The 57,671-nt window shown below is 72.6% G+C and carries 42 protein-coding genes; 16 read left to right on the top strand and 26 right to left on the bottom strand.

Annotated features, from left to right (window positions below; genetic code table 11):
* Window positions 1-88: 88 nt before the first annotated feature.
* Window positions 89-1,174, bottom strand: a complete 1,086-nt coding sequence (locus tag WMF24_RS32250) for an acyltransferase family protein (RefSeq protein ID WP_437731265.1) — start codon at window positions 1,172-1,174, stop codon at window positions 89-91.
* 383 nt (window positions 1,175-1,557) lie between these two features.
* On the opposite strand from WMF24_RS32250, the gene WMF24_RS32245 reads away from it, so the two are divergent.
* The 3 genes from WMF24_RS32245 (at window position 1,558) to WMF24_RS32235 (ending at window position 4,243) form a co-directional block, all read left to right on the top strand.
* Complete coding sequence (locus WMF24_RS32245) at window positions 1,558-2,136, top strand: thioredoxin family protein (protein ID WP_437731264.1); 579 nt, start codon at window positions 1,558-1,560, stop codon at window positions 2,134-2,136.
* Window positions 2,137-2,575: 439 nt separating this feature from the next.
* Window positions 2,576-3,448 (top strand): STAS domain-containing protein, encoded by an 873-nt coding sequence (locus WMF24_RS32240; protein WP_437731263.1) that lies wholly within the window; start codon window positions 2,576-2,578, stop codon window positions 3,446-3,448.
* Between the two features lie 33 nt (window positions 3,449-3,481).
* A complete protein-coding gene (locus WMF24_RS32235; protein ID WP_437731262.1) occupies window positions 3,482-4,243 on the top strand; it encodes an SAM-dependent methyltransferase in 762 nt (253 codons plus the stop codon).
* 3 nt (window positions 4,244-4,246) lie between these two features.
* On the opposite strand, the gene WMF24_RS32230 is transcribed toward WMF24_RS32235, so the two are convergent.
* Both WMF24_RS32230 and WMF24_RS32225 read right to left on the bottom strand, forming a co-directional pair.
* Complete coding sequence (locus tag WMF24_RS32230; protein WP_437731261.1) at window positions 4,247-5,737, bottom strand: hypothetical protein; 1,491 nt, start codon at window positions 5,735-5,737, stop codon at window positions 4,247-4,249.
* Window positions 5,738-5,739: 2 nt separating this feature from the next.
* Window positions 5,740-8,055, bottom strand: coding sequence for an SUMF1/EgtB/PvdO family nonheme iron enzyme (locus tag WMF24_RS32225; RefSeq protein WP_437731260.1), 2,316 nt, complete (start codon window positions 8,053-8,055; stop codon window positions 5,740-5,742).
* Window positions 8,056-8,534: 479 nt separating this feature from the next.
* On the opposite strand from WMF24_RS32225, the gene WMF24_RS32220 reads away from it, so the two are divergent.
* A complete protein-coding gene (locus tag WMF24_RS32220; RefSeq protein WP_437731259.1) occupies window positions 8,535-10,001 on the top strand; it encodes a porin in 1,467 nt (488 codons plus the stop codon).
* A 216-nt stretch (window positions 10,002-10,217) separates the two neighbouring features.
* A complete protein-coding gene (locus WMF24_RS32215; protein ID WP_437731258.1) occupies window positions 10,218-11,054 on the top strand; it encodes a hypothetical protein in 837 nt (278 codons plus the stop codon).
* A gap of 1,353 nt (window positions 11,055-12,407) precedes the next feature.
* Here the strand turns inward: WMF24_RS32215 and WMF24_RS32210 are convergent.
* A complete protein-coding gene (locus WMF24_RS32210) occupies window positions 12,408-13,310 on the bottom strand; it encodes a DUF1566 domain-containing protein (RefSeq protein ID WP_437731257.1) in 903 nt (300 codons plus the stop codon).
* Window positions 13,311-13,975: 665 nt separating this feature from the next.
* On the opposite strand from WMF24_RS32210, the gene WMF24_RS32205 reads away from it, so the two are divergent.
* The 3 genes from WMF24_RS32205 to WMF24_RS32195 all read left to right on the top strand — a co-directional run bounded on the left by WMF24_RS32205 (window position 13,976) and on the right by WMF24_RS32195 (window position 17,713).
* Complete coding sequence (locus WMF24_RS32205) at window positions 13,976-15,532, top strand: hypothetical protein (RefSeq protein ID WP_437731256.1); 1,557 nt, start codon at window positions 13,976-13,978, stop codon at window positions 15,530-15,532.
* Window positions 15,533-15,575: 43 nt separating this feature from the next.
* Window positions 15,576-17,120, top strand: a complete 1,545-nt coding sequence (locus tag WMF24_RS32200) for a hypothetical protein (RefSeq protein WP_437731255.1) — start codon at window positions 15,576-15,578, stop codon at window positions 17,118-17,120.
* 134 nt (window positions 17,121-17,254) lie between these two features.
* A complete protein-coding gene (locus WMF24_RS32195; RefSeq protein ID WP_437731254.1) occupies window positions 17,255-17,713 on the top strand; it encodes a VOC family protein in 459 nt (152 codons plus the stop codon).
* A gap of 154 nt (window positions 17,714-17,867) precedes the next feature.
* Here WMF24_RS32195 and WMF24_RS32190 read toward each other — a convergent pair whose 3' ends face one another.
* From WMF24_RS32190 to WMF24_RS32155, 8 genes are all read right to left on the bottom strand, one after another.
* A complete protein-coding gene (locus WMF24_RS32190) occupies window positions 17,868-18,638 on the bottom strand; it encodes a hypothetical protein (RefSeq protein ID WP_437731253.1) in 771 nt (256 codons plus the stop codon).
* A 179-nt stretch (window positions 18,639-18,817) separates the two neighbouring features.
* Window positions 18,818-19,822 carry a hypothetical protein gene (locus tag WMF24_RS32185; RefSeq protein WP_437731252.1) on the bottom strand — a complete coding sequence of 335 codons (1,005 nt, stop codon included), beginning with the start codon at window positions 19,820-19,822 and terminating at the stop codon, window positions 18,818-18,820.
* A complete protein-coding gene (locus WMF24_RS32180; protein ID WP_437731251.1) occupies window positions 19,819-20,358 on the bottom strand; it encodes an RNA polymerase sigma factor in 540 nt (179 codons plus the stop codon). The genes WMF24_RS32185 and WMF24_RS32180 overlap by 4 nt, the downstream gene beginning before the upstream one ends.
* Before the next feature lie 132 nt (window positions 20,359-20,490).
* Window positions 20,491-21,777, bottom strand: coding sequence for a hypothetical protein (locus WMF24_RS32175; protein WP_437731250.1), 1,287 nt, complete (start codon window positions 21,775-21,777; stop codon window positions 20,491-20,493).
* Entirely contained in the window at window positions 21,774-23,126 is a 1,353-nt protein-coding gene (locus WMF24_RS32170; RefSeq protein WP_437731249.1) for a lactonase family protein, read from the bottom strand. Before WMF24_RS32170 ends, WMF24_RS32175 begins: the two co-directional genes overlap by 4 nt.
* 28 nt (window positions 23,127-23,154) lie before the next feature.
* A complete protein-coding gene (locus tag WMF24_RS32165; protein ID WP_437731248.1) occupies window positions 23,155-24,363 on the bottom strand; it encodes an HvfC family peptide modification chaperone in 1,209 nt (402 codons plus the stop codon).
* Window positions 24,360-25,223 carry a DUF692 domain-containing protein gene (locus WMF24_RS32160; protein ID WP_437738881.1) on the bottom strand — a complete coding sequence of 288 codons (864 nt, stop codon included), beginning with the start codon at window positions 25,221-25,223 and terminating at the stop codon, window positions 24,360-24,362. Before WMF24_RS32160 ends, WMF24_RS32165 begins: the two co-directional genes overlap by 4 nt.
* A gap of 34 nt (window positions 25,224-25,257) precedes the next feature.
* Window positions 25,258-25,683: a hypothetical protein gene (locus WMF24_RS32155; protein WP_437731247.1), complete on the bottom strand. Its 426-nt coding sequence runs from the start codon at window positions 25,681-25,683 to the stop codon at window positions 25,258-25,260.
* Between the two features lie 316 nt (window positions 25,684-25,999).
* Here WMF24_RS32155 and WMF24_RS32150 point away from each other — a divergent pair, with 316 nt between their 5' ends.
* Together WMF24_RS32150 and WMF24_RS32145 are read left to right on the top strand one after the other, a co-directional pair.
* Window positions 26,000-26,635, top strand: a complete 636-nt coding sequence (locus tag WMF24_RS32150) for a hypothetical protein (protein ID WP_437731246.1) — start codon at window positions 26,000-26,002, stop codon at window positions 26,633-26,635.
* Between the two features lie 344 nt (window positions 26,636-26,979).
* Window positions 26,980-27,360: a hypothetical protein gene (locus tag WMF24_RS32145; RefSeq protein WP_437731245.1), complete on the top strand. Its 381-nt coding sequence runs from the start codon at window positions 26,980-26,982 to the stop codon at window positions 27,358-27,360.
* Window positions 27,361-27,418: 58 nt separating this feature from the next.
* On the opposite strand, the gene WMF24_RS32140 is transcribed toward WMF24_RS32145, so the two are convergent.
* The 3 genes from WMF24_RS32140 to WMF24_RS32130 form a co-directional block, all read right to left on the bottom strand.
* On the bottom strand, window positions 27,419-27,676 hold the full coding sequence (locus WMF24_RS32140) for a hypothetical protein (RefSeq protein ID WP_437731244.1): 258 nt from the start codon (window positions 27,674-27,676) through the stop codon (window positions 27,419-27,421).
* 210 nt (window positions 27,677-27,886) lie between these two features.
* Window positions 27,887-30,436, bottom strand: a complete 2,550-nt coding sequence (locus WMF24_RS32135) for an ATP-binding protein (RefSeq protein WP_437731243.1) — start codon at window positions 30,434-30,436, stop codon at window positions 27,887-27,889.
* A gap of 160 nt (window positions 30,437-30,596) precedes the next feature.
* The gene (locus WMF24_RS32130; protein WP_437731242.1) at window positions 30,597-32,219 is read right to left on the bottom strand and encodes an ABC-F family ATP-binding cassette domain-containing protein; all 1,623 of its coding nucleotides are present in this window, start codon (window positions 32,217-32,219) and stop codon (window positions 30,597-30,599) included.
* Between the two features lie 675 nt (window positions 32,220-32,894).
* Between WMF24_RS32130 and WMF24_RS32125 the strand changes: the two genes are divergently transcribed.
* Both WMF24_RS32125 and WMF24_RS32120 read left to right on the top strand, forming a co-directional pair.
* Window positions 32,895-33,251, top strand: coding sequence for an arsenate reductase family protein (locus tag WMF24_RS32125; RefSeq protein WP_437731241.1), 357 nt, complete (start codon window positions 32,895-32,897; stop codon window positions 33,249-33,251).
* Window positions 33,252-33,476: 225 nt separating this feature from the next.
* The gene (locus WMF24_RS32120; RefSeq protein ID WP_437731240.1) at window positions 33,477-34,382 is read left to right on the top strand and encodes a hypothetical protein; all 906 of its coding nucleotides are present in this window, start codon (window positions 33,477-33,479) and stop codon (window positions 34,380-34,382) included.
* 16 nt (window positions 34,383-34,398) lie between these two features.
* Here WMF24_RS32120 and WMF24_RS32115 read toward each other — a convergent pair whose 3' ends face one another.
* The 4 genes from WMF24_RS32115 to WMF24_RS32100 all read right to left on the bottom strand — a co-directional run bounded on the left by WMF24_RS32115 (window position 34,399) and on the right by WMF24_RS32100 (window position 40,223).
* Window positions 34,399-35,112, bottom strand: a complete 714-nt coding sequence (locus WMF24_RS32115) for a hypothetical protein (protein ID WP_437731239.1) — start codon at window positions 35,110-35,112, stop codon at window positions 34,399-34,401.
* Window positions 35,113-35,262: 150 nt separating this feature from the next.
* On the bottom strand, window positions 35,263-36,288 hold the full coding sequence (locus WMF24_RS32110) for a hypothetical protein (RefSeq protein ID WP_437731238.1): 1,026 nt from the start codon (window positions 36,286-36,288) through the stop codon (window positions 35,263-35,265).
* Window positions 36,289-36,520: 232 nt separating this feature from the next.
* Window positions 36,521-38,053 (bottom strand): protein kinase domain-containing protein, encoded by a 1,533-nt coding sequence (locus WMF24_RS32105; RefSeq protein WP_437731237.1) that lies wholly within the window; start codon window positions 38,051-38,053, stop codon window positions 36,521-36,523.
* 112 nt (window positions 38,054-38,165) lie between these two features.
* Window positions 38,166-40,223: a hypothetical protein gene (locus WMF24_RS32100; protein WP_437731236.1), complete on the bottom strand. Its 2,058-nt coding sequence runs from the start codon at window positions 40,221-40,223 to the stop codon at window positions 38,166-38,168.
* 207 nt (window positions 40,224-40,430) lie between these two features.
* Between WMF24_RS32100 and gndA the strand changes: the two genes are divergently transcribed.
* Window positions 40,431-41,963, top strand: a complete 1,533-nt coding sequence (gene gndA / locus WMF24_RS32095) for an NADP-dependent phosphogluconate dehydrogenase (protein ID WP_437731235.1) — start codon at window positions 40,431-40,433, stop codon at window positions 41,961-41,963.
* Between the two features lie 119 nt (window positions 41,964-42,082).
* Here the strand turns inward: gndA and WMF24_RS32090 are convergent, their stop codons facing one another.
* From WMF24_RS32090 to WMF24_RS32070, 5 genes are all read right to left on the bottom strand, one after another.
* A complete protein-coding gene (locus WMF24_RS32090; RefSeq protein WP_437731234.1) occupies window positions 42,083-42,571 on the bottom strand; it encodes a hypothetical protein in 489 nt (162 codons plus the stop codon).
* A gap of 342 nt (window positions 42,572-42,913) precedes the next feature.
* A complete protein-coding gene (locus WMF24_RS32085) occupies window positions 42,914-44,056 on the bottom strand; it encodes a hexokinase family protein (protein WP_437731233.1) in 1,143 nt (380 codons plus the stop codon).
* Between the two features lie 130 nt (window positions 44,057-44,186).
* The gene (locus WMF24_RS32080) at window positions 44,187-45,266 is read right to left on the bottom strand and encodes an AgmX/PglI C-terminal domain-containing protein (protein ID WP_437731232.1); all 1,080 of its coding nucleotides are present in this window, start codon (window positions 45,264-45,266) and stop codon (window positions 44,187-44,189) included.
* Between the two features lie 158 nt (window positions 45,267-45,424).
* Window positions 45,425-45,859 (bottom strand): response regulator, encoded by a 435-nt coding sequence (locus WMF24_RS32075; protein ID WP_437731231.1) that lies wholly within the window; start codon window positions 45,857-45,859, stop codon window positions 45,425-45,427.
* Between the two features lie 310 nt (window positions 45,860-46,169).
* Window positions 46,170-50,288 (bottom strand): chemotaxis protein CheB, encoded by a 4,119-nt coding sequence (locus WMF24_RS32070; protein WP_437731230.1) that lies wholly within the window; start codon window positions 50,286-50,288, stop codon window positions 46,170-46,172.
* A gap of 283 nt (window positions 50,289-50,571) precedes the next feature.
* Here WMF24_RS32070 and WMF24_RS32065 point away from each other — a divergent pair, with 283 nt between their 5' ends.
* Window positions 50,572-51,237, top strand: coding sequence for a hypothetical protein (locus tag WMF24_RS32065; protein ID WP_437731229.1), 666 nt, complete (start codon window positions 50,572-50,574; stop codon window positions 51,235-51,237).
* Between the two features lie 49 nt (window positions 51,238-51,286).
* On the opposite strand, the gene WMF24_RS32060 is transcribed toward WMF24_RS32065, so the two are convergent.
* Entirely contained in the window at window positions 51,287-51,904 is a 618-nt protein-coding gene (locus tag WMF24_RS32060) for a hypothetical protein (RefSeq protein ID WP_437731228.1), read from the bottom strand.
* Between the two features lie 88 nt (window positions 51,905-51,992).
* Window positions 51,993-54,503 carry a M1 family metallopeptidase gene (locus WMF24_RS32055; protein WP_437731227.1) on the bottom strand — a complete coding sequence of 837 codons (2,511 nt, stop codon included), beginning with the start codon at window positions 54,501-54,503 and terminating at the stop codon, window positions 51,993-51,995.
* 418 nt (window positions 54,504-54,921) lie between these two features.
* Between WMF24_RS32055 and WMF24_RS32050 the strand changes: the two genes are divergently transcribed.
* Window positions 54,922-56,184, top strand: a complete 1,263-nt coding sequence (locus tag WMF24_RS32050; RefSeq protein WP_437731226.1) for a hypothetical protein — start codon at window positions 54,922-54,924, stop codon at window positions 56,182-56,184.
* An 11-nt stretch (window positions 56,185-56,195) separates the two neighbouring features.
* Window positions 56,196-57,662, top strand: coding sequence for an OmpA family protein (locus WMF24_RS32045; protein ID WP_437731225.1), 1,467 nt, complete (start codon window positions 56,196-56,198; stop codon window positions 57,660-57,662).
* Window positions 57,663-57,671: the final 9 nt, after the last annotated feature.

The following is a 57,671-nucleotide window of genomic DNA, read 5'->3' as shown; positions in this document are numbered from 1 at the left end:
CCGGGCCGAGGCCGGGGGGACGCCGCGCCGCGGCGGCTCAGATCTCGAGGATGATCCCGCGCTGAGGCCGGGGGGGCGCCGCGGCGGCTCAGACCTTGAGGAAGATGCCGCGGCGGTGGAGGGGGTAGAGGAGCACGAGCCAGAGGGCGACCGCCGCGAGCGCGAAGGCGAGGGAGGCGTTCAGCGGCGCGAGCCACGACGCGAACAGGCGCGTGTAGACGAGCTCCAGCGCGCTCGTCCTCGCGCCGTCGTCGCCGGTCCCGGTGACGAAGTAGAGGAGGTGCCCCATCATGGTCGAGCCCACGTAGGCCGCGATCGGGTTGGCGCCGAAGACGAGGAACGGCGCGCCCCACCGGCGCCACCGCTGCACGTCGACGATCCACACGCAGGCGGCGAGGACGACCGCGGCCACGCCCGCGGTGAACAGCGCGAACGAGCTCGAGTAGAGGCTGCGGTTCCACGGGAACACGCGGCCCCAGAGCGCGCCCAGCGCGATCCCCGCGGCGCCCGCGGCGAGCAGCCCTGTGACGCGCGCGCGGAGCCCGGCGGTCCCGGTCAGCCAGCGGCCGGCGAGGCCGCCCAGGAGGACGGTCATCGCCGCGGGGAGGGTGGCGAGGATGCCCATCGCGTCCCACCCCTTGCGCGCGATGTGCCCTCCGAGCAGCGCCCGATCCACGAGGGCCGGCAGCGTGCGTTGCGGGTCGTCGAGCGGATAGCGCCGCAGGACGAGCCAGTAGCCGACAAGGGCCGCGGCGATGATCACGGCCTGCTGCCGGGCCGTGGTCCTGAGGCTGAGGAGCGCGGCGAGCATGTACGCGGCGCCGATGCGCTGGAGGACACCCGGGATGCGCAGCTCGGTGAGGCGCTCGACGGGAAAGAACGGGAACGCCGACAGGAACAGCCCGAGCAGGATGAAGATCGCCCCCCGCCGGACGATCTGCAGGGCGAGCTCGCGGTCGGTCGCGCCCCGGGCGCGGCGCCCCGACAGGGAGATGTGCAGGGTCACGCCGATGATGAAGAGGAAGCAGGGAAATATCGTGTCGGCGAGTGTGCAGCCGTCCCAATAGGAGTGGGCCAGCGGCGGATAGATGGCCGGGAAGCTGTCCTGGAAATTGACGAGGAGCATCGCGACGATCGTCATTCCACGGAAGATGTCCAGCGATTGGAGCCGCATGCGAGGACTGTAGTGTGATGGAAGCGATGAGCCATGAGAGCGTGGCTATCTCCGGCGATGTCCGTCAGCGGACTTGCCGCGACATCGTTTGATCCACGCCTGTCAGGCGTGCCCGGTTGTCCGGGGGCTTCATGACGGCGGCGAGCCCGCCTCGGCCCGGCCGCGCGCGGGCCGTCGGCTTCGGCCGCCGGCGGGCGTGATCCCGGCCCGGCGGGGCGCCGGCGCCGGTCAGCCCGGCGCGGGGCCGGAGCGCGCGCGGTTCCGGGTGCGCGCGGCCTCGGGCGGCGCGCGGGCGGGCTGCGGCGCCGGCGCGCGCGGCGGGGGTGTTCCTGGCGTCCCGCGTGGTATGGTGCGCGCCGTTACAGCGAGAGGAGAATCCTGTCATGGCACGCACCCCGTCCACGATGCTCGAGCTGGGCACCCCGGCGCCCGACTTCCGGCTGCCCGATCACAGCGGCAAGCAGGTTGCGCTGTCGGATTTCACCAAGGAGCGGGCGCTCCTCGTGATGTTCATCTGCAATCATTGTCCGTTCGTCAAACACGTCCGCCACGAGCTGGCCAGGCTGCGGCGCGATTACCGCCCCGAGGACGTGGCCATCGTGGCCATCAACTCGAACGACACCGTCGCGTACCCTGCGGACAACGCCGAGGCGATGGCGCGGGAGGCGCGCGAGGTCGGCTACACGTTCCCGTACCTCCTCGACGAGTCGCAAGAGGTCGCCAAGGCGTACCGGGCGGCCTGCACGCCGGACTTCTACCTCTTCGGCCCGGATCGCCGGCTTGTCTACCGCGGCCAGCTCGACGACAGCCGCCCTGGCAACGGCGTCCCGGTGACAGGCCGCGACCTCCGCGCCGCCATCGACGCCGTGCTCGCGTCGTCGCCCGTCCCCGCGGATCAGCGGCCGAGCATCGGGTGCAACATCAAGTGGAAGCCCGGCCATGAGCCGGAGTACTACGGCTGAATCCCATCGAGACCACGACCGTTTGAACCCCGGGCCGATCCCCGTCGGCCCGAGCTCCGGGCAGAGATGGCTCGGCCAGCTGCGGGTGCGTGGTCAGGCCACATCGACGTCCTGAAGCATACCAGACCATCCCTGCGGGCCGAGGTGTGGTCCGCGCCTTTTGCGGTGGTCGTGCTGCTGCTGTGTCCGCCAGGCAGCACAGACGGTCAAGACGCTGGTAATGTACAGGCGCGGCACGGGGGCGTGATGCCGCACCTTCGGGGGGGATCGCCTTGCGAAACCACGACATCCGTCTGCATGGCAAGCAGATTGCGACATCGCGCCGAGGTCCGCTCCAGTGTGGCGCGCAGATGCACGTGCGCGACGGGGTGATCCGTTCTCCTACTCCATGAGCATCATCACGACATGACGCGGCCGAGGCCAAGGAATCCGATCTTCTATGCAGAGCTGGACCGACCCTGAGCGCCAGGCGCTGGCGAAGAGCGCCGCGAAGGTGCTCAAGGACAACGCCGTACACAACCGCAGCGGCCTCCCGCCGTTCCGGTTGCCGCAGGTGGCGCAGCAGATCCTCGACGAGCTGTTTCGATACATCTCCTCCGGCGACCCGGCGCCCGTCCTGTCGCTCGGGAACAGGCTCGCGCAGCAGGGGCTCGGGCTGCGCGCGCTCCTCGGGCTGAGCCGCGCTCTCCTGCGCGAGGTGCTGGCGCGCCTGCCCGACAGGGCGCCCGAGGCGCTGGGGGATGTGGCGCGCGTGAACGATTACCTGACGCTGCTCGTGGACGCGGCGGCGGAGCGGGAGAGGTGCGAGATAGGCGACCAGCGCGACGAGATGCAGCTCGCGCTCGAGCGCGCGATACAGAGCCGCGAGCGCGAGCTGCGCCGCGTGATCATGGAGCTCTCGACGCCGATCATGCCCGTGCATGACCACATCCTGGTGCTGCCGCTCATCGGGAAGCTCGACTCCGAGCGAGCGGCCAGGATCACCGAGTTCCTGTTGCGAGACGTGGTGGAGCGGCAAGCGCGCACCGCGATCATCGACGTGACCGGCGTGCCGGCGATGGGCGCGGAGGCCGTCGACGCGCTCGTGCGCACCGCGCGCGCGCTCGACCTCCTCGGCACCCACCCGGTGCTGGTCGGCATCCGCCCCGAGGCCGCCCGCGCGCTGAGCGAGCAGGGCGCTCACCTCGAGGGCATCGTCGTCCTGGCCAATCTTCAAAGCGGTATCCTCTACGCGCTGCGGCGGGAGGGGCTCGACGTGTGTGACACCCCGCTTCCGCAGCGCGGGGCTGCTCGCTCGTACCGCGGCCGCTGACGAGCGCGCCGCGGCTCGCTCTGGGAGGAGACGATGGAGATCGACACCACCAAACCGCATATCGGACGGGTTTACGACTACGTTCTCGGGGGACACCACAACTACGACGTGGATCGCCGCGCTGCCACGGAGATATTGAAGATCCTGCCGACCTATCCGAAGTGGGCGAAGCTCAACCGCTGGTTCATCCAGCTCGTGGGGCAGCAATGGTCGGACGCGGGGATCACGAACGTGCTCGATCTCGCCTCGGGGCTACCGACGCAGGGCCACCTCAACGACTACCTGCCCGACGCGCGCATCCTGTTCTCGGACATCGATCCGGTGAGCGTGATCTACGGCCAGAAGCTCCTCGCTGAACGGCCGAACATGCGCTACGTCCAGGCCGACCTTCGAGAGCCGCCGCCGCTGGTCGCGGCGGCGGCGAAGTTCTTCGGCGCCGAGCGCCGCATCGCGGTGGGGTGCATCGGTATCGCGTACATGATGGATGATGATCGCTTGCGCGACCTCCTGCACAAGCTGCACGCGTTCTGCGCGCGCGGCAGCGTGCTGGCCCTCAGCTACGTGGTGCCGCGCGACGCCTCCGCGTCGCAGCGGCTGAACGGCGCCGCGTCCCTCGCCGGGGCGACGGTCTACCCGCGCATGCCCGAGGAGATGGCGGCGCTGATCAGCCCATGGAAGGTGCAGGGTTGCCGGCCGCTGAGGGAGTGGCTCGACCTCGAGAACTTCCTGACCCAGGAGGAGCACGATTCGAACCCGTTCGACATGCAGGGGCTGATCGCGCACCACGGAGGGTGAGGCTCAGGGGACGTGCGAGGCCGGCGGGCGCCGCGCCGCGGACCCCCCCTCCTCGGGCCGGTCCTGCCGCTCCTTCTCCCCGAGGATCGCCTTCGCCGCGCTCGCCCGCGCCGCCCCGCTCGCCACCGTCGCATGGTCGACGACCCAGTGCGCGTCCAGGAGATCCAGGTAATCGAGGTCGAGCTGCCCCCCGGAAGGCAGCATGAACACCGCCGAGATGTGCGCGTGGTTGCGCACCGCCTGCACCATCTCCCGGGGAATGTAGAGCGCCGCGTGCGTGAACAGGTGCACCACCGGCGTCCGCGGGTCGTGGTGCCGCGTCAGGTCGAGATCCGTCGCGAGCTCCGCGAACACCCGCGCCGGGTTCCTCCCCCGCTCCCCCTTGAATGACAAGAGGTGCGCCGTCGGGAGCTGCCCGTTCTTCGCCCGGTAGAGCTCGTAGAGCCGCGCGTCGAAGAAGCGGAACGCCACGTCCTCGCCCTCGAGCAACAGCCGCTTGCCCGTCGCGATCGCCATCCCCCGCGCGAACGTCTGCCGGTCGCCGCGCATCGAGGCCGACGCGTCGATGAGCAGATAGTGAATCCGCTTCTGCTCGTCCCGGCTCTGCTCGCGGGCGAAATACAGCACCTCGTTGTCCGCGATCCTCCGCGCGAGCTCCATGTCGTCCCAGGCGAGCTCCGTCAGCACCATGCTGTCGATCGAGCCGCGCGTGCCGAGCCCCGAGTAGCCGTGCGCCGCCGTCGTCCCCGCCGCCGGGCGCGTCTTCGTCTCGAGCACGCTCGGCAGGATCTCCAGCGAGAAATTCACGATGTCGTTCGCCTCGGGCGACGACAGCGCCGCCAGGAGATCCACCTGGGCGAGCGCCCCGGCCGACGCCTCCGAGCCCAGCATGCCGAACAGCCGCAGCGTCTCGATGTCGAGCGCGTCCGACATCGTGAGCACGTAGAGCCGCGAGACGTCGAGCGCCTCCAGCGCCCGCTGCTCGAAATCGCGCCGCGTCGACAGGAACAGGCCGCGGAGCTGCGGCTCGATCCCCTCGAACATCGCCGCGTCCACGGGCAGCATCGCCCGGTAGGCCGGCTGGGTGTGCGTGCGCGCCGCGACCGCGCCGAACAGGCGCGACAGCACCACCGTGACGAGATCGTCGTTCATCCGGAGCTGCGACGCGCCGCGCGCGGCCTCGCTCTCGGCGAGCTCCCGGAGCACCGCCCGGTACCCCTCCAGGATGCGCTCCGCGTCGCGCAGCCGGGTCGCGAGCTCCCTCGCGTCGCAGCGCGGGCCGAGCTCGAGCTGCTCGCGCGGCGTCGAGAAGAGCAGCCCCGCGTCGTGAACCATCGCGAACGGCAGGACGACCCCGAGCCGCTCCAGGCTCTGGTGCCAGCGGATCGCGCGCAGCGCGAGCGACGAGCTCAGCGGGCGCACCTGCGAGAACGCGAGCGTCCCGAGCGGGCCGGCGATCGAGGGGTTCGCGAGCTGCGAGGCGGGGACGGGCACGGCTACAGGTTCGTCACGCAGCGGAAGCCGATGCCCGGCGCGCTCGCCGTCGCGAGCTGGTGGTAGCGGAACGCCGGGTTCAGCCAGAGCGCGACCCCGCCGTTGTAGCCGCCGCCCCGGATCGCCTTGCGATCGCCGGCCGGCGCCCCCTTCGGGTTCACCTGCTCCTCGTCCTTGTAGGTCTCGAACCAGTCCGCCGTCCACTCCCACACGTTGCCGACGACGTCGTGGGCGCCGAACCTCGTCTTCCCCTTCGGGAACGAGCCGACCGGCGCCGTGCCGAAGAAGCCGTCGTCGCCCTCGTACATGCGCGCGCTCGGCCGGAGCCCGCGCGCCTTCTCCCACGCCGTGCACTCCACGCCGCACGCGTTCATGAAGGTCTGGTCCCCTGGCTCGTCGCCCCAGGGGAATTTGCGCCCGTCGGAGCCGCGCGCCGCGTACTCCCACTCGGCCTCGGTCGGCAGGCGCTTGCCGTGCACCTCGCAGTAGGCGTCCGCGAGGCTCCACGGCACGCAGTTGATCGGGTGCTCCTCGAGCCCGGGCTTGCCGAAGGTGCAGAGCTCGGCGAGGGCGGTCAGCGTCTTCTCGTGCTCGGCGTCGGACACCCCGTCCGTCTTCGGGAAATCGGGCCTGGCCGGCGGCCGCTTGCACTCGCCCTTGTCCGAGCACGCCTTGTAGTCGCCCGCGGTCACCTCGTGGACGTCGATGCAGAAGGTGTCGATCGTCACCTTGTGCGCGGGCTGCCACAGCTTGAACTCCGGCTCGTCGGAGCCCATGAAGAACTTGCCGCCCGGGACGAGCACCATGCCCGAAGGACACTCGGTCCGGCGCGCGGCCGACGCGACCGCCGCGACAGCGGCCGCGCTCGCGACCGGCGCGACCGCGGCGCTCGCCGTCGCGGACGCCGTGGCGACAGGGCCGCTCCGCGACGGCTCCTCGGCCGCGGGCTCGCCGCGGAGCAGGCTCCACGCCACGGCGCCGCCGGCCGCGAGCACGGCCGCGGCGCCCCCGATCGCCAGCGCGCCGCCGGGCCGCGCGGCCGCCCTCGTCGCGGGCCGCAGCGACGCCGCGTCGTTCGCGGTGCCGCTCGTCGTGACCGGGCCGGCCCCGAGCGCCGGGAGCGGGGTGCCGGCGGCCGGCTGCGAGGTGCCGGCCGCCGGCGACGAGATGCCGGCGGCCGGCTGCGAGGTGCCTGCGGCCGGCAGTGCGCCGACGGCTCCGGGCGACGACGTGGCGCCGCCCCCGGGCGCCGTGGGGGGCGCGGCCATCGTCGGCGCGACGCTCGGCCACGACATCCGCGGGGCGGAGATGCGGGCCGCCGGCGTGCCGGACGAGGGCCCGCCGCCGGTGATCGCCCAGCCCGGGTTGTCCGGGAAGACCGCCCGGTGCAGCGCCGCCCAGAAGCGGCCCATGGTCGGGAAGCGATCGGCCGGCGCCACGGCGAGCGCCTTCTCGAAGACCGCCTCGACCTCGTCGCTGACGGTGAGCCCCAGGGTCCGCGGCGTCGGCCGGCGCGACGGGTCGCGGCTCGCGACGGCGAGCTGGAGGTAGTCGTCGCCCTGCAGCGCCGGCGCTCCGCCGAGCATCACCTCGATCATGATGAGCGCCATCGCGAAGACGTCGGTCCACGGCCCGGTCGCGCCGTGGGTGCGGCTGAACTGCTCGGGGGCGCCGTAGCTCGGCGTGAAGGCGGTGAGGTCCTTGCCCGTCTGGGCGAGCGCCGTCGCCGCGGCCGCGTGCTCGGCCATCACCTTGGCGATGCCGAAGTCGAGCACCTTCACGAACGTCGAGGCGTCGCGCGGGGGCCCGATGACGAACAGGTTCGCCGGCTTGATGTCGCGGTGCGCGATGCCCCGGGAGTGGACGAGCTCGAGCGCGACCGCCGCCGACTCGAGGAGCGCGAGCGTCGCGTGGACGTCGCGCGCCGGCAGCCGCCGGCTCGCCTCCTCGTGGAGGACCCGATCGAGCGGCTTGCCGTCGAGCCACTCGAGGACCATGTAGGGCAGCCATTGCCCGTCCGGCGCGTTGAACGTGCCGATGTCGCGCGCCTGGACGATCGCGGCCGAGCGGCTGGAGAGCTCGGCCATGAGCTTGCCCTCCTGGATGAACGCCTGGAGGAGCTGGTCGCGCTGCTCCGCCGGCGCGTTCGCCAGGAGCGTGAAGCACTTCAGGGCGACGGGCTGCTTCCAGATGACGTGCTCGGCCTTGTAGACGACGCTGAAGCCGCCTTCGCCGACGGCGTGGTCGATCCTGTACTTGTCGGCGATCAGGGTGCCGGCGAGGTCGAGCGGATCGCTGCGGTCCGGGTTCTGGCTCATGAAGTCCCTGCGCAGCGCGGGGGGCGCCGGTGTCGGCGCGCCTCGCGCGTGCGTCGGGGCCATCTTAGTGGGCCCGCGGTCCGTTGGAACCCTCTCGCGCGATCCGCCGCCCTCGCGGCCCCGGCGCTCGCCGCGACGCCGCGGAGGCGCCGCGCGCCCCCTGTGCGTCCGATATGGCGGATGGATCGAGCGCGCATGTGACAGCGTGCGCACCGGATTCCAGCCCATACGGCGAATCCCGGGGTGCTTGACAGCGATCGGTGTCCGTTATATTGGATGGTTCACGGTGGCTCTCCGCCGGTGCCGCTGCTGTCCGGCTGTGTGCTGGTGACAGCGGTCCGGCGTCTGCGCGCGTGGCGCGAAGCGCAGGCCTGGGAGCGATGGTCGGCTGCTGGCGGGGCGTGGTGCGCCCTGGCGCCGGCGGCCCGTGCCTGCCGGACGCGTCGTCGGCAGACGGTTGGATCCGAGGACAAGCCGCTTTGAAATCGATCAACGGAAAGAAGTCGCACACGATCTACGCGGCGGCGCTCTCGCTCGCTGCCGCTGCGCTCCCCTCGCAGGCGTCCGCGCAGCAGCCCGCGGCGCAGCCGCCTGCCGCGACGCCGCCAGCGCCCGCGGCGCCGGCGGCCGCGGCGCCGCAGGCGGCCGCGGCGCCGCAGGCGGCCCCCGCGCCCGGTCTGACGGCCCCGGCGCCCGGCGTCGAGGAGCTGAGTCGCCGGGTAGCGGAGCTCGAGCAGCAGCAGCGCGCGCTGCAGGAGCGCCTCGACGCCGAGCGCAGGGCGGCCGCCGAGGCGGCGGCGAGCGCCGCGGCGAAGCCGGGGAAGGACAAGGGGGGAGACGCCAGCGTGACGGCCGCGCCGGGCAAGGGCTTCACCGTCAAGACGGCGGACGGCGGCTTCTCGTCCACGATCCGGGCCCGCGTGCAGGTCCGCGAGACGTTCACGCACACGGCGGAGGACGACACGCACGAGATCAACGTGAGGACGGTGCGCCTCACGACGAGCGGTCATTTCATCTCGCCCGATCTCAAGTACAACGTGCAGCTCGCCTTCGGCGGCAACGACTTCGAGCGGGACAGCCCCTCTCCCATCTTCGACGCCTTCGTCGAGTACACGGGCATCCGCGATCTCAACGTGCGCGTCGGCCAGTTCCTCGCCCCGTTCAACCGGGCGCGGACCCTGCGCGAGGTCTCTATCCAGCAGACCGAGCGCCCGATCGCCGTCCGCGAGTTCAACATCGATCGCGACGTCGGCCTGATGCTCTCGTCGCCCGATCTCTTCGGCCTGGATGGCAAGCTGACGTACAACCTCTTCCTCGGCGGCGGCGAGGGGCGCAATCGCTTCGGCGGCCAGGAGCACGGCCCGCTCGCGGTGGCGCGGCTCGCGGTCCGCCCGTTCGGCGCGTTCGACGACGACCAGGACGGCGACCTCTCTCGCGAGGCGAAGCCCCGACTCGCGGTGGGCGTCACGGGCGCTTACAACCATCAGACGAACCGCCAGCACAGCACCTTCGGCACGACCCTCTCGCTCGGCGCGGCCGACTACCTGCACGGCGCGGCCGATCTCGTCTTCAAGTACGCCGGCTTCTCGCTCGCGGCCGAGGCCATCGTGCGCCACGCCGAGCGGGACTCCTTCGAGGGCGAGGTCGACGGCGCGGCCGTGCAAGAGTGGACCCGCTCGGGTTACGGCTACTTCGCCCAGGCGGGTTACCTGGTGACCGACCACGTCGAGGTCGCCGCGCGCTGGGACCAGATCTTCGCGGAGCGCGGCACCGATCCGAGGCTCGTCGATCTCGTCGACGCGCAGGGCAAGCAGGTCGGCGGCGGGCTCAATGTGTATCTGAACGGCTATGCCCTGAAGATCCAGGGCGACTATTTCTACGTCTTCGGCAAGGAAGCCTCCGACAGCCGCCACGTCGCCCGCCTCCAGCTCGACGCGAGCTTCTGAAGGGCCCTCGCGCTGGTGCCGGCCAGGGCGCTGGCCTGCGCGCGGCCAGGCCGGCCAGGTCTGGCCGGGCCACGCCGGGCCAGACTGCGCGCGGCCAGAAGCCTGCACGGCGCGGTGGAGAGCGCGAGATCCCGAGGTGCGCCGCGCGGCGCCGTTCTTGCCATGGCGCTCCGCCCCGGCTCGATCGACGGAGCCGGTTCAGGGAAGGAGTTCACCATGGCACGTTCATTCACCTCCCAGGATCTCGTCGCGCTCCCGCGCCTCAACGCCGCCGAGGCGGTCGTGCTCGCCACGGAGCTCATCACGGTGGCTGACGCCAGGGAGAAGCAGCTCAAGCCGAAGCGGCTCCCGGAGGCGATCGGGCGATCGAAGGGGCGCCTGGCCGCCGCGGTCGCCACGCTCGAGGCGCTCACCCGGCCGCAGGGGGGCGATCCGGTGGAGACGAGGACCAAGCCGAAGGCCGATCGCATCGTCGACAATGCGTACAGCGCGGCGCACGACTGGCTCGCCGGCTGGTGCAAGCTCCCTCCGGAGCGGAACCCGTGCCTCGAAGAGGCGAAGGATCTCTTCAAGCTCCTTTTCCCGGACGGCCTCTCTTTCACGAAGCTCCCGTACAAGCTCGAATGGAAGGAGTCGAAGGCGCGCCTCGACGCGATCCGGAGCGCGCGGCATGAAAGGACGTTCAAGAAGCTCGGCGGCGAGGCCTTCCTCGCGCACCTGGAGGAGGCGCACGAGGCCTATGGCCGGGCCCTTCACATCACCGCGCCGAGGCCCGAGAGCGCTCCGACGGGCGACGTGCGCGCCGCGTTCCTGGCGACGCTCGCCGCCCTTCGCGACTACGCGACCCGGGTCGCCGCGCACGCGGACCCGGACGTGCCCGGCAGCGAGGCGGTCAGCGCGGCGCTCCTCGCGCCGCTCGCGGCGTGGGAGTCGCGGCCTTCCGGCGCGAACGGCGGCGCCAGCGACGTCCCCGAGGCGCCCGCCGCGCCGGGGGCGCCGTCCGTGGAGGCGCCGCCGGAACCGGAAGAGGAGCCCCTGGCCGATCCGGCGTGAGCCGCGCCTGATGCTGTGAGACGGCTCACGTTGCCGTCAAAAGCCAAGCATTCTTCACAAGATACATCTCAGCGGACCAGGACGCGTTGTGGTCGATGGCGAGCGCGCTCGCGGGAGGACCAGGACGCGTTGTGGTCGATGGCGAGCGCGCTCGCGGGAGACCAGGACGCGTTGTGGTCGATGGCGAGCGCGCTCGCGGGAGACCAGGACGCGTTGTGGTCGATGGCGAGCGCGCTCGCGGGGGGACCAGGACGCGTCGTGGTCGGGGGCGAGCGCGCTCGCGGGGGGACCAGGACGCGTTGTGGTCGGGGGCGAGCGCGCTCGCGGGGGGACCAGGACGCGTTGTGGCCGATGGCGAGCGCGCTCGCGGGGGGGACCAGGACGCGTTGTGGCCGATGGCGAGCGCGCTCGGTAGTGCTCAATTTTGAACAATGGGCCCCGGAGCGCCAAGTTGAGCACTCGGGATCGGCCACGCCGAGCTGTCGACCGGCCGTGCCCGCTTGTTCCTGTCGGACGAGTACCCTGATCTCGGCGCCGTCGGCCCCCAGATGCTGGGGGGCACGAGCGTGAGCGTGATGGTCTACGCAGAGGATGTCGACGCGCTCGTGGCGCGGGCTGCCGCGGCAGGCGACGATCGAGCGCCCGCCGCAGGACCAGCCGCACGGCGACCGCATGGCCTGGCTCCGCGACCCGTGCGGCCACCGCTGGGGGTCGCGAGCCGGATCGAGGACATCTCTCCGGAGGAGATGCAGAAGCGCCTCTCGGCGACGTAGCTCCGCGTCGAGGAGGTCCGAAGAACCAGAGAGAATGAACCGCAGGGGGCACAGAGGAAGAGAGAGAATGAATATGTTATTCTCTCTCTCTCTCTCTCTCTCTCTCTCTCTCTTCCTCTGTGCCCTCTGTGGTTCATATTCTTCTACATCATGAATCCAGGGACGTCAGGGGCATCGAGCCGCGGTAGATTCACCGTTGCCGTCGAAGTGGTCGGTCTCGGTGCCGCTCAGCCGGACCACGACCTTCGTGGCATCGATGCTCACGATCTCCAGCGTGGCTGACCGGGCTGTTCCGCGCGCTCGCGCACCGGACGAGCGTGCGGCTCATCCGGGAGAGCGGCGGGCACACCCTGTCGAAGGTCGTCGAGATGGACGAAGCGCCCGCGGTCGGCGCGGTCGTCCTTGCGGACCGCGAGCGGCCCATCGTCAGCGTGGAGGTCGACGCGGAGCGCGGGCAGGCGGACGTCTACCTGCGGGAGGACGCACGCGACCAACCGGCATGGATCGGGCTAACGGATCGGTCCGAAGTTGGCTTCCGAGTGAGTGCGTACCACGGTTGCCATGGATCCGTGGCTGGCGCTTAGGGATCTGGCGGTGGATCGGAGCGAACGCATCGTGCACGTCGCTTGGCTGAGCTGATGCTGTACGCAAGGTCGCCAATCGCAAAATCAACGATGAACGTTTCGGTTCCAGAGGTGGCGACAGGCGTTGATGACCAGAACTTCCCCGGCGGTTCACCCGGGAACGCTACGCGGTCGAGCGCCGGTTGGAGCTCCTCAGTATCAACGATCGAAAGCAGCTCTTTTGCGCTCGGTAGCCGCCAGTCAGTATACCCAGAGAGCTCCAGCGACTCACAGTAGGAAAGTGCCCCATCCCAGCTGAAGTCATCGCTGCCGGATTCACGCTGCCACCAGAGCCCCGTCGAGCGATCGAGTACCCAGTCGCTGAGTATGCGCAACTCGACCTCGTTGATGCGTGTCTCGCCGCCGACGCATACCGCCCGCATGGAATGCGCGGACTCGTCGAAGCCCACGGTGATAGCATTGGCCGCTCGCATGACCCAGAATGGAAACGCTGAGCTTGCAGCGACGGGTGTGGCTGACAAGTAGTACCCACTCTGATGGGGGGCAATTGGTTCCGGAAACGCCGGATAGCGACCTAGATCCAAGATGGACTCGAGCTCGCGGAGCGTCGGCAGCCGCCACGTCGCGAGGCCGCCGAGCTGCTGGGTGGCGAGGGTTGCGCAGTGCTCCCGCGCGTCGGCCATGGTGAACGCCGCGCTCTCCGTCACCTTCTCCCACACGAGCCCGGTCACCGCGTCTGTCACGGTGCCGTCGCGTTCCGTGTAGGAGGGAACGGCGATCCGATAATTCCCGTCTTGTCCGAACAACGGCTCCGACGGCCCCGGGCACTCATCGACTGTGGTCTCCCCCTCCGTGCAGCGTTTCGTCGCCGAGTCCGGCCACATCACCAGAACTGGCACGGAGCCGCCACCAGTTCCTCCTCCGGAGCCAGCTCCGCCAGCCCCGGAGCCGCCGGTCCCCGAGCCACCACCTCCGTGGGCGCCCGCGGAGCTGGTGCTGCCGCCTGTCCCGCCGACGCCGCCTGCGCCTCCTCCGATCTCAGTGTATTCATCCCACGGCGCGCCGATGACCCATGCGCATCCGCAGAACATTGAAACCGCGAAGCCGACCGACATCATGCCCACCCGCGCGCCCACCATGCTGACGGAGCGTCGACCTCGAGCGCGCCGGGTGTCAAGAGATACGACGTGTGCGCCAAGGACGGACACGTGCGCCGATCGCGCTCCCTCGAGATGGTCGCAATTGCTTCGGGGTGGTCGCGTTTCAGGCAAACGCGACCACTACCAGCGCGCTCGCGGGGGGACCAGGGCGCGTCGTGGTCGAGGGCGAGCGCGCTGGTGATGAATTCAGCGCTGGGCTGGTCGCGACCGGTTGAAGCGCCCCGGCCGGCGCGCCAATCAAGGTCCCCCGATGTCCGGGGACAGCAGAGAGCATTACGGCATCAAGTGATGTTTCGTCGCGCAAAGCGCCGGCTCTTGCAGATGGATGCCGCTTGACGCTGTGCGGCGGCGGTGCGCATCGTCCATCGATGCGATCCATCGCGCGCGCTCTCTCGCTTCTTGTCTTGTCGACGAGCGGCGCGGGAGGGCTCTCCGGCTGCATCTACCCGGAGGACTGCGCCGACGAGCAGGTGTGCCTTGCACCCGCGGCGTCGCCCTGTGACGTGCTCGAGCCCAGCGCGGGTCCCGTGATGGACGAATGCGGCGTGTTTGTCAGCGCCAGCGCTCCCCGGGATGCCCCGCGCGCGGGCACGCGGTTCGAGCCGTTCGCCTCGCTGCAGCACGCGATCGTGGAGGCGCGAGCGCGAGGCCTGCGCCATGTCTACGCCTGCGGCGAGACGTTCGAGGAAGAGGTGACCCTGATCTCGGGTGTCCACCTCTGGGGCGGCCGTCGCTGTGATGACGGCGGCTGGTCGTACGGGGCGTCGTTCGACGCGCCCGGGCACCTGACCACCATCGCGCCGGGGCCGGCGGGGATCCCGGTGCGGGTCGTCGAGGGAGGCGGCGCTACCTCGACGATCTTCGGGGTGCGCGTCGTGGCGGCGGACGCATCGGCGAGCGACGGCAAGTCGTCGATCGCGATGATCCTGGGCCAGGGGGCGAGGGCGATCGTGCGAGCGAGCGAGATCATCGCGGGCAACGGGAAGGACGGAGAGGCGGGGGAGGACGCACCCAGCGAGCGGGCGAAGGACGGCGTGAGGGGGAACGACGGCGCAGACGCCTGCACGGCAGACCGCGCGACGGGCGCCCTGCCGGTCGTGACCGCGTGCGACGACGGCATCGAGTCCACGGGCGGATACGGCGGCGACGGCGGCCTCGAGGAGGGGGGCGACGGCGCTCCAGGGCAACCCTGGCCGGCGGAGAATCCGGATGGCCACGGCCGTGCAGGGACCGGTGCGGGCAGCACGACGTGCACGGAGGGGAAGGGCGGAGCCAACGGCGTCGACGGCGGGCGCTCTGCCGGTGCGGTCGGCGCAGGCTACCTCGGCGTCGAGGGCTGGACCGGCGTCCGGGGCGACGACGGGCGAAGGGGCGGCGTCGGCCAGGGAGGGGGCGGCGGCGGCGGCAGCAAGGCGCGAGGCGGCATGGTCGCGTGCCGGGCGGGTGGACCGCAGGCGGGCGCGACCGGCGGCTCTGGAGGGAGCGGCGGCTGCGGTGGCCGGGGCGGCAAGGGGGGCGGCTATGGCGGATCGAGCATCGGCATCGTCGCGCTGTACGGCAGCGCGGTGGCGCTCGAGGCGACGGCGATCACCACGGGCACCGCCGGCAACGGCGGCGTCGGAGGGACGGGCCAACCGGGTGGCGGTGGTGCATGGGGCGGCCACGGGGGAACGCCGCCCACTGGCAGCAGTCCCATGTGGCCCGCGTGTCCCGGTGGACGGGGAGGCAACGGCGGCCGCGGGGGCGACGCCGGCGGCGGCCTCGGCGGTTCCTCGTACGGCGTCGCGTCCGCCGGCGCGGACGTGCGCTTCGGTCCGGGGGCCGACGTGCACCTCGGAAAAGCGGGTGCGGGTGGGCCCGCAGGCAATGCAACTCTTGACGAGACGGACGGCAAGGGGATGTCCGGCGAGGCCATGCCCTACCGGCAGCTCGATGTGCCCGATCCGGGGCCACCGCAGTGAAGTGCCTCGCGCGCGCCGTGCTGGACCGATGAGGACCATCGAGATGCCCCGAGCGATCGCTCTGCTCCTTTCCTTCTCGCTCCTCGTGGCCGGGTGCGGCACCGACCCCGTGGCGGTCGCCCCTGGCGAGACCCCGTGCGACGGCGGCGCGTCGTGCCACGGTGAGCCGCCGTCGGAGTCGTTCTGCCTCGAGCGTCTCGCCGCCGACGTGCTCGAGGACGGGTGCGGCGTGTTCGTGGGCGGCGTGTTCGGCAGCGGCGACGACGCGAACCCCGGCACGAGGGAGATGCCGCTGCGCACGCTGCAGCGTGGCATCGAGCTCGCGCGCACCGGGCGGGGGCGCGTGTTCGCGTGCACCGACGGCTTCTACGGTCCCGTCGTCTTGCCCTCCGGCGTGGATCTCATCGGGGGCTACCACTGCATACGCTGGGAGCGCATGCGCGGTACGCCCGCCATCGTTCAGCACAACGGGGTGCACAGGCACGATGATTTTCTCCTCACCGTCGAGCCGGCGAGCGCGGGGGACACGGGCGCAGCGGACGGGGTCTCCACCATCGTCGACGTCGACTTCTTTTCGCAAAGCCCCATCGTGATCCTGGTGCGGTCCAGCACCGCGGTGGAGATCACCCGAAGCTACATTCGCTCCGACTTCGGAATTGGGGGCTACAACGGCGAGGAGTGGCCCTATCCGAACCAGGCCGCCGGCGGCGCGCATGGGATGATGGGCGGGGCCGCGTGCTCGGGGGAGACCGTGGCCGGCGGGCCCGCCGTGGTGAACCCGTGCGACGACGGGATCCCGAGCGTCGGCGGCAAGGGCGGGGACGGGCTGCCGGGCGGCGCCGAGGACGGTGGCGACGGCGCGCCACGTCCGATGTCGGCTCCTCCGTACGAAGGGGCCGGAGGGGAAGGGGACCCGCCGGGCAACGCCTGCAACGACGGGAGGTTCGGCATGTCGGGCGCGCAGGGCGCCGCTGGCGCGGCGGGAGAGGGCATCGGGCGCATCAGCGACACGGGGTGGGAGGGCGACAAGGCCGGCGACGGCGGCCGGGGCACGCCGGGCCAGGGCGGCGGCGGGGGCGGCGGCCGCCGGGGCGGCCTCAGCGCGTGCGGCGTGGCGTCCAGGGGCGGCGCCGGCGGTGGATCGGGCGCGGCCGGCGGCTGCGGCGGGCGAGGGGGCCGGGGAGGGGGCAACGCCCATCCGAGCATCGGCATCGTCGCGCTCCATGCCAGGTTGACCCTGCGCGACAGCGTGATCGAGACGTTCCAGGCCGGCCCGGGCGGCGATGGCGGGCCGCCCGAGGAAGGCGGAACGGGCGGCCGGGGCGCATCGGGGGGCGCGGTGGGGGACGGCACGTACGGCTGCAACGGGGGCAATGGGGGCGACGGCGGCCGCGGCGGCCACGGCGGCCCCGGGCGCGGCGGCGACACGATCGGGATCGCCTACCTCGACGAGGACCAGCTCACGGTGGAGGGCGTCACCTTCATGCTGGGGCCGCCGGGCAAGGGCGGCACGAGCTGGGACGAGGAGGGCAACATGGTCTCGGGAGAGGACGGCGTCGCCGTCGAGACGCTCCGTTTTCCGGACTAGGCGGGGCTCGCGGGCGGGAGCCGGCGCCGGCCGTGGCGCAGGTGAAATTTTTCCAATACCTGGGCGGAGCGATCCTCCATGCTGCCGTGGAGCCGGATCGCCGGTGCGCGATGCGGGCATGAAGGAGCGCGACGATGACGAAGAGCCAGGTCCACCCCGTCCCCGAAGGTCAGACGTGCTTTCCCTACCTGAGCGCGCGCAACGCCGCGGAAGCCATCGAGTTCTACAAGCGTGCGTTCGGCGCGCGCGAGGACGTGCGTATCCCGATGCCCGACGGGCGCATGGGCCACGCCGAGCTGTCGATCGGCAGGGCCCGCTTCTTCCTGGCGGACGAGTTCCCTGATCTCGGCGCCGTCGGCCCCCAGACGCTGGGGGGCACGAGCGTGAGCGTGATGGTCTACGTGGAGGACGTGGACGCGCTCGTGGCGCAGGCCGCCGCGGCAGGCGCGACGATCGAGCGCCCGCCGCAGGACCAGCCGCACGGCGACCGCATGGCCTGGCTCCGCGACCCGTACGGCCACCGCTGGGGGGTCGCGAGCCGGATCGAGGACATCTCTCCGGAGGAGATGCAGAAGCGCCTCTCGGCGACGTAGCTCCGTGTCGGGGAGGTCCGAAGAACCAGAGAGAATGAACCACAGAGGGCACAGAGGGCACAGAGGAGAGAATGAGTATTTTTTTCTCTCTCTTCCTCTGTGCCCTCTGTGTCCTCTGTGGTTCAAATTCTTCTCCATCACGGAGCAAGGAGCGTCAGGGGCATCGAACCGCGGTGTATTCCCCGTTGGCGTCGAACTCGGAGGTAGGGGTGTCGCTCAGCCGGACCACGACCTTCGTGGCGTCGATGCTCACGATCTCCAGCACGCCGGGGCCGAAGGTCCCGCCGAACGCCCCGCAAGAACCGCTGCCCCTGTCGGGGCCGTTCACACCGAAGGACGCTGTCAGATCCCGCCCGTTGAGGGGGTAGATGCCGGGCACCTGCGCCGCAGGGGGGATGATGAAGCTCACGTGCCAGGCGTCGCAGCCGACGTAGGGCTCCGCGCAGGACAGCGCCGGGGCGCCGATGAGGACATAGAGATCGTCCGGACCGGGGGAAGGCCCGCCGCCCGTGGCGGAGCTGCTCCCGGGTTCGTCCGACGGATCGGGCAGCTCACTCCCGAGGAACGCGACCGCGCTGGCCGTCGTCGGCCCGGAGCCGCTGCCGGTGGAGCCGGAGCCGCCGGAGCCGACCGACGAGCTGCCGCTGACGGAGCCGGATTCTGCGGTCGGCCAGCCCGCGCCGGAGCCGACCGGCGAGCCGCCCCCGGTGCCGACGCCGTTGCCGGAGCCGACCGACGAGCTACCGCTGACGGAGCCGGATTCCGCGGTCGGCCAGCCGCCGCCGGAGCCGACCGGCGAGCCGCTCCCGGTGCTGACGTTGCCGCTGTCGTCGCTGTCGTCGCCGACCTCCACCAGGGCAGTGCACCCGGCGCCGAAGGTCTGGAGCATCATCAGCCCAAGGAACAATGAAATGGATGTGTTCACGAGGCGTCGCATTCGTATCTCCCCGGGCCTGTCAGCGCGGCCCGTTGTCACTCCATGAATGGCGTCGCTCGTCTGTTTTTATGATCTCCTGATCGAACTTTTCCGTGAGCAGAGGGCCTCGTGAGATCCACCGATCGACGCCCTGGCCTCACCAGGGCAACGGCAGCCCGCGAGGGCTGTCACCGCTGCGCGCTTCTCAGCTCCGGGACGAGGATCTCGAGCCTGCGGCGGTAGGCCGAGCTCGGGTGCGCCGCGACGAAGCGGCGCGCGCGCGCGAGCGCCTCGCCGCCGCGGCCGAGCGCCTTCAGGGCGCCGACAGCGATCACCTCACGCTCCTGGGCGAGCGCGCCGCCCGGGAAGCGCGCGAGGTGGGCGTCGGCGAGCGCGAGCGCCTCCGCAGGGCGCGCCGCGAGCGCCTCCTGCGCGCGCTGCAGCAGCCCGAGCTCCGTCTCCGCGCCGGGCAGCGCCGCCTGCACCGAGCCGCCCGCCGCCGGCGCGCCGGCCGTCGAGGCGGACGCGCGCGCGGGCAGCGGCGCGCCCGCGCGCGCGTCCGGAGGCTCCGGCGCTGGCGCGCGCGGCGGTTCCGCCACGGGGGGGACCTCCGCGAGCACCTCCGGCGGTGCCGCCGCGGGCGCTGCCGCGGCACCCGCTGTCGCTGCGGTCGCGACAACCGCCGCGCCGGGCGGCGCGAGCGGCGCGGCGGGCGGCGGCGGTGAGCCCGACGGTGCGAGCCACACCGCCCCGACGAGGACGACGCCGAGCGCCGCGCCGATTCCAAGGCCGGAGAGCACCGACGGCGCTGCGACAGCCCCGGTAGAGACGATCGCTGCCGGGGCGTGCGTCGCCGAGGCGCCCGCGCCTCCGCCGGTGGCCTGGGCGCCCGCGCCTCCTCCGGTGGCCTGGGCGCCCGCGCCTCCTCCGGTGGCCTGGACGCCCGCGCCTCCGCCGGTCGTCTGGGCGCCCGCGCCTCCGCCGGTCGTCTGGGCGCCCGCGCCTCCGCCGGTCGCCGGGCCGCCGGGGCCCTCGCCGCCTCCCGGTCCGTCCGGCAGGCGGAGCGGCAGCCGCGCCGCGAGCCGCGCGAGCTGCGCCCGGTCCGGCGCGTCGCGCCGGGCCGCCTCGAGGGCCACACGGAGCACGTCCGCGCCGTCACCCGGGCCGACCACCTTGCGAGGATCGCCGCTCATACGTTGCTCCCCTCGGTGATCCGCGCGGCCCCGGCCCGCGGCGCGCAGAGCTCGTGCCGACGCATCGCCGCCTCGATCTGCGCCCGCGCCGCGCGAAGCCGCGAGTACGCCGTCTGGAGCGGGCACCCCGCCGCCTTCGCGATCTCCGCCATCGGCATCTGCTCGATCTCGTGCAGGACGAACACCGCGCGCTTGTCGTCGTCGAGCTGATCGAGCGCCGCGTCGAGCCGGTCGAGCGCGCGGCGGCTATCGAGGGTCTCGTCCTGCGGCGCCGCCATGACCTGCTCGGGAACGGCCTCGGCCACCTCCTCGCGCCTGCGGTGCGGCCGCCGCCGGTACTCCGACGCGCGCCGCAGGCAGATGCTGTAGAGCCACGTGCGCAGCGCCGAGCTGCCGTCGAAGGTGTCGAGCTTCCGGTGGACCATGAGGAAGACTTCCTGGCAGACGTCCTCGACGTCGGCCTCGCGGACGCCGAGCCTTCGCAGCACGCGCCACACGTACGCCGCGTTCTCTTCGAAAATCTCCTCGAGGGTCATCGCGAGAGGCCGGGGCGCATGGAAAGCCCGCGCCTCCCCTTGATGGTCGCAACGACGGGTTTTTATGAAAGAAAAGCGGCCCCGCGCGGCGGACCGGAGGAATCGGCGGAAGTCACGGGAAGCTCAAGGGAATCACGGGAACTCGACGCCGAGCAGGACGTCCGCCGCCCCGGCGAGCGGCGCCATCTGGAAGACCTCGCGGTCCTGATCCTGCGCGTCGATGTAGTAGAAGGTGTCGCGAACGAACGGCACGATCAGCCCGAGGCCGCCGCCCACGGTGAGCGGGCCGGCGAGCCGCCGGGTGAGACGGACGTCGAGCGCGCCGCCCGCGGTTAGGCGCTCGTCGGAGCGGTCGACGCGGAACCCGAGGCCGCCGACGCGGAGGGCGCCGAGGCGGACGCCCGCGCACGCGGAGAGCCGCGTCTCGCTCCCGAGCGAGACGGGGCACGCGGACACGAACCCCTCGCCCCAGGTGAAGCGCGTCGACGAGGCGCCGGTCGTCGCCTCGTTCGGGAACCAGACCGCCCCCCCGACCTCGAACGAAAAGAACCGGGGCGGCGTGAGGCGCGCGCGGAGCGCGGCGGCGACGCCGGGCGAGGGAAGGAGGCCGAGCCCGAAGAGCGGACCGGCGCCGACCTCGACGCGCCACGGCGCCGGCGGAGGAGGTGCCGGCGGCGGGACCGGGATCAGGATGCGCTGCACGATGACCTGCGGCGCGGGCGCGGGGGCGGCCGCAGCGGGCGGCGCGGGGGCGGCCGCAGCGGGCGGCGCGGGGGCGGCCGCAGCGGGCAGCGCGGGGGCGGCGGCAGCAGGCGGCGCGGGGGCGGCGGCAGCAGGCGGCGCGGGGGCGGCCGCAGCGGGCGGCGCGCCGGGGGACAGCTTCGCGCTGGGGTCGATCATGAGCGCGATGGCCAGAGCGAGCTCTTCGTCGAGCGCCCTGCAGCGCGGCGACGCCGTCGTGATCTCGCGCGTCCCGAGCACCGCGCCGTCCGCATCGGCGACCGCGAGCACCGCGCGCCACCCGCCGGAGCCGCCCGGCTCGACGCGACCCTCGATCGTGAGCTCGGCCCGGGCGGCCGAGACGAGCGCCGCGCGCCCGAGGCGCGCCTCCACCGCCTGCGCGAGCGCGCGCGCCCCGACGCACGCCTCGGCGCCCGCGAGCCGCACCCAGCTCAGCGACGCCGTCTGCTCGCCGGGCGACGCGCGCGCGGGGCGCGCCGCTGCAAGGAGCGCCCCGGCGACGAGCGCGAGGCGCGCTGCGCGGCGCCCGAGCGCGGAGGCTGCGCGGCGCCCGAGCGCGGAGGCTGCGCGGCGCCCGAGCGCGGAGGCTGCGCGGCGCCCGAGCGCGGAGGCTGCGCGGCGCCCGAGCGCGGAGGCTGCGCGGCGCCCGAGCGCGGAGGCTGCGCGGCGCCCGGTCACGGGCCCGGCGAGGCCGCGATCCCGACATAGGTGGGCTCGGGGACCTCGGTGACGCGGCCGGTCGGCCGGAGAGCGCCGGTCGCCTCGTCCACGTGGAACGCGACGATGTTGCTCGAGCCCTGGTTCGCGACGAGCAGCAGCTTGCCCGTCGGCGCGATCTGGAAATGGCGCGGCGTCTTGCCCTGCGTCGGCGCATGGCCGGCCGGGGACAGCGTCCCCTTGTCGGGGTCGACGGCGAAGATGGCGATGCTGTCGTGGCCGCGGTTCGACCCGTAGACGAACTTGCCCGAAGGCGCCACCGCGACCCCGGCGCAGGCGTTGTCCTCGGCGCTCGCGCCGTCCGGCAGCATCGAGACGGTGGCCACCGACGACAGCGTCCCGCGCGCCGGATCGAAGCGCAGCGTCGTGATCGAGCCGGCGTTCTCGTTGATCACGTAGGCGAACCGGCCGCCCGGGTGGAAGTCGAGGTGCCGGGGGGTCGTGCCCGCGGGGAGCGCGAGGGCCGGCGGATCGTTCGGGGCGAGCTTGCCCGTCTCCGCGTCGAACGTGAGCTGGGCTATCGCGTCGGACCCGAGGTTCGTGACGAAGGCGAAGCGGTTCGCCGGATCGGTCACGGCGTGGTGCGACCGCGACCTTCGCCCGAACGCCTCCTCGTCGACCGCCTGGCCGAGCGCGCCGTCCTGGCCGACGGGGAGCACCGCCGCGGTGCCGCCGCCGTAGTTGGCCACGAGGACGAAGCGCCCGGCGCGGTCGAGGGCGAGGTGGGCAGGGCCCTCGCCCCTCGACGAGGCCCGGTTGACGAAGGCGAGCGTCCCGTCGTCCGGGCTGATCCGGAACGCGCTGACCGCCCCCGACGGCTCGCCGTCCACCTCGCCGAGCTCGTTCACCGCGAAGAGGCGCCGGCGCGCGGGGTCGACGGCGAGGAAGGTCGGGTTCATCTCGGCGTCGATCGGGCCCTGCACCGGGGAGAGCGCGCCGTCGGACTCGTTCAGGCGGAAGACGAAGATGCCCTTGCGGCCCCCCACGTAGACGAGCGGCGCGCTCGCCGGCTGCGGGCCGCCGCCCGCGCCGCCGGTGCTCGCGCCGCTGCCGCCCGTGGCGCCGCCGCTCGCGCCGCCGCCGTTCGTGCCGCCGCTGCCCGTGCCGTTGCCCTGGCTCATTCCCTCACCGCCGCCGCTCGTGGTCCCCGGCGGGGGTCCGCCCTTCGGGGGTCCACCGCCGGAGTTGCTGCACCCGAGCCACAGCCCGGCCGCCAGCCAGAAGCATGCGCCGAGGTGTGCATGGAAGGGCGCGTGGAAGGGGGCGTGGAAGCGCGCACGGACGGGCGCGCTGGAGCGTGTGCGCTGCATCGGTCGATCGATGTCCTCCGCGCATGCGTTATCCCCGGCCAGCGCCGCCGGGCAAGCGCGATGGCGCGGCGGCGCCGAGCAGCGCCCCGCGCTCGGCGAGGTCGCCGAGGAGGGCCGCGGTGCTCTCCAGCACCGGGCCGTCGACCGGGTGGCCCAGCGCAGCGCAGCCCTCGACCACCGCGTCCCGGAGCGTGGCACCCGCGAGGAGCCGGCCGAGGATCTCCGCCGCGAGCGGCGTGAGCTCCAGGAAGCGGACCTCGTGCGCGGCGTCGCGGTACACGAGCAGGCTCGTCGGCTCGCGCGCCGGCACGTCGCGCGCCGCCTCGTCGCCCGAGAGCCGGTGGACCGCGTGCTCGTGGCGCACGAGCGCCGCCGCCCGCTGGAAGCGCGCGCCCCGCTCGAGCGAGAGCTCCTCGCCGGACGCGGGCCCGCCCGCCGCGTCCGGCGGGCTCGGTGCGTCCACCGGCGCGTCGGTGCCCGCCGGTCCGCCGGGCGCGTCGGTGCCCGCCGGTCCGCCGGGCGCGTCGGTGCCCGCCGGTCCGCCGGGCGCGTCGGTGCCCGCCGGTCCGCCGGGCGCGTCGGTGCCCGCCGGTCCGCCGGGCGCGTCGGTGCCCGCCGGCCCGCCGGACTCGTCGCCGTCCGGCTCGGCGAACGACGCCGCGAAGGCGGCGAGCTCGTGGCGCGCGAGATCCGCGAGGTACGCGGGCACCTCCGGGTCCTCGGCCCATCGCGGCGCCGCGAAGCCAACGAACTCGAACGCGACCTCGCGGATGTAGCGCGACCGGGGCAGCTCCGCCTCGAGGAAGCGCGCCACGTCCGCCTCGAACCGCGCGCCGAGCCGCGCCGCGGTCCGCGGGATCCCGGCGCGGATCGCGCGCGTCAGCCCGCGGCGGATGAGGCTCCGGTAGAGAAGCAGCCGCCCCGGCGGGAGCGAGGCCATGGCCTCGAGGTCCGCGCCCTCGAGCCCGGCGCCGGCGAGCCACGCGCGCGGATCGGCCGCGATCGCCGCGCCGTCCGGCTCGCTCACGCTGCGCTGCAGCGCCCGCTGCAGGGCAACGAGCTCCGCCGGCGGCTCGGTCGACGCCTCGCGCGCCTCGCTCGCCCCGGTCGCCCCGGTCGCCCCGGGCGCCTCGCTCGCCCCGGTCGCCCCGGTCGCCCCGGTCGCCTCGCTCGCCCCGGTCGCCTCAATCGCCTCGGTCGCCTCGCTCTCCTCGCACGCTCCGCGCCCCGCGCTCACGCCCCGGCCTCCCGCGCGGCGAGCCCGCGCCGGTACGCCGCCTCGACCTCGGCGCGCTCGGCGAGCAGCGCCTCGAGCGGCGGCACGTCGTTGTCGCGCTCGAGAACGACAGGCACCGGCCCGGTCCGCGCGACGGCGCGGGCGAGCAGGTCGAGCACCGGCGCGATCACCGGCGCGCCGTGCGTGTCGACGAGGACCCCCGCGTCGTCGCGCCACGCGTGCCCCGCGACGTGCATCGCCACGACGCGGCCGGGCGGGATCTTCTCGAGAAGCGCGGCCGGATCGACGCCGTGGTTCCGGCCGTTCACGTAGAGGTTGTTCACGTCGAGCAGGAGCCCGCAGCCGGCGCGCTCGAGCACCTCGACGAGGAAGTCGGCCTCGTCGAGCGCGGCGCGGCCCGGGGCCAGGTAGTACGTGATGTTCTCGATCGCCATGGGCCGCTCGAGCCGGTCCTCCGCCTCGCGGATGCGCGCGGCGGCGTGCGCGGCGGCCGCCGAGGTGAGCGGCAACGGCAAGAGGTCGTGGAGGAACCTGCCGTCGACGCCGGAGAAGCAGAGGTGGTCGCTGTGGAACGGCGGGGCGAGCCGCCCAAGGAACCGCCCGAGCTCGCGCAGGTAGCCGGCGTCGAGCGGGTCGACCCCGCCGACCGACATCGTGAGCCCGTGCGTCAGGATCGCGCAGCGCTCCCGGACGCGCTCGATCGCCGCGGGGAAGTGGCCGCCGCGGCGCATGTAGTTCTCGGGGGAGAGCTCGAAGAAGGGGACGGGCAGCGCCGCGCCGCCGGCGAGCAGGTCGAGCACCTCGTCGAGGAACTCCCAGCGGAGCCCGAGGCCGACGCCGGTGAGCGCGCTGCCGGTCATGAGGGACACGGGGCGGGCGAGGCCGACGACGAGGTCAGCCGCAGGTGCCCTGGCCGCACGACATGTGGCCGGCCTTCTTGGCGGCGGCCGGCTTCTTCCCGGCGGGCTTGGCCGCCGGGGCGGTGGGCGCGGGCGGGGTGGGCGCGGTGGGGGCCGGGGTGGCCGTCGGCGCGACCATCGGCGAGGTCGCGGCGGACTGGACGTCGCTCGGCGGCGCGGGGGCCGGCGCCGCGGCCTCCGGCGAGGCCGGCGCCGCGGGGGCGTTCGCGCCCGCGGCGGCGTCGCCCGAGGTGGTCTCGGCGGGGGCGGCGGGGGCAGCGGGCTCGGCCGGGACGGCCTCCTGCTCGGCGGGGACCTCGGTCGCGTTGACCGGCGCCTGCGCGGCGCCGCAGCCGCTCATCACCATGGCGCCGGTGCTCAGCGCGGCGAGGGTCTCGAAAATGCTCTTCTTCGACAGCATCGTGTGCTCCTCTGGGTCTCGACTCGACGGTCCCTGCGCCCGGCACGGGCGAGGCGTGGCTCGGCTCCTCGGCGGTGCCCGGAGCGCCGTCTCATCTCAGACCCGCCGCGGCGCCGCAACGGCTCACTGGCCGACGGCGCCCGGCCGTGCGCCCCGGCGCAGCGGCCCCGGCAGCGCCGCGGTCGCGCGGGCGCGGCGGGCGGGGTGGGACAACGTCGCCGGACCTGCGCTGCACAGCCACGCGTGGCCTGAGGTGTGCACGCGGCGGTCGTCGACGATCGACCACCGGTCAACGGGTCGAACAGGGGAGGACTGCATGAGCACGCGACGACGCGCGGCGGCGGTGATGGCCGTCGCTGCCACGATGGCGCTCTCCGGTGCGGCCGGGGCGCAGGACGCGGGGCGAGGGGAGCAGCGCGACCGGCCGGCGCGCAACGTCCCGCCGGCGGATCAGCCGCTCATCCGGCGCATTCCCGAGCCCACCATCGCGGTCGAGGGCGGCTTCGGCGTGCTCGGCTACGTGGGCGGCACCGCGGGCGTCGGGCCGACCTGGAACGTGCGCGTGACCGGGGCCATGTCGCCGCGCGTGGCGGTCGAGGGCAACTACACCGGCTCGGTGAACGAGCGCGCGACGATGGGGGAATCGCTCGTGATGACCTCGCTCGACGCCGGGCTTCGCTACAACGTCCTGCGCGCCGACGAGGCGATCGTGCAGCCGTTCGTCGTCGCCGGCGTGGGCTACACGGGCTGGGCCGGCGAGGGCGGCGACGCGTTCGCGCTGGCGGTGCCGCTCACCGCCGGGGTGGAGCGGCTCGTCACGCGCAACGTCAAGCTGGGCGCCCGGCTCAGCTTCCGCCCCGCGTTCTTCGACGACCTCACCGTGCGCGGCGCCGCGAGCCGGACGGGCGGGGACAGCTGGGCGCTCCTCGCGCACGGCGGCGGCGCGTTCTGACCGGGGTTGAGGCGCGCTCCGACCGGGGTTGCCGTGCAACAGGGCCGCGGCGCGTGAGGCAGCGCGGCGCTCCGGGAACCGCCAAGGCGCCAAGGACGCCAAGAAGATATCAATAATTTTGCGCTCTTGGCGCTCTTGGCGCTCTTGGCGTCTTGGCGGTTCGATCCTCTGCGGCGCTGTCCGCGGTAACTACCGCACCACCGCGCGCGGGGTCGCGTGCGTCCGGGGGCGGCGGTGAACACGCCGGGGCGCGGCGTTCGTGGAGTAGTCTGCCGGGCGCGCCGGGCGGCGACCTGCCTTTCGGGCTCCCGGCCGGACCCACGGAACCCTCGGAGAACGACCGCATGAACACGCGCAGCAGCTCGCCCCGGCGGGGCCTGTCCTTCCTCTGCTTCACGGCCCTCGCGCTCGCCTCGAGCGCCGCCTGCACGACCCCGCAGCAGGCGACGCAGGGCACGTCGACGACCGCGACGGGCGGCGCCCGGCAGGGGAACGACTGCTCGACCGGTCCGCTCCTCGAGTGCCCCGAGGGGCAGGTCGACGGCTGCGCCCTCGGGACCACGAAGGAGCACCGGTGCGTGGAGGCGGGGCCGGGGAGGTGCCTCGACATCCGGGCGGCGCTCGTGAAGTGCCAGGATCACGAGATCCTGACGCACGACGGGTGCCCCGAGCCGGCCTACATGAAGCGGTGCGCGCCAAGGCCCACGCAGCAGCAGCAGCCGTGACCCGCCGGCCCCTCCCGGGAGACCCCGGCGCGCCGCGTCGTCGCTGAATCACTTGGGATCACGAAGGCTTACGCCCCGATTTGCCCGCGGGGAGCTTCGTGTCGGAGGTGATCGGCCCGCCCCCGTACGACCCGGCGCCGCCCTCGCTGCCCCAGGTCTCGACCTCGCCGGGGGGAGCGTCCTCGCGTTCGCCGGTCGACGTGATGGGCCCGCGGACGCCGGGGACGTCCGCCTGCGGGTGAGGCTGCTTCGCCTCGCTGACCTCGTGCTCCGGGCGCGGCGTGCCGAGCTGGTCCTGCGTCTTCTCGTCTCCCATGGTTCCTCCTTCCGAGGTCCCCTGGGGCCGGCACGCTCGATCGTCCACTCCTGCGCCGGCGTCCGCCCGCGCGTGCGTCTGCGCGCGCCCCGCGGCTCATCCCTCCCGCTGCGGAGGTCCGCCCGCGCGTGCGTCCGCGCGCGCCCCGCGGCTCATCCCTCCCGCTGCGGAGGTCCGCCCGCGCGTGCGTCCGCGCGCCCCGCCCGCGGCTCAGCCCTCGCCGCCGCGGAGGGGGATCGTGAACCGGAAGGTCGTCCCCACCCCCACGCGGCTCTCCACGCCGATGATCCCGCCGTGCGCCACCACGAGCTCCCTCGCGATCGCCAGGCCGAGCCCGGTGCCCTTGTAGCCGTTCCGCTGGCCGCGCCAGAACCGCTCGAAGAGGTACGGCAGCTCGTCCTCCGGGATCCCGGGCCCCGTGTCCGCCACCGAGAAGGCGACGTGCTCCTCCCGGCGCTCGCACCGCACCGTGATCGACCCCTGGGCGCCGGTCACCTTGATCGCGTTGCTCAGCAGGTTGGAGAGCACCTGGAGCACGCGATCGCGATCGCACACGACGACAGGCACGTCGTCGTCCGACGCCGCGACCAGCCGGACCCCCTTCTCCTGCGCCTGCGGCTCGAACGTCTCGACCGCCTCCCGGCCGATCTCCCGCGGATCCTGCGGCTGCCGGCGCAGCTCCAGCCGGCCCGCGCGGAGGCTCGCGAAGTCGAGGAGATCGTGGATGAGCCGGTCCATCCGGTGCGCCGAGCGCTGGATCGCCTGGATCGCCTTCGTGTCGCTCCGGTCGCCGGGGCGCGCCGCCGCGCGCTTCGTCATGATGGCGGCCGCGGTGATGATCGCGCTCAGCGGGTTCCGGAGGTCGTGCGACACCGTGGCGAGCACGTTGTCCCGCAGCTCGATCGCGCGCTGCGCGGCCTCGTAGAGCCGCGCGTTGTCCGCGGCGAGCGCGGCCCGCTGCGCCAGGTCGTGCGCGACCCCGAGGTCCGCCTCGTCGTAGACCCGGCCGCTCGCCGCGGTCGCCAGCGCGATGCAGCCGAAGGCGCGGCCCCGCGCGACCATCGGGACCAGCATGACCGACGTGACGCCGAGCTCGCGCACGAGCCGGCGGAAGGCGGCGTGCTCGGCGAGCGGCGCGACGAGCGGGTGGGAGAAGTCCCGGACGAGCTCCGGGCGCTCGCCGCCGAGGACCTGCTCCATCACCGAAGGCAGCCCGGGCGGCGGATCCATCTCGCGAAGGAGCGCGCGCGCCCGCCGGACCTCCTCCGGGTTCACGTGCGTCACGGTGACCCGCCGCGCCGCCTCGACCTCCGGCAGCGTGTGGATGACGCACCAGTCCGCGAGCTCGGGGACGGTGAGGCGGCCGAGCCGGTCGAGCGTGCCCTGGAAGTCGAGGCTGTCGCTCAGCGAGGCGCTGGCGGCCGCGAGGAAGCGCTGCGCCTGCTCGGCGCGCGTCCGCTCGGTGATGTCGAAGAACGTCACGACGCCCGCCGAGACGCGCCCGTCCGGGTCGCGGACCGGCGTCGAGCGCACGAGGATCCGCCCCCACGTGCCGTCGCTGCGGAGGATGTCGATCTCCTCGTCGCTCACGACCTCGCCCGTCGTCACGGTGCGCGCGAGCGGCCACTCCCACGTCTCGTACGCCTTGCCGGAGCGCGGGTGGAAGCCGCGGGCGATGTAGCCCTCGATGCCCTGGACCCCCTCGAACGACTGCCGGAAGATCTCCGTGGCCTGCCGGTTCGTGAGCAGGACGCGCCCCGTCTGCCGCTCGCCGATGATGACCCCGGCCGGCATCTGCTCGATCACCGTCGCGAGCAGCGCGCGGGCGTCGTCCGCCTGGTGCCGCGACGCCCGCTCCTTCGCGACGAGCTGCGCCTGCACGATGATCGCGGTCGCCCGGCTGGTCATCGTGCGGAGCATCAGCATGTCCTCCTCGGAGAACTCCTCGGCGGTGCGCGAGCCGAGGATCGCGACCCCGATGGCGCGCCCGTCGTGGATCAGCGGCACGCCGTGGACGGCGCGCAGCCCCCGCGACCGGAGCTCGCGCGCCGTCACGGGCAGCGACCGGAGCGCGGCGTCGAGCGAGGCGGGCCCGCGCAGCGCGAGGACGGCGCGGGCGAACTCCCGCGTCGCCTCGAGCGGCGGGCCGAGCAGCGGCCCGTCATCGAGGCCGGCGGTCGCGTGCACCTCGAGCGCGTCCCCGTCGCAGAGCAGGACCATCGCCACGTCCACGGCCGCGGACGCCTCGCGCGTGGCGCGGATGAGCGCCCTCAGGAACGTGTCCAGGTCGCTGCTGCCGAGCGCGGCCGTCGAGATGACGTCGAGCGCCTGGAGCAGGCGCACGCGCGCCGCTTGATAGCGCGTCACCGCGTCGGCGATCGCGCCGTCGATCGCGCCGTTCAGCCGGATGAGCTCGCTCCCCGCGTCGCCGCCGCCGTCCCGCTCCCAGAGCTCCAGGATCACGGCGCGCAGCGCCGCGTACTCCTGCACGACGTCGGCGAGATCGTACCCTTGCGCCAGCCGGCTCAGCGCGTGATGGCCGGGCATGTCCCGGATCTTCCCGTCGACCTCGGCGCCGGCCGCGACCTCGGTGATGTAGGCGAGGACGCTCGGTACATGGTCGGTGAGCACCGGATCCGACGTCGGCCGCGCCGGGCTCAGCGCGCGCGCGCGCTGCGCCCAGGCCTCCAGGATCGCGCCGCGGTGGCGCCGGATGAAGTCGGAGAGCCGCTCTTCGTTCGGTCTACCGAGCTGACCCATGCCGTCCCTTACGATAGCGCGAAAGCTTGAGCATGTGTTCACCTCGCGCCGCGCGCGGATCCGGGGCGACGCGCGCGCGGGGCCAGGCGGAGCTCGCGCGGCCGTCGTTCGGAGGCGGCGAGCGCCGACCTCCGACCCACGCGAGCGCCGGCGCGCCTCATCAGCTCCGGAGGCCCGGCGCCTCGTGTCCGCTCTGGGCGACGTACTCCAGGTATCCGCCGCCGTAGACGCGCGGCCCGTCCGGCTGGAGCTCCAGGACGCGGTTGGACAGCGCGGCGAGGAAGCGGCGGTCGTGCGAGACGAACAGCATGGTGCCCTCGAACGAGGAGAGCGCCTCGACGAGCATCTCCTTGGTGGCCATGTCGAGGTGGTTCGTCGGCTCGTCGAGCACGAGGAAGTTCGGCGGGTCGTAGAGCATGATCGCGAGCACGAGCCGGGCCTTCTCGCCGCCGGACAGGACGCGACAGGGCTTGTCGATGTCGTCGCCGGAGAAGCCGAACGCGCCGGCGAGCGTGCGGAGCGAGCCGATCGAGGCCTGGGGGAAGCTCGCGACGATCGACTCCCAGACCGAGCGGGTCGGGTCGAGCAGCTCCATCGCGTGCTGCGCGAAATACCCGAGCTTGACGCTCGCGCCCACGCTCACCGCGCCGGCGTCCGGCGCGGCCGCCCCGGCGATGAGCTTGAGCAGGGTGGATTTGCCGGCGCCGTTGACGCCCATGACGCACCAGCGCTCGCGGCGGCGGATCAGCAGATCGAGCCCGTCGTAGATGGGCCGGCCGCCGTACGACTTCTTGACCCCCTCGAGGCGCGCCACGTCGTCGCCGGAGCGCGGGGCGGGCTTGAACTCGAAGCGGATGGTCCTCCGGCGCTTCGGCGGCTCGACCTTGTCGATCTTCTCGAGCTTCTTCACGCGCGACTGGACCTGCGCGGCCTTGGCGGCCTGGGCCTTGAAGCGCTCGATGAAGCGCATCTCCTTGGCGAGCATCGCCTGCTGGCGCTCGTACTGCGCCTCGGCCTGCTGCTCGTTGATCGCGCGCTGCTGCTCGTAGAACTCGTAGTTGCCGGAGTAGCTGGTGAGCTCGCCGCCGTCGATCTCGATGATCTTCGTGACGATGCGGTTCATGAACTCGCGATCGTGCGAGGTCATGACGAGCGCCCCCGGATACTGCTTCAGGTAGCCTTCGAGCCAGATGATCGACTCGATATCGAGGTGGTTCGTCGGCTCGTCGAGCAGGAGCGCGTCGGGCCTCATGAGGAGGATGCGCGCGAGGGCGACGCGCATCTTCCACCCGCCCGAGAGGTTGCCCACGTCGCCGTCCATCACGGCCTGGCTGAAGCCGAGGCCGGCGAGGATCTCGCGCGCCCTGGCGTCGAGCGCGTAGCCGCCGAGCTCCTCGTAGCGGGCCTGCGCCTGCCCGAAGCGCTCGATCAGGCTTTCCATCTCATCCATGCGCTCGGGGTCGGCGAGGGCGGCCTCGAGCTCGCGGAGCTCGGCGGCGACGACGGAGACGGGGCCGGCGCCGTCCATCGTCTCGGCGACGGCGCTCCTGCCCTTCATCTCGCCGACATCCTGGCTGAAGTAGCCGATGGTGACGCCGCGGTCGATCGCGACCTGGCCGCCGTCGGGCGCCTCCTCCTTCGTGATCATGCGGAAGATCGTGGTCTTGCCCGAGCCGTTCGGCCCCACGAGGCCGACCTTCTCGCCGCGGTTCACCGCCGCGGAGGCCTCGAGGAAGAGGATCTGCTTACCGTGCTGCTTGCTGATGGAGTCGAGGCGAATCACGAGGCGCGCTGCCGCCCGAGGCGGCTCCTTTCCGCGCACCGTATACCAGACGGCCCGCGAGGCGCCCCGGCATTTCGTCCGGCGGGCGCGGCGCTCTCGGCGCGCCGGTGAGCCGCGTCAATCGGGAGTTTTCTCGCGCGTGGACGCGCTTTTCTCGCGCGTGGACGCGCGGAACGGCGTCTTTGCTCTGGAGAGCTCCCTTTTCTCCCCTGCGATGGCGAATCGTCCCTGCGGCGTTCGGCCGTCATGACGTCGGAGCCTCTCCCGCATTTCCATCGGAGACCGGCGGCCCGATCGGCGCTGCGGACAGCGAGGGCACCGCCGTTGTGAGCGGCACAACCGGCGCGGGGCGGCGCGACGGGTGAGCCGCGGCGGGCGCGGCGGATGCCGGCTGGACGCCGGCGGCTCGGCCGGTCCCGCGCGCGAGCGCGTCGCGGACCTGCTGAATGCCGGGCGCGTGAGCGGTCGCTATGCGGAGTGAATGGGAGAAGAATTTTGAACCACAGAGGCACAGAGGGCACAGAGGGAGAGAAGGAGAGGAGGAGAAGAGAATTTTATTTTCTCTCGTCCTCTGTGCCCTCTGTGCCTCTGTGGTTCGATTCTCTCCCTCTTTTCGCCGGACGAGGCGCCGGCCGGGGCTTGCCCTCTCCCGGCGGCGAGGGCAGAAGGCCTGCCATGACCAAGGTTCAGATCCTGTCGTATGCCGGCTGCAGCACCTGCAAGAAGGCGCTGAAGTGGCTCGGCGAGCGCGGCGTCGACGTCGCCGTGCGGCCCATCGTCGACGAGCCGCCGACGGCCGAGGAGCTCGCCCGGTGGGTGCCGGCGAGCGGGCTCCCGGTGCGCCGGTGGCTCAACACGAGCGGGCAGAGCTACCGCGCGCTCGGCAAGGCGAAGGTGGACGCAGCGAGCGACGAGGAGATCGCGCGGTGGCTCACCGAGGACGGGAAGCTCGTCAAGCGGCCCGTGCTCGTGAAGGGAAACACGGTGCTCGTCGGCTTTCGCGAGGACGACTACGCCGCGCTGTTCGGCTGAGGCGACAGGGGTCGCCCACGTCGCTCACCCGATGTGGGGAGCGCTCTCTCGATCCGCGTCGCCGCGCGGCGGAGCCGGCGGCGATCGGCGCAATCACGGCGGGGGCGCGGCGCGAGCGAGGCCGCGGGCTGGGCGGCGCCGGTCGCGCGCCTCGCGCCATGTCACCCATTCCCTTCGAGCGGACAACCTTCTACCTTCGCGGATGGACACCTCGGGACGACATCCATGAAAACGAAGACGATGCTGGCTTTCGTTGGGCTCACCGGCCAATGCGCCATCGCGGTGCTCGGGCTCGGATGCGCGCAGATCTTCGGCTTCGACAAGACCTATGAGTCCGCGGGCGGGTCCTCCGAGGGCGGCGGAGGGGGCACACCCGCGGGCAGCGGCGGCGGAGACGCCGCCCAGGGCAGCGGTACGGCGAGCGCGGGCAGCGGCACAGCGAGCGCGGGCAGCGGCACGACGAGCTCGGGCAGCGCCGGGGGCGGCGGCGCCGATCCGTGTGCGGTCCTCGAGGTGATGCCGGGGGAGAGCCTGGGCCTATCCATGATCGACGACATGGAAGACGAAGACCTGGCGATCCTCCCCGGGGACGGCGTGACCCCACGGGAAGGGTACTGGTTCAAGGACAACGACGGGTCAGAGGGAGGAGTCCACGAGCCCGAAAACGAGGTTGACCTGATGACCCCCCTCGACCTTCCGCGCGGCGATAGCCGCGTGGCCCTTCACACGAGCGCCAACAACGGCTTCGTCGATTATGGGGCCAGCGTCGCGCTCTTTCTGTACAACGATGATTTCGGCGACGCCTCCGAGTACCGCGGCATCACCTTCTGGGCCCGCGCCGAGGAGGGCTCCTCCAGGAGGCTGAAGGTGACGCTCATCGACAAGCAGACCCGTCCCACGGGGGGCATCTGCGACGAGGCGGCGGGGGAGTGCTACGACCACTTCTATCGATCCGTCACGCTGACGGACGACTGGAAGCACTTCAAGGTCCCGGCGGAGTGCCTCGAACAGGCGGGGTTCGGGAAGCAGTTCGACGCGCTCCTCCTGGACCAGCTCTGGGGCGTCTATTTCAGCTTCGACAAGGGTCAGGCGTTCGACCTCTGGATCGACGACGTCGCCTTCTACCGGTAGGCGCGGGGAGGGCGCCTCAGGGCGCCGAGGTGAAGCGGCCCGTCCGGACCTGCCTCAGCCAGAACGCGCTCTCGTCATCCAGGGTGTTGTCGGTCGTGCCCTCGCGCGAGCGGCTGATCACGACGTCCACGTCGCAGCTCTCGGGCTCCTGCGAGCTTGTCGACCGCAGCTCGCCCGCGTCGATGGTGAACGTCCCGGGGTCGCCCGGCACATCGAACCGCTCCGTGAAGATGCAGTCGCCGTCCACGCGGATCTCCATCGCGTCCCCGGACCCGCTCGGCGACCACGCGATCGTGATCGCCTCGTCGCGCGCGACCGGCTCGCGGGGCAGATCCTCGAGGTCGAACGGGTCGGGGAGCGTCCCGACGTTGTCCGGCGCGTCCTCGTCGTCCTCGCGGTCGAGCAGCACCCGGAACTCTGTGTCTCCCGCGCCGACGTCGAACTGGGCCACATAGACGCCGCTGCCCTGGGCCGACATCTGGACCTCATCGCCGTCCGCCGTCGCCGAGATCCGGTCTCCCCCGCTCAGGATGACATACGTGTTGCTCTCGTTGCCGCCGACCTGGAGCGTGGCCTTCAACGTCGTCGACGTCGCGCTCTCGGCGGTCGCCTCCAGGTCCGCCGAGATCCCCCCGGTGCGGATCTGCTGCGAGTCGAGCGTCTCCGTACAGCCCGCGAGAAGGCCGGACGCCGCGAGCCCGAACATCGCCATCGTGGTCTTCGTGATCATGAGCAGCCTCTCCTCCGTCTCCGCCGTCTCAGCCATCCCCCACCCAGCGCACCGACCTGTAACTTTACGCTGATACTACAATCGGCCGCGCTCCTCCGCGAAAGCGCACGATTCCGACGGGCCGGGCGACGCGCAGCCTCGAAGGCGAGCTCACCAGTGGCCGCGCACGACGACGCCGCCGCCGGTCGGCGCCGCGCGCAGCGACAGGCGCAGCGCGCCGACCTGCGGCCGGGGCGGGGGCGGCTCCGTCAGCAGGAGCAACACCGCCGCGCCGGCGAGCACGCCGCCGGCGCCGAAGCCGATCGTGCTCGCCAGCCCGAGGTCCTTCGCGCGGTCGCCGGCGGCCTTCCCGACGGCGCTGCACGTCGCCACGCCGGGCCGCTCGGGATCGTCCTTGCACGCCTCGTCCGCCAGGTCGCTCTCGTTGAGCGCCATCCACCCCGTCACCGAGCCGAAGATCAGCGCGCTCGCGGCGAGCCCGCCCGCCACGTAGGTCGCGATGCGCCGGCCGCTGGGCCCCGTGTCCGGCGGCGCCGCCGCGGGGCGAGCCCCGCCGACCCAGGGCGGCGCGACGACCCGCTCGCCCGGAGGCTGCGGCTTCACGGAGGGCGGCTCGCCGGCCGGGAGCTTCACCTCGAGCGCGATCGTCCTCGACTCCGACCTGTCGATCGTGAACCGCACCTCGTGCACGGGCCCCCCCGGGGCCTTCGTCGTCACGACGTGCTCTCCCGGGTTGACGGGGAGCGCGATGCCGAGGGAAGGCTGCTGCAGGGTGATGCCGTCGCGCTGCACGACCGTGCCCGGGGGCGCGTCGCTCGGCAGCGACAGCGTGAGCTGAGGGACGAGCGGCGCGAGGGCGTCGCGCTGTTCGAGCGCGACGCGGTGGCGCTCGCGCTGCTGGAGCTTCTCGGCCTCCGACATGCGGGAGTAGAGCGCCAGAAAGTCGTTGTAGCGCGCAACGGCGGTGGCGATGTGCCCCCACTGGGCCTCGCACTCGGCGAGCGTGAACAGCCGCCCTGGGCGCGGATCGAGCCGGTGGCTCTCGGCGAGGGCAGGGCAGCCCGTCTCGTGCCGGCCCGCCAGCATGTCCGCGAGGCCGCGATTGAAGAGCGACTCGGCGAGGGCGACGGCGTCGGGCTGCGCGCTGGCCGGGGCGGCGAGAGCGATGCTCAGCATGCCGCTCAACACGGAGCCAGGCCAGACGAGGCGCATCGGTGGATGCAGGAGATACCACCACCGGTATCGCGCCAGCGAAGAAATCAGCGCTACGCCGCCGCCGCGCCGGCCCGCCGAGCCGGCGGCTGCATTGCTTGGTCGGCGGCTGCATTGCGGCGCCGGCGGCTGCCTCGCTTGGCCGGCGGCTGCCTCGCTTGGCCGGCGGCTGCCTCGGCCCGCGGAGCCGGTGGCGTCAGTCCGCCGAGTAGAGCGACTCCCGGGGCCTGGCCGAGGCGGAGGCGGACGGCTGCGCGGCGGGCGTGGGGCCGGCGTCGGGCGGCGGCGGCGCGCCGGGCGAGGGCGCGGCGCTCGTCGACGGCGCCGCGCTGGGCGAGGGCGCGGCGCCGGCCGGCAGCGACGCGGCGGGCGGCGGCGCCGCGCGAGGCGGCGGCACCGGAGCCCTCGCGCCCGCGGGAGCCTCGGCGGGGGCGGCCGTCCGGCCGGCGTCGCCGCCCGCGGGCGAGGTCGTCGCAGGCGCCGCGAGGTCGGGCGCGCCGGCCGTCCCGGAGGGCTCGGCCAGCGCGGGGACCGGCCCCATCCTGGCCGTCATGGCGGGCGGCGTGGAGGTCGCTGCCCGGGCCGCGTGCGCGCGCTCCGCCTCGCCGGGCGCCGGGGGCGCGCCCCTGCCCAGCATCGCCACGGCGATGGCGCCCCCGCCGAGCAGGGCGAGGGCCGCGACGACGAGCGTCGGCCGGCTCCACGGCGCCGCATCGACGACCCTCGTCTCCACGCCCGTGCTGGAGGACTGGGCGGGCACCGGCATCGACGACGGGGCCCCCTGGCCCCCGCGCGACACGGGCGCGCCCACGGCGTACAGGCGCGACGACCTCATCGTCACGGGCGCGATGTCGAACACCTCGGCGAGCGCCTCGACAGCGGCCGACGCGGTCGAGAAGCGCGCCTCGGGGTCGCGCGCCGTCGCCTTCGCGAACCACGCATCGAAGGCCGGGGGCAGCTTCACCCCGTCGGCCTCCGCGCGCGCGCACGCGGGCTCCTGCGGGCCGTGCATCGCGATGACCGCGAACGCGAGCGTGTTGCTGAACTCCCGCATGTCGTTCAGCCAGTAGGCCTTGCCGACGAGGAGCGTGTACGCGATCATGCCGAGCGCGAAGAGGTCGACGGCCTTCGTGATCGACCCGCCGCCGAACTGCTCGGGCGCCATGTAGAGCGGCGTCCCGAGGGCCGCGGTCGTCGCCGAGTCGACGGCGGTCTCGGCGACGAGCTTGGCAATGCCGAAATCGAGCACCTTGATGCGGAGATCGTCGTCGTCGTCGCTCGCCGCCAGGAAGAGGTTCGCCGGCTTCAGATCGCGGTGGACGACCCCGGCGGCGTGCGTCTTGTCGAGGGCGAGCGCAGTCTGGCGCAGGTAGGTGACCGTCTCCTGCGGCGACAGGCGCCCGACGCGGCGGACCCGCTTGCTGAGCTCCTCGCCGCGCAGCAGCTCCATGACGAGGAACGGCATGCCGGTCTCCTCGTCGATCCCGGCGTCGAACACCTCGACGATGTGCTCGGTCGCGATGCGGGCGGCGACGCGCGCCTCGAGCTTGAACCGGGCCTGGAACTCGGGGCTCCCGGCGAGGTGGGGGTGCATCACCTTGAGCGCCCGCCGGCGCTCCGTCTCCACGTGGACGACCTCGTAGATCGCGCCCATCGCTCCGGTGGCGATGCTGCGCACGACGCGGTACCTGCGCGCGAACAGCCTCCCTTCGACGAAGCTCAGCGACATAAGTCCACCGCGTCGAACGAGCATACACCATGAGCCCGCACCGCGGCACTCGGGAACTGGTTGTCGCAGGTATATCGACGACGCGCGCCGGATGCAGGGCGGCGGGCCTTCGTCAGAGGACGAGCACCGCGAGCAGGCGGGGGCCGTGGAACAGGTCGAAGCCGCCGATGTCGATCTTGCGGCCGATCGTGTAGGTCGTCTCGTCTCCGCGCCGCGTGGCGTTGATGCCGGAGACGATCCCCTGGCCGACCGCCTCGACGTTGTAGGACAGCTCGGTGAGGAGGCGGAGCCGGCTGAGGTACGAGGTGAGCCGGAGCCGGAGCCCCACGGACAGGTTGCCGGAGAAGGCGATCATCGTCGCCTCGCCGCCCTCGCGCTCGCCGCCGGGGAGCTCCCCCGAGAACGCGTAGCGCACGGGGCCGGCGCCGCCGTACAGGCCGAGATCGCCGAACGGCGCGAGGCGCGGCCACTCGCCGCTCCCCAGCCGAAGGCTGAAGCCGCCCTGGTAGAACCGCGACGTCACGCTCTGGGCAGGGCTCTGCCGCTCGAAGACGTAGATGTCGCCCTTGCCCGGATCCCGCTCGCGGAGCTCGTAGAAGATGCGCGGGAGCTTGTAATCCATGTACCGGAAGCCGGCGAGCAGCTCCTCGAGATAGAGATCGTCCGCCGCCTCCGGGAAGAGCTTCGTGACGTCGAAGCCGACGTCGACCTGGCGGACGAGGAGCTGGAACGGCGCGCTGGCCACGACGCCCGCGTCGCGATCGGTCGCCGGATCGACCGCGATCTCGGCGACGTTGCCCGAGGTGAACCGCGCGACCTTGAGGCTCGTGCGGAGTCCGACGAGGTCGGCGCCGATGTCGAAGACGTCGCTCGCGACGCCGTTCAGGCCGATCAGCTGGCCGAGCGAGCCGTCGTGGCGGATGTCGCCCCCCGCCGAGAAGAGCCGGTCCGTCTTGAACCCGGCGTTGAGGCGCGCGGCGTCGCGCACGTGCTCGAAGTCGTACGTGATCATCGCCCGGCCGCCGACCATGAACACGGGGTCGACGTCGTAGGTGAGCCGCCGCGTCCTGCCGCGGTAATCGTTGATGCCGCCGGAGGAGTTCGGGCTCGCGATCTGGTGGAAGAAGAGGAGCTCGACGTCGCTCTTCAGCCGGAGGTGGACGGCGTCGAGGCTGATCGCCTTGCCCTGCTCGAGCAGGCTCTCCTGCATCTCGAAGCCCGCGGTGTCCTCGAGCGGCGTCCGCGCCGGCACGGCGAGCGCCTCGGCGCAGGCGGAGAGCGCCTCGCGCTGCGCCTCGAGCACGCGGGAGAGCGCCTCGGCGCGCGCCACGGCGGCCGCGTAGCCGGGCTCGCCGCGCGCGACGCGCCGGGCCTGCTTCACGACGTACGGCGCCACGGCGAGCGCCTCGACGTGCATGCGCAGGAGGAACGATACGGCGCGGAGCGCGTCGCGCGCGATCGTCGCGGCGGGCTCGCGCCCCGCGCTCGCCGCGCGCAGCGCGGCCGCGGCCGCCGCGACGTCGCGCTGCGCTCCGGCGAGCGCCCGCCGCCGCGCGGCAGCCCTCGCCCGGGCGGCGGCGATCTCGGGCGTGTCGGGGGCGCCGAGCGGCCTGCCGGCCGAGAGCCGCGCGACGGTCCGCTCCTCGGCGGCGAGCGCCCTGGCGTGCTCGGCGAGCGCTTCCCACGCGGCGGGCAGGCCGCTCATGGCGCCGCTCGCCGCGCCGCCCGCGCCCGCCACGTCCCCGCCGGGCGCGGCGAGCGCGGCGAGCGCGTCGAAGAGCCGCGCGAACGCGGGCGGCGCCGGGCGGGGCGCCCTCGCGCGGGCGAGGGCCTCGTCGATCTTCGCGCGGTAGAGCTTGGCGAGCGGGACCTCGTACGCGCCGTCGTACGGGGGCGCCTCCTCGAAGCGCTCGCGGAGGCGCTCGCCCTCCTCGTCGTCGAGGCGGAGCGCGGCGATCCACGCGTCTCCCGGGGCGTAGGGCGTGCGCGCGAGGACCTCGTCGGCCAGGGCGATCGCGCGATCCAGCTCGGCCGCGCGGTCGTCGATGATCGCGCGGCGGGCGTCCTCGTTCGCGAAGGCGCGCGCCGCGCGTACGTTGTACGTGGCGGGGACGCAGGCCGGGGCCGCGGCGAGGAGCACGAGACCTGCGAGCGCCGGGCCCGTTCGCACGGGCTGGAGCGTACCATGGCGCCGGCCGGTCTCGCGGCGCTAGACGCCGCGCCGCCGGCCTGCTCAGAATGCGCGGCCGTGGCTGCCAGCCGACCCAACGATCGACAGCGCGCGGCGCGCGGGACGACGCCTTGCTGAGCGCACCGATCTGCACAAAGCAGCGGTCGGTCACGGCGCATGAGCCATGTGTGAAGGAGAAGAACTGGGATGAATGATGCCACATCCAGCTGCGACATCGGCATGATCGGGCTGGCCGTCATGGGCGAGAACGTCGCGCTCAACATGGCCGACCACGGGTTCAAGGTCGCCGTGTTCAACCGCACGGTGCAGGTCGCGAAGGACTTCGTCGCCCGGAACCCGAGCACCCCCGGCGGCCTCGTCTACTGCGAGACGCTGAAGGACTTCGTCCGCGCCCTGAAGAAGCCGCGCAAGGCGGTGATCCTGGTCAAGGCCGGTCCGCCGGTGGACATGGTGGTCAAGCAGCTCCTCGAGGCGGGGATCGAGCCGGACGACATCGTCGTCGATCTGGGCAACTCGCTCTGGACCGACACCATCCGCCGGGAGAAGGAGTACGCGTCGCAGTGCAAGTTCTTCGGCTCCGGCGTCTCCGGCGGCGAGGTCGGGGCGCGCTTCGGCCCCTCGCTGATGCCCGGCGGCGACCCCGAGTCCTGGCAGCACCTCGAGCCGATCTGGCGCGCGATCGCCGCCAAGGTGGATCCCGACACCGGCAGGCCGCTCGAGGGCGCGGCCCCTGGCAAGCCGGTGGAGGGCGGCGTCCCCTGCACGGCGTACATCGGCCCGAACGGCGCGGGCCATTACGTGAAGATGGTCCACAACGGCATCGAGTACATCGACATGCAGCTCATCTGCGAGGCGTACACGCTCCTCGACGGGCTGCTCGGGATGTCGAAGGACGAGATGTCGCGCGTGTTCTCCGAGTGGAACAGCGGCGATCTCGACTCGTACCTCATCCAGATCACGGCCGACATCCTCCAGCAGAAGGATCCTGTCCAGAAGGGCAAGCCGTTCGTCGATTTCGTCCTCGACACCGCCGGTCAGAAGGGCACGGGCAAATGGACGAGCAGCAACGCCCTCGACATGGGCATTCCTGCGAACGCCATCGCCGAGGCGGTGTTCGCGCGTTGCCTTTCGGCGCTGAAGGACGAGCGCGTCGAGGCCTCGAAGCACCTCGCCGGCCCGACCCCGTCCCCGGTCGAGGACCGTCAGGGCACGATCACCGCGATCCGCGACGCGCTGTATTGCTCGAAGATCTGCGCCTACGCGCAGGGCTTCCAGCTCATGGCCGCGGCCCAGGCCGAGTACAACTGGAAGCTCGATTTCGGGACGATCGCGAGCATCTGGCGCGGCGGCTGCATCATCCGCGCCCGTTTCCTCCAGAAGATCACGGAGGCGTACACGCGCAATCCCGGCCTGACGAACCTGCTGCTCGATCCGTACTTCAACGAGCAGATCAAGAACGGTCAGTCCAACTGGCGCAAGGTGGTCTCGATCGCCGCGCAGAACGGCGTCTGGGCGCCGGCGTTCATGTCCGCCCTCTCGTACTACGACGGCTACCGTGCCGCCCACCTGCCGGCGAACCTCCTGCAGGCGCAGCGCGACTACTTCGGCGCGCACACGTACGAGCGCACGGATCAGCCGCGCGGCAAGTTCTTCCACCTCGACTGGCCGCACCCCTCCCGTCCCCAGCTCGAGATCAAGGGCACCGGCGGCGGGCACTGACGTCCTCCGCACTCCCTCCCCGCTAGCGCAAGCCTGAGCTCATCCAGAGCCGCCCGGCCCCCTCCGCGGGCCGGGCCCCTCGGATCTCCCCCGGTCCAGGCCGCCCCCCGGACCCCCGGTCAGGTCAGGCTGAACCGCGGCCGCAGGTTGCGCTCCCGCAGGAACGGCTCGAGGTCGTCCATGACGTCGAGCTGCACGCCCGCCAGGCTCATCGCCGCCGCGATCGTCTGGATGCCCATCCGACCCAGCTTGTTCATCTCCGGAGGCGGCCGCACGACGATGTGCTCGATCCGATCACGCACGCTGAGCCCCCACTGCGTCAGGACCACGCGCGCCTCGGTCTCGTACCGCACCATGTGCGCCATGTCGTAGAGGAAGTACGCCCGCTCCCCCGGGCGCATCACCCCCACGAGCTTCTGGTACGCGTCGACCGAGATGAACCGGGCGATCTCGCCCGTCGCCACCGTGTCCCGCAAGAGCTGCACGAGCATCCCGGCCGGCTGCGTGATCCACACGCCGACGCTCCCGCTGTCATCGAGCAGGTGCGGCTGCCTTCGGAACGCGAGCTTGTGGTTCGACGGGAGCATCTCTCTACAGACAATAGCCATTCTGGCTACCAGGTCCCGCCCGCGACAACCGGCGGCGCACGACCGGAACGGCCGCGCCGCAACCCGCTGTTGTTTCGCACATCACCGGCCAGCCCCTCCCATGTCGCCCACGCTGCGCCATCGTGGTCGCAAACGGCGGATACGGCCAGAAATGTGTGAACCCTCCGATCCCGGCGCGCCCGGGTTCGCTCTCAGGACCGTACCGAGCAGGCGAGCAGGGCCCCGTGCAGCGCGCCCGGACGGGGCTCCGGGAACGCGGGATCCCCGGAAGAACGTTGACTTTGTCCCGCCTCGCGCCCCCGGCGGCCTCCGCGCGGCGCGGGGGGCGGGGCGCGCCGCCGCTCAGGCGAACAGCGCGGCGCAGGCCGAGCCGATCAGGTTGACGTGCTCGAGCCGCGCGATGCGGGGCTCGACGCTCGAACCGACGAGAGCGCGCAGCGTCTCGTTCACCCGCGGCGCATAGCGCGGGTCGCCCCAGAAGAGGCTCCCCTCCGCGAGGACGCCGACCCCAGGAGGGCTCTCGAGCACGTCGACGACCGCCGCGAGCGCCGCCGCCACGAGGTCCGCGGAGCGCTGGAGCAGCTCGCCGGCGACCCGCTGCGCGTCGCCCGTGCCCTCGTCGCGGAGCCGCACGAGATCCGCGGAGCTCGCGAGGGGGGCGCTGCCCGGGCACAGACGCGCGAAGAGCCGCGGCAGGTAGGCCCCGGACACCGCCTTCTCGAAGCGCTGAGCCCCGGGGTTCTCCGAGCTCGCGTCGACCTCCGCGTCGAACGGCTGGAGGTGCGGCGGGTTGAAGTTGCCGTTCTCGAGGTTGACCGCCATCGGGGCGACGAAGTGCCCCGTCTTGAGCTTCGGGATGCGGCCGGCAGGGAGGAACGTCGCCATGTTCGTCCCCGTCCCAACGATGAGCCCGATGAACGCGGCGGGCTGCGATCCGCCGTGCGCGAAGGCGCCCCCGAGCAGGCTCGCCACCGTGTCGTTCAGCACCCGGACCGGGCCGGGCCGGAGCTTGCGCGCGGCCAGCGCCCGGCCGAGCCGCTCGCCGACGCTGGTGCCCTCGACCCCGGCGACCTGGACGCCCTTGGTCCAGCGGAGCAGCCGCGCGTCGAGCGACGGCAGCGTCTCCGACGGGTACGAGAAGCAATAGCCCACCGGCAGGCCGTGCACGGCGCCGAGGCGCTCGACGAGCTCCGCCTGCACATCGAAGAAGGCGTCGCCCGTGACCTCCGGCCCGCCAGGGAACTTCGCCGGCACGGGCCCGGCCACGATGCGCGACGCGCCCCCCGGCGAGAGCTCCACGATCGCGGCGCGGAGGTTCGTGCCGCCGGCGTCGACGACGACGGCGCGCCCGCTCATCCCGTCCGGCGGCGGCGCGAGGTAGGCAGGGAGCGCGGCGATCTCGGTGCCCGGCGTCGAGAGGCCGAAGACGATGCGCGCCGCGAGGGTGCGGCGAATGTCCTGGAGCTCGGAGAGCGAGAGCTTCATCGGGGGAATGCTTACCCTCTGGCTTCAGAGAAGGAAATAACTTTGCACGTCGCGCCGTGAGCGTGGTTGATGCAGGCCCCGCTCGGACGGCAGCGCCCCGGCGCCTGGCCGCTGGCGATTGCGCTCTGCGTCACCTGGAGGACGTGGCCGAAGAGCGGTTGTCGTCCACACCGAAGACGATGGGATAGACCACCGTGGCGACGCTCTTGTTGTCCGCGGGGGAGGGGAATCGGAGACCGCGAAAGACATCGAGAACGCAGGCGACGACCTTGTCGTCGCGGAGCGGCGGGGCGGAAGACGAAGGCCCGGCCGCGCCGGGCGAGGGGAGCGCGATCAGCAGGGGCGCGTCCGCGGGAGGACGGTCGGCGTCGCCCGCGTACGTCACCTTGCCATGGCCGTCGACGACGAGGTGGACGGGTATGCGCCCTTGGAGCTTGGGATTCTTGCGAAGGCCCTTTTCGTAGCAGGCGCGCATGGCGCCGAAGTTCTCGTGGACGACGCGCCGCACGACGTGCGGCGGGATGTGGGCTTTGCCCTTCATCGGCTCATAGGGGTTGCTCTTGCAGCGGCCGACGATGCTCCGCACGACCTTCGCGTCCTTGTCGAGCTCCCGCTCCACCCCGGCGCGCGCGGAGCCCGCCTTCTTGAGGTTGGGCTTGTTGAGGATGAGCGACGCCCGCAGCTTGCGGACCGCGGTGCTGGTCCGGGAGAAGCCCTCCCGGATGCGCTTCGCCTCCCGGGCGAGCTCGGGATCGGCGACGCGGACCGCGGCCCCGCGGGCCCAGAGATCGAGCCGGTCCGCGATCCGCGCGAGCACGTCGGGCGGCGTGCTCAGGTCCGACTCCCGGAGCACCTCGATCATCCGCGAGGCCTTCTGCACCTCGGGCCCGAGCGCCTTGCAATCGGCCTCGGTCGAGCGCGCGGCGCGCTCCTTCGAGGGCGAGGAGATCGGGGCGCGCTCCTTGGAGGGCGCGGCGATCGGGGCGCGCTCCTTGGAGGGCGCGGCGATCGGGGCTCGCTCCTTCGCGGCCTCCGGCGCGCCCTCGCGGGCGAGCCGGCTTCCGGGCGAGCGCAGCGCGGCGCGCTCCTTCTCCGCCAGCGAGGGCAGCGCGAGCTCCTCGGGCGCGGGCAGCGCGAACGCCTCGGGCGAGGGCAGGGCCAGCCCCAGCAAGGCATGAGCTCCGACGAGGACGAGCAACGCGCTTCGCATCGGTTCCTCCGCGGTGGGTCCGACGTACGATCCGCAGATTTCATACAGTACACCGGCCCGGACAGCGGCTGCAGGCGAAACCGGCGGAATCGTTCGGGAAGGTGGGACACGCGGCGCAGGGGCCGGCGACCCTGCGAGGCCGCCCCGGCATGCGCGGCTCAGTACGGCGAGGAGGGCGGCCGGTCCACCTGGTCCGCCTTGTCGGGATCGACCGCCGGGGACTTCGACGAGGCGGCGAGCAGCTCCCGGATGCTCCGCTCGAGCTGCTCGATCCGGATCGGCTTGCTCAGGAACATCGCGTTCTCCATCTGACGCAGGCTCTCCCGGATGGCCGGATCGCGCGTCCCGGTGAGCAGGATGATCGGGATGTCGGCGCGGATCTTCCGGACCATGGAGACGAGCGTCAATCCATTGATGTCCGGCAAGTAATAGTCCGTGACGAGGACGTCGGCCTGCATGAGCAGCGCCCGGTCCTCCAGGGCCGATCGGCCGTTGAAGAAGCACTGCACCCGATGCCCGTCGAGCGACAGGATGTCCTGCCAGCCCTCGCACAGCTCCTCGCTGTCCTCGACGATGATGATGTTCAGCAGCATGCTCCCACCACCACGTGAACCTGCGTGTCGATGCGCACGCCGGGCATCCGTCACGAACTAGCAGCTCACGTGACGGGCGTCGAGGGCTCCAGTCCCCCCGGGCGCAGCGCTGCTCCGGCGCAGGCGGGCGCTGCGGGACGCCGCGCGGGGAGCGCCGCGCACGTCCGATGGTGTGTAAAATTTTGCTACGCGAATGAAAATGTAATCTAGAGCACTTGACCTTGGCGACGGGGCGCGCCGGGCGCCGCCCATCGGCCCGGCTGCCCGCGCCTGCGGGCCAGGCGGCCTGCGGCCGCGCCACCTCGCGGCCTCAGCAGGGCTTCCGGGGCAGCTCCAGCTCGAAGCAGGTGTTCTTGTGGTCCATGACGAGCCGCAGGTCGCCGCCGTGGTGCTGCGCGATGTTGCGCGAGAGGCTCAGGCCGAGCCCGGTGCCGTGCTCTTCCTTCTTCGTCGTGAAGAACGGCGTCATGATCTTCTCCGCGAGCGCGGGGTCGATCCCCTTGCCGCTGTCGATGACGCGCACGAGGGCCTTGTCGTCCGACGAGCGCGCCTCGATCCGGATCCACCGCTCCCGGAGGGCCGAGGTGGCGTCCACCGCGTTGTTGAGCAGGTTGATGAGGATCTGGACGATCTGCACGGGATAGCAGTCGATGACGAGGTCCTCCGGCGGGAGATCGAAGCTCAGGTGGACGCTGGCCTGCTGGAGCCGGAAGCCGCTGACGCGGACGGCCTCGCGGATCAGCTCCTGGACGTCGTGAGGGCGGAGCTTCTCGGACTCCATCCGGGTGATCGACTTGAGGCCCGAGATCACGTTGGTGATGTTCTCGACCATGCCGTCGATCTCGACGGCGATCCGGGACAGGCGCTCCTTCTCGAGCTGCCCGCGCTCCGCGAGCCGCTTCAGGAGATCGGTCTTCGTCGTGATCACGTTGAGCGGGGTGTTGATCTCGTGGGAGATGCCGGCCGCGATCTCGCCGAGCGAGGCGAGCTTGCTGAAGCGCGAGAGCTCCTCCTGCTGCGAGAGGATGAGCCGCTGCGCCTGGACCCGCTGGGTGACGTCGAAGATGAGGAGGATGAGGTAGCTCGGCTCCTCGCCGCCGAAGCTGATGGTGGCGGTCCTGAGCTCGATCCAGAGCTCGCCGCCGGCCTTCTCGGCCAGGTTGATGGTGAACGACGCGAGCGGGCTCTTGCGGGCCGCCTCCGAGAGCTCGGGGAGGCGCGGCGACTCCGCGCCGCTCAGGACGATGTCGAGCAGCTCGTCGAGCACGATCCCGTGGAGCTCGGGCGCGCCCTTGCCGACTTTGTCGGCGAACTCGTTCGAGGCGAAGGTCACCCGGTAGCGCCCGCGCTCCGACTCGAGGATCGCGAGGCCCGCGTTCGAGGCGGAGACGACCTTCTTGAAGACCTTGAGGTGCTGCTCCTGGAGCACCCGCTCGGTGATGTCGAGCGCGATGTTGCAGACGGACTGGGCGTTGCGCCGGTCGTCGAGCAGCGGGAACCTGGAGGAGAGCCAGTATCGGAGCTTCCCGCCCGCGTGGAGGGTCTCCTCCAGCCACAGGGGCGACCGGCTCTTCAGCACCTCGAAGTCGCGCTCTCGCATCGCGCTGCCGGCCTTCTGGCCGAACAGCTCCTCGTCCGTCTTGCCGAGCACGTCCTTCTCGGAGCGCCCGAGGACGTCGCAGAAGCGCTGGTTGACGTAGACGTAGGCGCCGATCGAGTCCTTCATGGTCACGAGCGCCGGCGTGTTGTCGAGGATGGCGGCGAGCCGCTCCCTGCTGACCCGGCTCTGGGTGAGCGCGTGCACGAGCTCGGTGTTGTCGACGAAGCTGAGCACGGCGCCGTCCACCTCGCCCTTCGACCCGTCGATGAGCTGGATGCACGCCTCGAAGTGCCGGTCGAGGACCTCGAGCTGGTGCCGCATCGGCCGCCGCTCCTGGAAGCTCGCGGCGACCATCTCGAGGACGGGCTCGACGCTGAGGTGCGAGAGGGCGGCGCGGATGTGCTGGCCGCGGTCGACCTCCGAGATGCGGAACAGGTGGCGGGACGCGGGGTTGTAGTCGGTGAGGCGGAGGTTCCTGTCGACGACGAGCAGGGGATAGGCGATCGCGTTCTGGATCGCGACGAGCCGCTGGTTGAGCGTCATCAGCTCGGCGGACTTGACGTTGACCTCCTGGTTCAGCGTCGTGAGCTCCTCGTTCGCCGACTGGAGCTCCTCGTTCGTCGTCTCCAGCTCCTCGTTCGTCGACTGGAGCTCCTCGTTGGAGGACTGGAGCTCCTCGTTGAGGGCCTGGAGCTCCTCGCTCGCCGTGTCGTGCTCCTCGACGACGGTCTGGAGGTGCTCGCGCGCCGCCGCGAGCTCCTGCTCGAGCCGCCGGATCTGATCCTCCGGCGCGAGGCGGGAGCTGCCCGCGGGCGCCTTGACGGGGCGGGGCACGTCGTGCGGCGCGGGGCTGAAGCAGACGATGAACTCGGTCCGGCCGTCGGAGGAGAGCGGGACGACCGTGAGCTGGATCTTCCGCTCCTCGCGATCGACGACGAACGCGTGCCGCTGGTCCCCGCGCGCCGCATGACCCAGGCGCTGGGCCCGGTGCAGCAGCGCGCTGAGCTCGACCGCGACGTCGGGCGGGAGCAGCTTCTGGATCGTGACGGTGGGCTCGCCCTTCGGGAAGTGCAGGTACCGGTTCGCGCTCCCGAAGACGTGCCGCACCCGGTGGTCGTCGCCGACGAGGACAGAGTCCGGGGCGAAGCCGTTCACCATGGAGGTGAAGAGATCCAGGGCCGTGGTGGACTGGCGATCTTTCGTGATGAGCGCGCTCTCGCGGTTGAACTCCTGCCTCGAGTACGAGCGCGGGAGATCGCCCTTCTTCGCGGACCGGACGAAGATCTTCGCGTTCTTGTCCGCGAGCTCGAACAGGTCGCCCGCGCTCGTCGCCGACTCGGACTTTCCCAGGAACAGGGTGCCCTGGTTGTCCATGGCGAAGTGGAACGTCCGGAGGGTGTGCTCCTGCAGGTGGGCGTTGAAGTAGATGAGGACGTTGCGGCACGAGACGAGATCCAGCTTGAGGAACGGCGGATCCTGGGCGACGTCGTGGCGCGCGAAGACGATCGCGTCGCGGACGTAGTCCTTCACCTTGAACCACTGGTCCTTCTCGTCGAAGTACCTGGACCGGAGCCGCGGGGGGATGTCGGCGACGGCGGCCTTCTCGTAGAGCCCTTTGCGCGCGACGGACATCGCCTGCTCGTCGATGTCCGTCGCGAAGATCTGGACGTTGAGCTGCTTGTTCGCCTTCTCGAGCGCCTCGAAGACGAGGATGGCTATCGAGTAGGCCTCCTCGCCCGTGGCGCAGCCGACGACCCAGGCGCGGAAGCTGTCGCCCGTGCGCTTGTGCTCGATCCGCTCCGCGACTGCGGCCGAGAGGGCCCTGAACGAGAGCTCGTCGCGAAAGAAGGACGTGACGGAGATCAGGATGTCCTGGAAGAGGAGCCTGCCCTCCTCGGGGCGCACGCGGACGTAGTCGGCGTAGGCCTCGATCGACTCGCAGCGCGTGGCGATGACGCGCCGCTCGATCCGCCGGCGGACGGTGGACTGCTTGTACTGGGCGAAGTTGACCCGGCTCGCCTTCTCCAGGAAGGAGAGGATGCTGTGGTACGGGTCCTGCTGGCTCAGGCTGAGCTGCCGGAGCGAGGCGTCCGGCTGGTCCGGGCGGCTCGCGAGCGCGTTGAACTTGCTGAGCTGATTGGCGATCTCGTCGAGGCCGAGCTCGAGGTCGACGGCGCCTGTCTGCTTCGCGGCGCGCGGCATGCCGTCGTACTTCGCCGACTCGGGGGTCTGGCAGATGGTGACGCCGCCCGCGGCCTTGATGGCGCGGACGCCCTGCGCGCCGTCCGACCCCGTGCCGGAGAGGATCACGCCGATGGCGTTCTCGCCGTAGTGCTCGGCGATCGACTTGAAGAACAGGTCGACCGAGGGCTTCGGGCCGACCTTCGTCTCGGGGTGCCGCAGGAGGAGGGCGCGGCCGTCGGTGACCACATCCGCGTTGGGCGGGGTCACGTAAACGGTGTTCGCGCAGAGGTCCTCGCCCTCGGTGACCTCCTTGACGCTCAGGGACGTGGAGTGGCTGATGATCTCGACGAGCCGACTCCGGTGCTGCGGGGCGAGGTGCTGGACGATGACGAGGCTCATCCGGTCGGCGCTCTTGAGGCCGCCGATCAGGATCCGGAGCGCCTCGAGGCCGCCCGCGGAGGAGCCGATCCCGACCACGTAGGAGGGCGCCACGGGGGCGGCGGGCGCGCCGGGGGCGGGCGCCCCGGCGCCGTCGGCGGCCGCGAGGGGCGAGCGGCCATCCGGCTTCGGCGCGACCTGTGGACTCGCCGTTTTTTTCTTCCTGCTGGAGGGCCGCCTGGCGCGGCTGCTGTTCTTCGTTCTCATGGACAACAGGGCGCGGGAAGGCCGGCCGTGAGAATAACGGACGCGCGCGTAGGGGGCCATCCGATACCACGCTGCGCGGGCCGGCGCAGGGGCTCGATCGACCCATCGACACGGGGCGACGCGGGGCGACGCGGGTGACTCGGGGCGACGCCGGGTTCGGCCGCGGCGCGTCGCGCGGGGATAGAGCCCACGAACGGCGGGGGCTGCCGCGCGGGCCGGGGATCGTGCAGGATGCAGGGCGCCTCACGCGGAGGGACGCGCGAGGCGCTCGAGAGTGTGCACGGTGAGCAAGCGCGAAAAGAACGGCCGCGGTGTGGGCGGGAGGGACGATCAAGGCAAGGGCGGGGGCGAGCTCGCGGAGGCGGCGCGCGCGCTCGAGCGCGAGCTCGTCCGTTTCGAGGAGCTCGCGGAGTCGGCGCGGAGGATGTCGCTGGACACGCGCAAGGGGATCGAGCGCGCGGCGAAATCGACGACCGAGGCGGCGGAGGCGCAGCAGCGCGTGAGCGTGGCGCTCGGGTCGCTGATCGCGGCGATCGCGGCGGCGCGGGACCGGCACGAGGCGACGGCGACGGCGCTGGCGGGGCGCGGCGAGGAGATCAAGCGGCGAGCAGAGCAGCTGGGGGAGCTGTTCCAGCGGTTCGCGGCGCTCGGCGAGGAGGGGCGGGGGATCAACCTGCTGGTGCAGGAGACGGCGGCGCGGCAGCGCGAGGCGACGACGCCGGAGCAGATCGGCGACGTCGTGGCGGCCATGGACGAGGTCGAGGGGCGCATGGGACGGCTCGCGGACGAGGCACGCGAGCTGGCTCAGGCGGCGACGGCGGCGGGGATCGTGGATCTGGCAGAGCAGGCGGACGGGATGCGGCAGCAGGTGACCGCGATGCGGAACAAGGTGGGGCTCCTGCGCAAAGGGATGATCGCGCGGCTGTCCGGGGGGACGGGGGTGAACTAGGGGGCTCTCCGGGGCTTACCGTCGTCTTGATGGGGGTGGGCGGGAGAGGCTATGCGCCGGAGGGCTCTCGACAGAGGGTGAAGTAGTGATCGAGCGATTTCTCGCCCTTGTACGCGGCGCCGATCGAGACGTGCTGCGAGACGCGGCGCATGAAATCGCGCGTTCCGTCGTAAACGAAGGTCTGGAGGCCCTTGCTGTTCGGGACGACAGAAGGCCAGCCGTCAGGCACGGGGCCGTCCGGGACTTGGAAGTAGTCGATCACGATCGCGCCGCGCTCCTGCCATGCGAGGTTGCCGGCGGTCGGGAGCGCGACGAAGAAACCAGGGCCAACCCAGGAACGCGTGAGACCCTCGTTGTAACCGAAGAGCCGGGCGCTGCCGTCCTCGGGGAGAGCAAAGCGCTTCTCGAAGAAACGAAGAGGTCCAGGAAGAGGGAGGCTGTTCCGCCCCTTGTGATGCACGGCCACACGGGGTGGAGTGCCGTCCGGGACGAAGAAGTCGAGCGTGAGCGCGGGGGCGTGGCTCGCGGCGACGTAGAGCGCGCGCTGGTCGGCGCGGCCCGTTGTCGACAGGACGCGGACGCGCTCCTCGTGCGTCAACCCGTCGAGGTACTCGGCGATGCGAGCGATGGGGGCGCCCTGGCGAAGGAGGGGAATGAGCTCCGACATGGGCAGGCGAGCATAGCAGCGCCGCGCTCGAGCGCAGGTGGCCAGCCTCGCCGTGGGAGATCGGGCGAGGTGACCTGTCGCGAGAGGGTCAGCCGCAGGCGGCGGGAGAGCGCAGCAGGGACAGGGTGACGTCGGTCAGGTCGGCGCCCTCGACGCCCGCGGCGAACCGGGCAAAGGCCCGGTCGTCGCCGGCGGTCAGCGCGAACGCGGCGCAGACGGCGGCTGGATGGGCCGAGCGGGCGGCGGGCGAGCGGAGGACGCGCGTCAGCGCCGCGAGCGCCTCCTCGTTGCCAGCCGCCGTGGGCGCCGCGGAGGCCAGCGCGGCGCGGAGGGCGGCGCCGAGGACGTCGGCGACGTCGGTCTCGCGGAGCACGCGGGCGAAGAGGGCGCGCCAGGCGGGGCGGTCCGCCGGGTCGAGGCCGTCCAGGTACGCGGTGAGGTGCCGGATCGCGAGCACGCGCGCGCGCACCGAGCGCGACGCGAGCGCGACCTGACCCCACGCGCTGAGCGCCCTGTCGGGCGAGAGCCGGAACTTGGACAGGAACTGAAGCCGCGCGTCGGAGACGCCGCCGGACGCGAGCCCTGTCTCGAGCGCGGCCCAGTCGTCGGCGAACAGCGCCTCGGGCGAGACGACGGCGCCGCAGGCGGCGTAGCTGTCGACGTAGTCGAGGCCATAGCTGTACGGCGCCTCGGCGAGGACGCCGGCGAGCACGCCCGCCCACGCGTCGCGGACCTCGGCGCCGAGGCCCGGCGCGCACGCGGCGTCGCACGCGGCGGCGATCGCGACGGCCCTGGCCGCGTCGGCGTCGAGCGCCTCGACGAACGGCGCGAACTGCTCGGGGGCGAGCCCCTCGGGCAGGCCGGCCTGCAGCGCGGCGAGCTGGTGCGCGCCGCCGACGTCGAGGAAGCGCTCGACGCCGCCGGGGTCCGAGGGCACGCGGAGCGGGGCGACGGCCGCGGCGTAGGCCTCGAGATCGCGCTCGGCGCCGAGGAAGGCCCACTCGGGGTGGCGATCCTGCGGGTCGACGACGAGGAGCTCGGAGGGGTGCCGGGGCGCCACCTCGACGCGCTCGCCGGGCGCGAGCGTCTGCGCGCGGGTGGCGCCGTCGGCGGCCACCCAGGCGAGCTCCAGGGGCGCGACGAGCGCGCCGTCGGGGTCGCGAAGCGTCACGAACGCGCCGCCCGCGGGCGCGGGCTCGACAGCGAGCGACGGGAGCGCCCTGGCCGCGACCGCGCGGCGCGCGCGGGCCGTGGCCTCGGGGCCGAGCGCGGGCGCGAAGGCGTCGAGGAAGTCGTCCGTGCCGATGGTGCCGAAGCGGCGCGCCTCGAGGACGCCGCGGAGCGCCGACCAGAAGGCCTCCTCGCCGGTGAGGCTGCGGATCTGCGTGAGCAGCCAGGCCGCGCGGCCATAGGGGCCGCTCGTGTACTTCTCGCCCGGCGCGAGCGACACGTCGCGGACGGCATCGCCGGGATGGACGCCGAGCTCGTCGCCGTTCAGCGTCCCCGCGCCGCTCTCGTCCGTGTAGGCGCGGACGGCCTCCTGCTCGAGCAGCGTCGCCATGCCCTCCTTGATCCAGAGGTCGTCCCAGGTCTCCACCGTGACGAGGTCGCCGAACCACTGGTGCGCGAGCTCGTGCGTCGTGAGCAGGAGATCGGAGGCGAGCGCGGGCTGCGTGCTGCGCTCCTCGCGCTGGAAGCTGATGCCAGCGTGCTCGATGCCGCCCACCGAGAAATCCGGCAGCAGCACGAGCGCGTACTTCTCGAAGGGGTACGGCACGAGCAGCTCCTCGAAGCGGCCGATGGCGCGCGCGATCTCGTCCAGCAGCTTGCCGTGATCGCCGGGCAGGCCGCGGCGGCGCCAGACGGCGAGAGGGAGATCGCCCGCCGCGCCGTGCTCGACCTCGAAGTCGCCGATCGCGAACGCCATCAGATACGTGGGCAGCGGGTAGGCGGTCTCGTAACGGAGGAGGCGGCCCGCGGCGCCGAGATCCTCGTCGCTCGCGAGATCGCCGTTCGCGATCAGCGCCTCGCCGCCGTCGACGCGCATGGCGACCGAGAACACGGCGCGATCCGAGGGCGCGTTGTGGCACGGCATCCACCGCGACGCGCCGAGCGGCTCCGACACCGTGTAGACGGCGCGCACGGCGACCGGGTCGCCGAGGCGCGCCGGCACGGCGCGGAGCGCGTCGCCGGAGAGCGCCTCGTAGTCGATCTCGATCGCGATCGGCTCGCCGGCCGCCGCCTCGGGTACGCTCGAGAGGTCGATCGCGAGCGCGTCGCGCTCGGGGTCGACGGCGTGCGGGAGCGCGCCGCCGCCCTTCAGCCGGACGTCCTTCACCTCGGCCACGGCGCTGTCGAGCACGACGCTCCGCGGGCCGTCGCCGGTGAGCGACAGCGTGATCCCGAGCGTCGCGACGAGGCGGCTCCGCTCCCAGTCGAACTCGCCCCGCAGGTCGTAGCGCGCGACGTCGAACGCGCTCGCGATCGACCCATCGAGCGGCGCCGGGTCTTCCCCCGAGCACGCCGCGGCGAGCGTTCCAAGCAGCAGGCAAGCCCACCGGAGCGCTCCGGGGCGGTGTTTCTGGACAGTGACGTGCATCCGGTCTCCTCGGTCGAATCGGTCGAATCGGTCGCGCGGACAGGCCCTTTCGCTCGCTGCGCCGAGCCCGGGCCGCGCCGTGGCGCGTAACTGACCGCGGGACAGTTACAGAAACCGCGCCTGCGGCCAAGCGGGGCGCGCGCGCCGGAGACCGCGGCAGGAGGCCGGGCGCCGACGGGAGAGGGCGCCCGGTCGCTTGCGCGCGAGGCGTCGCTTGCGCCGTGTGCGAGGCGTCGTTCGTGCGGCGCGCGAGGCGTCGCGTGCGGGGCGCGAGGCGTCGGGCGTCGCCGCGCGCGCGGAGACGCGCGTGTCCTCGGGTGCGCGTGCTTGCGACCCCTTGCGACCCCTGCGCACCTCGGGCGCAAATCGCCTTTCATTTGCAAGGGTTGCGCGGACCTGTGCGAGGATGCTCGCCGCCATGGCACATCACAGAGACAGGTGCGTAAGGGGGCGCTCGCGCGTCGCGCCGCTGGCTGTGGGGGCGGCGCTCGCTGTCGCGCTCGGGCCGACGAGCTCGGCCGCTCAGACGTGGACCGGCGGGCGGACGACGCCGGTGCTCGACGAGATCGTCGCGATCGACAAGACCGGGGAGCCGCGCTGGCCCTACGGCGAGGAGGACGTCGCGGGGGACGGCGAGGCGACCTTCGCGGCGCCGGAGCAGTCCGTCGACTTCCGAACCGCCTACGCGGTCGCCGACGCCGGGCGGCTGTGGACGCGCGCGTACGTCTCGGGGACGACCGCGGTCGGCGCGCAGTCCACGCTCTTCGTGTTCATCGACGCGGACAGGAACCGGGGGACCGGCGGCACGGCCGAGGCGACGGAGATCGACCCGCGGTTCACGGCCGACGAGTCGATGGGCGGCTACGAGTTCGTGCTCGGCGTGAAGGGCGACGGGACGCTCTCGGGCGTCTGGACCTTCGGCCCCTCCGGGATGTACGAGCGCGTCACGGTCACCGAGATGCAGGCCGCGACCGAGGCAGGGACCGACGTCGACCCCCTGCTGATCAACGAGGCGACGCGCGGGTACGTCCAGGGCTCGATCGATCTCGACGTCGTGAGCGTCGACGTGCTGTGCGAGGCCAACCTCTACTTCCGGTCGGTGAACGACGCGGCGGAGGGCGGGCCGGGCGATCTCGATATCGGCATCGCCGCCTCGTGCGTGGCCGACGATGGCGACGACGACCGCGTGCCCGACGTGATCCGCCCGCCCGCCGGCTGCACCCGCGACGCCGACTGCGCGGGCGCGGGCGTGTGCGTCGACGGGGACTGCGTGCTGCCCATCTCGTGCGTCGACGCGGCCGACTGCGACCCGAGCGAGATCTGCTCGCCGGATCACCGGTGCGTCCCCGCGCCGTCGGGCACCTGCACGTCGAACGACGAGTGCGGCGACCTCGTGTGCGTGGACGGGCGGTGCGGCCCGTGCTCGCTGGGCGGCACCCACTGCGGCCCGGACGCGCGCTGCGCGCCGACCGGGCGCTGCGTCGAGGGCGCGCCGTCGAGCGGCGCGGGCGGGCCCGGCGATCCGGACCTGCTCGAGGGCGACGCGGTCCAGGGCGGCGCCTGCGCCTGCACGGCCGGGCCCGCGCCGATCGGCGGGGGCGCGCTGTCGCTGCTCGTCGCCGGCGGGCTGGCGCTCGCGCGGCGGAGGCGCACGCGCCGCGGAGCCGGGGGGGACCGATGAAGAGGAGACCCATGCGCGCACGGATCATCGCCGCCGCTGCCGTCGTTGCCACCACCGTCCTCGGCGCCGCGACGAGCGCGTCGGCGCAGGAGACGGATCTCGACATCGAGCGCTTCAAGCCCGCCGTCACGCACGACGCGTTCGTCGTGACCGAGGGCTCCGGCGTCCGCGAGCCGGCGGACCCCTGGGCGTTCGGGTTCTTCCTGAACTACGCGCGCAACCCGCTCATCGTCGCGACGGGCGCCGGCGACCTGCGGCGCCAGATCGTGAGCGGCCGCCTCGGCGCCGACCTCATGGCCTCGGTCACGATCGCGGAGCCGTTCGCGCTCGGCATCGACGTGCCGTTCTTCCTCGCGCAGTCGGGGGAGGGCTCGCCGTCGTTCGCGGGGATCGGCGACATCCGGCTCGTGCCGAAGCTGCGGCTGCTCGACGACCGGGACTCGATCGGCCTCGGCCTCGTTGCCGAGCTGCGCGTGCCCACGCACACCGGCGATTTCTCGGGCGGCGCGCGCAACGTCGTGTTCTGGCCGCGCATCGTGCTCGATCACCGCTTCGCGCCCGGGCTGCGGTTCGGCGTCAACGCGGGCGTCGCGATCCGCGAGGCGACGACGTACGAGAACGTCGAGGCGGGGAGCGAGCTGACGTACGCCGCGGCGCTCGGCTACCGCTTCGGCGGCATCGACGGGAAGGTCGAGATCGGCGCCGAGGCGAACGGCGGCATCGGCTTCACCGCGGACGACCTGAAGGAGGAGGAGACGCCGCTCGAGGCGCTCGGCTACGTGAAGATCAACCCGAGCCCGGAGTGGGAGATCGTCGCGGGGCCGGGCATCGGCGCGCTGGCCGGGTACGGGGTGCCGATCTTCCGCGTGTTCGCGGGGGTGAAGTACACGCCGACGTCGCACGACCGCGACAGCGACGGCGTCGATGACGAGCGCGACCAGTGCCCCGACGTCCCCGAGGATCGCGACGCCGACTACGACAGCGACGGCTGCCCCGAGGAGGACGCCGACGACGATCAGGACGGCGTGGCGAACGCGGACGACGAGTGCCCGGATGAGAAGGAGACGATCAACGGCGTCGAGGACGACGACGGCTGCCCGGACGAGGGGGATCCGCGGGTCACGTACGAGCAGGGCGAGTTCGTGATGCGCGATACGATCCGCTTCCGGTCCGGGTCGGCCGAGCTCGAGCCGGAGTCGTACAAGACGCTCGACCAGGTGGCGCTCGTGATGAAGGCGAACCCCGAGATCGAGCGGTTGCGGGTCGAGGGGCACACCGACGAGACCGGCACGCGCGAGCTGAACCTGCAGCTGAGCCAGGAGCGCGCGGACACGGTCCGGAGGTACCTCATCCAGAAGGGCGTCAGCCCGGGGCGGCTCACGGCGGAGGGCTTCGGTCCGGACAGGCCGCGCGCCGACGGCGACGATCCGGCGAGCCTGGCGAAGAACCGCCGCGTGGAGTTCGTGATCGACGAGTGACGCGCTCGC

The sequence above is a fragment of the Sorangium sp. So ce1335 genome (assembly GCF_051521615.1).
GTDB lineage: Bacteria > Myxococcota_A > Polyangia > Polyangiales > Polyangiaceae > Sorangium.
The sequence above is the reverse complement of the archived record's forward strand: the minus strand, read 5'-3'. Positions and strand labels throughout refer to the sequence as shown.

What these genes read in the sequence shown, in the direction of transcription:
- WMF24_RS32135 (WP_437731243.1), bottom strand. Translation starts at nt 30,436, where the DNA reads ATGGGTCAGCTCGGTAGACCGAACGAAGAGCGGCTCTCCGACTTCATC.
- WMF24_RS32150 (WP_437731246.1), top strand. Translation starts at nt 26,000, where the DNA reads ATGAGCACGCGACGACGCGCGGCGGCGGTGATGGCCGTCGCTGCCACG.
- WMF24_RS32240 (WP_437731263.1), top strand. Translation starts at nt 2,576, where the DNA reads ATGCAGAGCTGGACCGACCCTGAGCGCCAGGCGCTGGCGAAGAGCGCC.
- WMF24_RS32215 (WP_437731258.1), top strand. Translation starts at nt 10,218, where the DNA reads ATGGCACGTTCATTCACCTCCCAGGATCTCGTCGCGCTCCCGCGCCTC.
- WMF24_RS32110 (WP_437731238.1), bottom strand. Translation starts at nt 36,288, where the DNA reads ATGCTGAGCATCGCTCTCGCCGCCCCGGCCAGCGCGCAGCCCGACGCC.
- WMF24_RS32060 (WP_437731228.1), bottom strand. Translation starts at nt 51,904, where the DNA reads ATGTCGGAGCTCATTCCCCTCCTTCGCCAGGGCGCCCCCATCGCTCGC.
- WMF24_RS32155 (WP_437731247.1), bottom strand. Translation starts at nt 25,683, where the DNA reads ATGCTGTCGAAGAAGAGCATTTTCGAGACCCTCGCCGCGCTGAGCACC.
- WMF24_RS32050 (WP_437731226.1), top strand. Translation starts at nt 54,922, where the DNA reads ATGGCACATCACAGAGACAGGTGCGTAAGGGGGCGCTCGCGCGTCGCG.
- gndA (WP_437731235.1), top strand. Translation starts at nt 40,431, where the DNA reads ATGAATGATGCCACATCCAGCTGCGACATCGGCATGATCGGGCTGGCC.
- WMF24_RS32235 (WP_437731262.1), top strand. Translation starts at nt 3,482, where the DNA reads ATGGAGATCGACACCACCAAACCGCATATCGGACGGGTTTACGACTAC.
- WMF24_RS32120 (WP_437731240.1), top strand. Translation starts at nt 33,477, where the DNA reads ATGAAAACGAAGACGATGCTGGCTTTCGTTGGGCTCACCGGCCAATGC.
- WMF24_RS32070 (WP_437731230.1), bottom strand. Translation starts at nt 50,288, where the DNA reads ATGAGAACGAAGAACAGCAGCCGCGCCAGGCGGCCCTCCAGCAGGAAG.
- WMF24_RS32245 (WP_437731264.1), top strand. Translation starts at nt 1,558, where the DNA reads ATGGCACGCACCCCGTCCACGATGCTCGAGCTGGGCACCCCGGCGCCC.
- WMF24_RS32225 (WP_437731260.1), bottom strand. Translation starts at nt 8,055, where the DNA reads ATGAGCCAGAACCCGGACCGCAGCGATCCGCTCGACCTCGCCGGCACC.
- WMF24_RS32045 (WP_437731225.1), top strand. Translation starts at nt 56,196, where the DNA reads ATGCGCGCACGGATCATCGCCGCCGCTGCCGTCGTTGCCACCACCGTC.
- WMF24_RS32180 (WP_437731251.1), bottom strand. Translation starts at nt 20,358, where the DNA reads ATGACCCTCGAGGAGATTTTCGAAGAGAACGCGGCGTACGTGTGGCGC.
- WMF24_RS32105 (WP_437731237.1), bottom strand. Translation starts at nt 38,053, where the DNA reads ATGTCGCTGAGCTTCGTCGAAGGGAGGCTGTTCGCGCGCAGGTACCGC.
- WMF24_RS32125 (WP_437731241.1), top strand. Translation starts at nt 32,895, where the DNA reads ATGACCAAGGTTCAGATCCTGTCGTATGCCGGCTGCAGCACCTGCAAG.
- WMF24_RS32185 (WP_437731252.1), bottom strand. Translation starts at nt 19,822, where the DNA reads ATGAGCGGCGATCCTCGCAAGGTGGTCGGCCCGGGTGACGGCGCGGAC.
- WMF24_RS32200 (WP_437731255.1), top strand. Translation starts at nt 15,576, where the DNA reads ATGCCCCGAGCGATCGCTCTGCTCCTTTCCTTCTCGCTCCTCGTGGCC.
- WMF24_RS32250 (WP_437731265.1), bottom strand. Translation starts at nt 1,174, where the DNA reads ATGCGGCTCCAATCGCTGGACATCTTCCGTGGAATGACGATCGTCGCG.
- WMF24_RS32115 (WP_437731239.1), bottom strand. Translation starts at nt 35,112, where the DNA reads ATGATCACGAAGACCACGATGGCGATGTTCGGGCTCGCGGCGTCCGGC.
- WMF24_RS32055 (WP_437731227.1), bottom strand. Translation starts at nt 54,503, where the DNA reads ATGCACGTCACTGTCCAGAAACACCGCCCCGGAGCGCTCCGGTGGGCT.
- WMF24_RS32140 (WP_437731244.1), bottom strand. Translation starts at nt 27,676, where the DNA reads ATGGGAGACGAGAAGACGCAGGACCAGCTCGGCACGCCGCGCCCGGAG.
- WMF24_RS32080 (WP_437731232.1), bottom strand. Translation starts at nt 45,266, where the DNA reads ATGCGAAGCGCGTTGCTCGTCCTCGTCGGAGCTCATGCCTTGCTGGGG.
- WMF24_RS32090 (WP_437731234.1), bottom strand. Translation starts at nt 42,571, where the DNA reads ATGGCTATTGTCTGTAGAGAGATGCTCCCGTCGAACCACAAGCTCGCG.
- WMF24_RS32160 (WP_437738881.1), bottom strand. Translation starts at nt 25,223, where the DNA reads ATGACCGGCAGCGCGCTCACCGGCGTCGGCCTCGGGCTCCGCTGGGAG.
- WMF24_RS32085 (WP_437731233.1), bottom strand. Translation starts at nt 44,056, where the DNA reads ATGAAGCTCTCGCTCTCCGAGCTCCAGGACATTCGCCGCACCCTCGCG.
- WMF24_RS32195 (WP_437731254.1), top strand. Translation starts at nt 17,255, where the DNA reads ATGACGAAGAGCCAGGTCCACCCCGTCCCCGAAGGTCAGACGTGCTTT.
- WMF24_RS32075 (WP_437731231.1), bottom strand. Translation starts at nt 45,859, where the DNA reads ATGCTGCTGAACATCATCATCGTCGAGGACAGCGAGGAGCTGTGCGAG.
- WMF24_RS32170 (WP_437731249.1), bottom strand. Translation starts at nt 23,126, where the DNA reads ATGCAGCGCACACGCTCCAGCGCGCCCGTCCGTGCGCGCTTCCACGCC.
- WMF24_RS32145 (WP_437731245.1), top strand. Translation starts at nt 26,980, where the DNA reads ATGAACACGCGCAGCAGCTCGCCCCGGCGGGGCCTGTCCTTCCTCTGC.